Source organism: Haloferax marinum (assembly GCF_009674625.1).
Classification (GTDB): Archaea; Halobacteriota; Halobacteria; order Halobacteriales; family Haloferacaceae; genus Haloferax; species Haloferax marinum.
In genome coordinates, this window is record NZ_WKJQ01000001.1 from 1,786,432 (window position 1) to 1,843,429 (window position 56,998).

Below are 56,998 nucleotides of genomic sequence, written 5' to 3' on the forward strand. Positions count from 1 at the left end.
CACCGCCGTCGTCCTCGTCGTCCTCTTTTACTACCCCGTCGCCACCGTCTTCGCAGACGCAGTTCTCGAAGACGGCGCGTTCACCCTCGAACCGCTCACGGCGATTCTGACGAGCGAGTTCTATCTCGTCGATATCATCTGGTTCACGGCGAAACAGGCGTTCTACTCGACGCTGGCCAGTCTCGCACTCGGTCTCCCCGCGGCGTGGTTGTTCGCCCGCTTCGAGTTCCCCGGCCGCGAGACGCTTCGTTCCCTCACCATCCTCCCGTTCGTCATGCCCTCTATCATGGTCGCTATCGGGTTCGTGGCGACGTTCGGGCGCAACGGCACGCTCAACCGTGCGCTCTCTGTCGTCGGCCTGCCGCCGGTCGAGTTGCTGTTCACGCTCGAAGCCATCGTCATCGCCCACGCCTTCTACAACGCCCCCCTCGTCGCTCGCGTGGTGACCGCCGCGTGGGAGAGCGTCGACGCACGCGCCGTCGAGACTGCTCGCTCACTCGGGGCGAATCCGCGGCGAGCGTTTCGTGACGTGGTCCTCCCGCAACTCCTCCCCGCAATCGGTATCGGTGCGACGCTGACGTTCATCTTCACCTTCGCGTCGTTCCCCATCGTCCTCGCGCTCGGCGGGTTCCAACTGGCGACCATCGAGGTGTTCGTCTTCGCCAAAGTGCGTGACCTCGCGTACGCCGAGGCCGCGAGTCTCGCCGTCGTCGAGACGGTCATCTCGCTCGGTCTGACGGTGGTGTACCTCAGCTACGAGGCGAATCAGCGTGCCGCCGGTGGGTCCGCGAACCCACTCCCGAGACAGACGGTCATCCCGACTCGGTGGACGCCGAAAGCGACGCTCCGGACCGTCGGCATCGCCGCGTACGCGCTCGTGGTCGGCCTCGTGTTCGTCGTCCCCATCGCGAGTATGATTCTGGCGAGCGTCACCGGCGCTGACGGTGGCCTCACACTGGAGCACTACGCCTTCCTCGCGGAGCGACAGGCGACCGGTGCGACGTTCCAAGTCAAACCGCTCCCTGCAATCGGGAACTCGCTTCTCTTCGCCGCCGGGACGCTCCTCGTCGCCGTCCCGATGGGCGTGACGATGGCCGTGCTGACGACCAGACGCTACCGAGGTCGGACCCTCATCGACGCGCTGGCGATGGCCCCCTTCGCCGTCTCGGGAATCGTCGTCGGCCTCGGCCTCCTGCGCGGACTCGTCTTCGGCGTCGACGTCTTCGGCACGACGATTCGTGTGACCGGCGCACTCGCCATCGTGGCCGCCCACTCGGTCAGTGCGTACCCGTTCGTCACGCGAAACGTCGCACCACTGTTCTCTCGTCTCGACGACCGACTCGTCGAATCGGCGCGGAGTCTCGGTGCGACCCGAACCCGTGCCCTCCTCGACGTCGAACTCCCACTCGTCTGGACGGGCGTCGTCGCGGGTGCCGCCTTCGCTGTCGCTATCAGTATCGGCGAGTTCGACTCCACGATTATCCTCGCAGAAGGCGCAGGGCGGTACACGATGCCCGTCGCCGTCGAGCGACTACTGGGTCGCAGACTCGGCCCCGCGACGGCGATGGGGTGTGTCCTCCTCGCCGTCACGTCTGTCAGTTTCTTCGTTGTGGACCGGTTCGGTGGGAGGTGGGGCGAGTTATGAGCGACCGACAAGAACAGGAATCGCGTCCAACCAGTGGTACGGAGAGTTATACTCATCGCACGAAGACTGAAAGACGTGAACCCGGAGGGAGCCCCGTGAAACTCGAACTCGACGGCGTGTCGAAACGCTACGGCACGGCGACGGCACTCGACTCGGTGTCGCTGTCGGTCGAAGAAGGCGAGTTCTTCACGCTCGTCGGCCCCTCCGGGTGTGGGAAGACGACGACACTCCGCTGTATCGCAGGATTCGAGTCACCGACCGACGGAACGGTCCGGTTCGACGGTGAGTCGATGGACGGGGTTCCACCCGAAGCGAGGGGGGTCGGCGTCGTATTCCAGAACTATGCGCTGTTCCCGCACATGACCGTCGGCGAGAACGTCGCCTACGGCCTCCGATTCGCCGACCCACCGGGTGACGTCTCCCGAGACGAACGTGTCACAGAACTCCTCGAACTCGTGGACCTCGCCGGATTCGAAGACCGAGAACCCGACTCGCTCTCGGGTGGCCAACAACAGCGTGTCGCCCTCGCCCGTGCGCTCGCACCGGGGCCTGACCTCCTCCTCCTCGACGAACCGATGTCGGCGCTTGACGCTCGCCTGCGAGAGCGTCTCCGACGGCAAGTCAAACGCATCCAGTCCGAACTCGGCGTCACGACGGTGTACGTCACTCACGACCAGTCCGAAGCACTCGCCGTCTCCGACCGCGTGGCCGTCCTCAACCGTGGTCGCGTCGAGCAGGTCGGGACGCCCCGCGAGGTGTACCACCGACCGAAGACAAGATTCGTCGCGGAGTTCGTCGGCGAGAACAACGTCCTCGACGGTGTCGTCACACGCAGTCTGACGGGCCGACGAGGGCAACTCGCCGATGTCGTCGAGTCTCGACTGGAAACAGAGGGGGTCGAGGTCGGAGTCGGCGACCAGACGTTCGTCCTCGACGGCGTCGATGGCGACGTTGGCGAGGCGATAACGTTCTGCGTTCGGCCCGAGGACCTGCACCTCGACGCAGGGGAAAACCGGATTCGCGGCACCGTCGTCGAGACCGAGTTCCAGGGTTCAGCCACGCGAATCAGATTCGACTGGCAGGGAATCGAACTGACCGTGGTCGTCGCTGACGACGGGAACGAGACGGTCGAACTCGGGTCAGAACTCGACGTCGGATTCGACGCCGATGCAGCGCACGTCGTCGAGTAACTGCAGGGTTGCAGGCACGTTCACGCCGGAGAATCGGTGCTGACGAGATAGACGCCGACGGCGAGGACGACTCCACCGACGACGAATCCAACGTCCACCTGTTCTCCGAGAAACGCCACACCGAGGAGCGTGCCAACGACCGGTTGTGCGAAGAAGAAGACGGCGACGTGGCTCGCGTCAGTGTACTCCATTCCCTTGTACCAGAAGTACCACGCCGCCGCCGTACTGGCTACTCCGAGGTACAACACCGCGCCGACGACGGCCGGTGTGAGGTCGACCGCCAGGAGCGAGACGTCGCGAGTGGCGAGTTCGAATGGGACGAACAACCCGAACAGCGGCACCGAGAGAATCGTCGCGTACGTGACGGCTTCGAGCGCAGAGTAGCGTCGGATGACGGGTTTTCCGTAGACGGTGAAGCCAGCGAAGAAGAACGACGAGAGGACGAGCAGTGCGACGCCGACCGGGTCGATGTTCGTCGCGATACCGTCGAGACCTCGTCCGGCGAGGACGCCGAGTGTTCCGAAAACGGCGAGGGTACTGCCCACGAGCGAACGCCGACTCAGTCGTTCACCGAGGACGGCGACGCCGAGTGCGAGGATGAACACGGGGGTCAAGACGGTGAGAACAGAGCCTTGACTGGCGTTCGTGAGGTCTGTCCCGACGAACTGCGTCGTGAGCGCGGCCGTCAACCAGACTGCGAGACCACCGAACCGTCGCCACTCCTCCCGGTCGAACGCCCGCCGAGGTGTCGTCGCGGCGACGACGACGCCGAGTGCCGCCGCACCCAGAACGATTCGCAGGAATGCGAGCGTGAGCGGCGGAATCGCGTCGAACCCCCACTTACTCACGACGTACATCCCACCCCAGAGCGCCGACGCGAGGAGCGGAGCGAAGCCAAAGAGGGAGGTCCGGTTCATCGGGAGAGAGAGCGACGGTTCAGGGTGCGACGCCGACGGTGAGGAGCGTTCCGAAGGTCCGATAGCGGTCGACCATATCTTCGCGCGTCTCCCAGCCGTCGGTCGGGAACTCGGCTGCCGGCGGAATCTCGATGTCCATGTCGGCGATGGAGTCCTGTTCGGCGACGTAGAGCCCGGCGTCGCGGAACGCTTCGCGGTACTCCGCGTGCGACCAGCGCGTCATCTCGATAGAGATGTTGTCCTGCCACTCGTGGGAGTGGATATTCTCCTCGTAGTAGTTGACTGCACAGTAGAACGTGCCGCCGGGTTTGAGGATGCGAGCGACTTCTTCGAGCGTGTGGTGCGGGTCGGGTGCGTAGTAGAACGCCTCCATCGACCAGACGTGGTCGACGCTGTCGTCGGCAAAGGGTAGGTCGTCGAAGTCGCCGACGAGGTACGAGATGTCGTCGGTATCGGTGTACTCACGGGCGTTCTCGACCATCTGGGGTGCCCCGTCGAGGCCGAACCCGCGGCCGATTCCTTTCGTGTCGTAGAGGGCGCGGAGCGCGTAGCCACTGCCGGTTCCAAGGTCGACGACGGTGTCACCTTCTTCTATCGGCATGCGTGCGAGTGCGTGCTTCGCGGTGTGCCAGTGTCGGTCCTCCATGCCCTTGTCGCGGCCGTCGGCCGCCCAGGCGTCGAACTCGTCGCGGACTCTCATACCTCCTCCTCACCGGCCGGGGACAAAATCAGTTCGAAGCACAGTCGCACCGCGGCGGTCAAAACAGGCGCGTCACTTAATGGTAGCCACCCCGACGAGCGGTGTATGGTCGGAGTTCGCCGCCGATTCGCGCTCGCTGACACGGCACAACAGATCGTCGGAGGGTTTCTGTTAGCCGGTCCGTTCGTCGTCACCGAGGAGGTGTGGGTCCTCGCCCGAAGTATGTCGGTCCTACAGGGCCTGCTCACACTCGTTATCGTCCTCACAGTCGGCTACGGCACGCTCTACAAGGCTGACAACCGCGACCCCGACAAGGAGAAAGAAGTCGGCGGCGTCCCCATCCGATTCATCTCGCTCATCAGCGTGGCGTACCTCTCGGTGTTCATCCTCGCACTCGCCTTCGACGCGCCGGGGACGTTCCTCTCCGACGTGTCGGGCGTCGTCGTCGAGGCGTTCGGCGTCGAACTCGACCTCGCGGTCCTCGGGATTACGCTCAAAGCGACGAGCGTCGGTGCGGTGTTCAGCGTCATCGGTGCCGCGACGGCCGACTCGCTGTTTTGACCCCACGTCGCCTCGGGATTTCGACGCGTCGAGGGGTGAATTGACATGAAGCATTAAGTCCGCAGAGTATCTGCTTTCAGTATGGATTACGAGCTCGCCATCGAAGAGACGCCCGAGACGATTCCGGGCGGGACAGGTATCTTGCTTCTTCATCCGAGCATCGGCGAGACCGACCGCATAGACACGGACTTCTTCAAGGTCGACACCGACCACTTCCTCGTCATCTCGACGCGGACCACCGCCCGTGAGGTCGAACAGAAGTTAGAGTACTACGAAGTAGACGAGTCGCGTGCGACTATCCTCGACACGCTCTCTATCGAACGTGGCTACTCCCGACGGAGCGCGGACAACATCTACTACGTCGCCTCCCCCGACAACCTCGACGGCATCGTCGAGAAGACGCGAGAGTTCCTCGAACGACACGACGGGAAACTCCGACTCAGCGTCGATTCGGTGACCGAGATGGCGTACTACGCCGACGAAGACCGTGCCTACGAAGCGACGAAACAGATTCTGGAGTTGCTCGAAGAGTACGACGCAGTCGGGTTGTTCCACCTCTCGAAAGAAGTCCACGACCAGGAGACGCTCGACCGCTTCCGTGAACTGTTCGACGGTATCGTGGACCTGAACGAAGACGGGAGCGTCACGACCGAGTTCTAAGACGGCCGTATTCAGTCGTCTCGCAGTTCGGTCAACTGTTCGAACGTCTTCTGCGCCCACCGAACTGCGTAGGGTGCACCGTGGTCGAGGTAGGCCGCCGTGTCGAGTGCCGCGAAGGGGGCGGGGAGCTCTCGGCCGTGTTTGATGGCCGAGCACGCGAACTCCGTCGCCTCGGCGAACGAGAGTCGGCCGGTGGCCACGAGTCGAGGAAGGTCGGCGAGTCTGTCGTCGAGTCGCTCGCCCGCGTCGACCCACGCGTCGTAGAGTCTGTCGTGTCGTCCGTCCCACGAGGCGAACTCCTCGCGTGTGTGGAGACCGACCCACGCGTCGAAGAGCGCGGCAGCGACCTGATACACTTCGTTCGGGCCGAGCGGTATCGACTCTGCGAGTTCGCGGTACTGCGCACCGAAGAAGGGCAAGAACTGCTCGGGAACGTCGTCGGCCCCCGCCTGGACCAGCGCCTCGGCGATGAGGAAGTCCAGGAAGTCTTCGGGCGTCCCTTTCGCCCGATACTTGACGAGGACGACCGGTGGCGTCGTCTGGTCGGTCCACGTGACCGTCCCGTGTTCGGGCATCCCGATGGTGAAATCCGACGACGCGTACAGACGGAGCGCCTGTGGCGCGTCGTCTGGTAGCCACTCTTGGGGGAACGCCGCCGGCGAGAGCGATTCGACCACGAGGCCAAGGTTCTCGGCGGCTTCCGGGGGTATCGTGTCGAAATCCCCGGCGACGTCTAAGACGAGCGCGCCCGGTGCGTACTCGTCGCGAACCGATTCGAGGTCCGGCGGCAGCGTGCGTTGGTCGAACATCTCGTCAGGCGAGGCTCATGCCGATGAGGACGACGGCCAGCAGGGCCGACACACCGATGGTCCCGAGCACGATTTTCGTCGCTTGGCTCATACTGGCACGATTACTGCCCCGCCGCTTAAACCCTTACAGTCTGTCGTCGGGCAAATCTCCACTCGAAACGAAGGGGTTTGAAGACAGTCACCACGGTCGCCACTCACATGTTTCGGAGCGCTAACAAAAGCGTTCGACGGAGACGACTCCTCAGGGAATCAGTTGCTCGCCGTCGTCGTCGATGATGCGAATCGCCTCGACGGGACAGACGCGGGCGGCGAACTTCGCGTCGAACTCGTCTTCTTCGGGGATTTCGAGGACGAACGTTCCGTCGTCGGTCTCCTCTGCGCCGTCGAGGTCGGCTTTTCCGTCGTCGAGGTTCTTCTGGAACGCCTCCCACTCGTCGACACACTGGAAGATTCCGATACAGGTGTCGCGGTCGTACTCGACTCTCATGTCGGGACCTTCCGCTGGGGCATACATAGCCCTGCCGACGTGTCACGGAGTTCTCGGCGGGCGGCAAGCCTGTGTCTGGCGACTGTCGATAGTTCGAGACCCGCGCAGGCAGTTTTCCCTCGTTCGAGCGAGAGTCAGAATCACGTCGCAACGAAGTCCAGCAGGTCGACCGCGAGCGAGGGACGGAACGCGAACAAGAGGCCACCTCCCACGAAGAGAACGCCGAAGAGTGGAGACCAGTCGAAAGATAAAACGCCGACAACGACCAGGCCGGCCCCGAACAGGCGAACGAACAGTTCGATTATCTTGATAGTCTTCTCACGTATCATGTGCAAAGTCGTTCCGGGCCGTCGACAAATACCTTCGGAACAGATACTCGCTCCGTGTGACGACTCCCGACCCACCGTCCCGACCCGATGGCTTAAACCGAAAGACGGTCCAAGAGAGACGCAATGCGAACAGCGGACCTGACGGGCCTGCCGACGGGGATTCCCGAGGCCCTCCACGACGAGGGTATCGAGGAACTCTACCCACCGCAGGCCGAGGCCGTCGAGGCCGGCTTGACCGACGGCGAGAGCCTCGTCGCCGCCGTCCCGACGGCGAGTGGAAAGACACTCATCGCGGAACTCGCGATGCTGTCGAGCGTCGCACGCGGCGGGAAGGCACTCTACATCGTCCCGCTCAGAGCGCTCGCCTCGGAGAAGAAAGCCGAGTTCGAGCGCTGGGAAGAGTACGGCATCGACGTGGGCGTCTCCACGGGGAACTACGAATCCACCGGTGAGTGGCTCTCGTCGCGCGATATCATCGTCGCAACCTCCGAGAAAGTGGACTCGCTCGTCCGCAACAACGCGGCGTGGATGGACCAGTTGACCTGCGTCGTCTCCGACGAAGTCCACCTCGTCGACGACAGAAACCGTGGGCCGACGCTCGAAGTGACGCTGGCGAAACTCCGGCGACTCAACCCGAATCTGCAGACTGTCGCGCTGTCGGCCACCGTCGGCAACGCGGACGTCGTCGCCGACTGGTTGGACGCCAAACTCGTCCAGTCCGACTGGCGACCCATCGACCTGAAGATGGGCGTCCACTACGGCAACGCCATCAGTTTCGACGACGGAAGCCAACGAGAGGTGCCCGTCGGACGCGGCGAGCGACAGACGCCGGCACTCGTCGCCGACGCCCTCGACGGCGACGACGACGACGACCAAGGGTCGTCACTCGTGTTCGTCAACTCGCGGCGAAACGCCGAGTCTGCCGCCCGGCGGATGGCCGACGTGACAGAACAGTACATCACGGGCGACGAACGCGGTGAACTCGCGGAACTGGCCGCCGAGATACGCGACATCTCCGACACCGAAACGTCGGAGGACTTGGCGAAAGTGGTCGCCAAGGGCGCAGCGTTCCACCACGCCGGCCTCGCCTCGGAACACCGAACACTCGTCGAGGACGCCTTCCGCGACAGACTCATCAAGTGTATCTGCGCGACGCCGACGCTCGCCGCCGGGGTCAACACACCGAGTCGCCGCGTCGTCGTCCGCGACTGGCAGCGCTACGACGGTGACTACGGCGGCATGAAGCCGCTCGACGTCCTCGAAATCCACCAGATGATGGGCCGTGCCGGACGCCCGGGACTCGACCCTTACGGCGAAGCGGTCCTCCTCGCCAAAGACGCCGACTCACGCGACGAACTGTTCGAGCGATACATCTGGGCCGACGCAGAGGACGTGCACTCTAAACTCGCGGCCGAACCCGCCCTTCGGACCCACTTGCTGGCGACCATCGCCTCTGGATTCGCCCACACTCGCGAAGGACTGCTCGAATTCCTCGACCAGACGCTCTACGCCGCCCAGACCGACGACCCAGAACGATTAGGACAGGTGACAGACCGCGTCCTCGACTACCTCGAAATCAACGGATTCGTGGAATTCGAGGGAGACAGCATCCAGGCGACGCCGGTCGGGCACACCGTCTCGCGCCTCTACCTCGACCCGATGAGCGCGGCCGAAATCATCGACGGACTCGAGTGGTCGGCCAAACATCGAACCGAGAAACTCCGCGCGCTGGCGGGCGAGACGGACGAAGAGTCAGCGTCTGAACGCGAAGCAGAACCGGAGCCCGACCCAACCGCTGGCTTCCAAAAGGCCAGCGAGATGGTCAGCGACGATGGCGACGGCGACGGCAGCGACGATGGCGACGACGAACTCGAGTTCGAGACGGACATCACCTATCCGACGCCGCTCGGTCTCTACCACCTCGTCTGCCGGACGCCGGACATGTACCAACTCTACCTCAAGTCCGGTGACCGCGAGACGTACACCGAACTGTGTTACGAGCGCGAACCCGAGTTCCTCGGGCGCGTCCCCTCGGAGTACGAAGACGTCGCCTTCGAAGACTGGCTCTCGGCGCTCAAGACGGCGCGACTCCTCGAAGACTGGGTCGGCGAAGTCGACGAAGACAGAATCACGGAGCGCTACGGCGTCGGTCCGGGCGACATCCGCGGCAAAGTCGAGACGGCGGAGTGGCTCCTCGGCGCGGCAGAACGCCTCGCTAGCGAACTGGACCTCGAAGCAGTGTACGCGGTCCGCGAGGCGAAAAAGCGCGTCGAGTACGGCGTTCGCGAAGAGTTACTCGACCTCGCAGGCGTCCGCGGCGTCGGTCGAAAGCGTGCTCGGCGATTGTTCGAAGCAGGAATCGAGACCCGTGCAGACCTGCGCGAGGCGGACAAAGCAGTCGTCCTCAAGGCACTTCGTGGACGGCGAAAGACCGCCGAGAAGATTCTCGAGAAGGCAGGTCGGCAAGACTACTCGATGGAGAACGTCGACGAATCGGACGCACCGGACGACGCCGTCCCCGACGACGCGGGATTCGAGACGGCCAAAGAGCGCGCGAACCAGCAGGCGAGTCTGGGTGATTTCGAATGAGAGTGCTCGAAGCAGAAGCGACCGTTCCGGACCTCGATTCGTTCATCGCCACCGTCGGCGACGTCGCCGAGGAGACCGGTGCGACGATTCAGGCGTTCGACGCCCGGTTCGTCGTCGGCCGTAACCACCTCGAACGAGCGGTCGAACTCGCAGACCGAGCAATCGAACGCGGCAACGAAATCGCCCGCGACAGAGCTGTCGAGTTCATCCTCTACGCGAGCGGTCGGCGACAAATCAACCGAGCGTTCGAGATGGGCGTCTCGGAGGGGACGATTCCGGTCGTGATTATCGTCGACGGTGGCGACGAGAACACGGCAGAGGCCGCACTCTTCGACCGTCTGGACCTCGAACAGGCGACGACACTCGGCGAGTACGACGAGGAACTCGTCCGCGAGTTCTTCGACATCGGTGACGACGAGCTAGCCGCTGCCGACGGTGACCTCCCGGCGCTCGTCAAAGAACGAGTTGCACTTCTCACGGTGGACCGCTGAGGGAATTCAAAAGGTACATTATCCACAGAATCGACCACTGTCTTGCGGTTTTTCCACTCGAAACGAACCCCTTGGATTTGTAAAATCTACCCCTTCGTTTCAACTGGAGAACAGGGGGCGACGGGGTGCCCTGTCAAGCGTAGAACGCAGAGAAGTAGTCCCACCAGGATTCGAACTTCCGGGAGTTACCTCCCGACGTTCGAATCGCGAGACCAGTATAGTCCCACCAGGATTCGAACCTGGGTCGTTGCCCCCAGAAGGCAACAGGATTGGCCACTACCCCATGGGACTTCGCATCATCTCGTAATTCGCGGGTATTTGTAAACGTTGCGTGTCTGGAGAGCCGTGTCATTCGTTCGCAGTCGGTCGGATAGACGTGCATAAACCGCCACCTATTTGCCCTCGTTCTATCCATTGTCGTGTATGTACGTCGGACGATTCGTCGTCGTCGGTCCCGGAATCGGTGCCTATCGCGTCTCCTCTCGGTCGTTCCCGAATCGACAGGTCGTCGAGCGAGACGGAACGCTCACGGTCGGGCCGACGCCCGACGCACCGGAGACTGACAACCCCTACATCGCTTACAACTGCGTCCGCGAAGGCGGCGACTACGTCGTCGTCGGGAACGGGTCGCAGGTCGACCCCATCGCCGAGAAACTCGACATGGGCTACACCCCACGCGACGCCCTCGCGGAGATTCTGCTCGCACTCGACTACGAGAAAGACGACTACAACACGCCGCGCATCGCTGGCGTCGTCGGCGCCGACGAGGCCTTCATCGGCATCGTCCGCAAGGACGCCCTCCTCGTCGAGGAAGTGACCGAACCGACGCTCGTCGCGACCTACGAAGAAGACGACCCGCGAGCGTTCGACCTGTCGGCCGACAGCGCCGCCGACGCCGCACGCGAACTCTACGACCACGAGTTCGAACACGCCGTCTGTGCGGCCGCCACGACGGTCGATGCGGACGTCGAGATAGCCTTCTACAACGGCGAGTAAGTCGAGACGAAGCGGTTCCGTCTTCGACCTCGGCCAGGAACTTATCAATCAAGCAACCGTATCGTGAGCCATGCGTCTGGGCGTCATCTCTGACGTGCACGGAAATCTCCCTGCACTCGACTCCGTACTGTCGGACATGCCACCGGTCGAAGAGGTCGTCTGTGCCGGCGACGTCGTCGGCTACAACCCGTGGCCCGAAGCGTGTGTCAGTGAACTCGTGGAACGCGACATCCCGACCGTCTCCGGAAACCACGACCGGGCGGTCACCGCTGGGACTGGTTTTCGGTTCAACAGTCTCGCCGCTGCAGGTGTCGACTTCGCCCGCGAAGAGCTCTCGCCGTCGTCGCTCGACTGGCTCACGTCGCTTCCGGAGACCAAAACGACCGCCGACGGACGCGTCAAACTCGTCCACGGCCACCCCGACGACCCAGACCGGTACACCTACCCCGAGGAGTTCTCACCGTCCCTCCTCTCAGGTGAAGACCTGCTCGTGATGGGCCACACACACGTCCAAGGTCACGAAATCTACGACGAGGGCATCGTGTTGAATCCGGGGAGCGTCGGCCAACCTCGTGACGGAGACCCCAGGGCGGCCTACGCCGTCGTCGACCTCGACGCGATGACGGTCGACGAACGCCGCGTCAGATACGATATCGACCGCGTGGCAGAACGGGTCACCGAGGTCGGACTGCCCGAACGAATCGGGAGTCGTCTCTACGAAGGTCGATAGCAAAAACAGAAGACTCGACGCCGACGAGAGAAAACACAAGACGCGACGCCGGTTTCCGACTCAGTTCGAGACGGGTCGGAGTTTCGCCGAGAAGTGCCGGAGTTCCTTCATCGGCGGTTCTTCGACGATTTCGAGGCCGTCGTACTCGTGGGCCGTCTCCATCACCTTCGCCGCCGTCTCCGCGATGTGTTCGAGGTGTTCGCGACTGTAGGTCCGCCGTGGGAGTGCGAGACGGACGAGGTCCGGGCGGTCGGTTCCGGGGAAGGCGAATCCACCGAGTTCGACGCCGCGGACGCCTCCTTCCCGGTAGAGTGCGCAGACGAGTTCCTGTCCTGGATACTGTTCTTTCGGAACGTGCGGGAACATCTCGCCCGCGTCGAGGTAGACGGCGTGCCCACCGGTCGGGAGGTAGACGGGGACGTCTTCTTCAGAGAGGAGGTCACCGAGTTCGGCCACCTGTTCGACTCGGTCGGAGACGTACGGCGGCGTGACTGCCTCACGAAGGCCGACGGCCATCGCCTCGATGTCGCGTCCCGAAAGTCCGCCGTAGGTGGGGAACCCTTCGAAGAGAATCGCCCGCTGTTTCGCGTGTTCGAAGGTGGTCTCGTCACGCATGGCGGTGAACCCGCCGATGTTGACGAGGGCGTCTTTCTTGCCGGACATCGTGATGGCGTCGGCGTGGGCGAACTGCTCGCGGGCGATTTCGGCAACCGTCCAGTCTTCGTAGCCTGCTTCGTTCTCCTTGATGAAGTGGGCGTTCTCTGCGAATCGGCAGGCGTCGATGACGAACAAGGCGTCGATGTCTTTGGCGAACTCGGCGACGGCGCGGATGTTCGCCATCGAGACGGGTTGGCCGGCGACGGAGTTGTTCGTAATCGTCTGGACGACCACCGGAATCGCGTCTGCACCGACGTCTTCGACGAGTGCGTATCCCGCGTCGATGTCGAAGTTGCCCTTGAACTTCTCGTTCGAGTTCGGGTCGCGGGCGGCGGGCGACGGGCAGTCGACGGGTTCTGCCCCCTGATTGACGACGTGCGCTCGCGTCGTATCGAAGTGGGAGTTGTTCGGGACGACGTCGCCCGCTTCGAGGAGGACGCCGTAGAGGACGTTCTCCGCGCCACGGCCTTGGTGGGTCGGGATGACGTACTCGAATCCCATCACGTCGCGGACGGACTCTGCGAGTCTCGCGAACGACTCGCTGCCGGCGTAGGCCTCGTCACCACGAATCATCGCGGCCCACTGCTCGGCAGACATGGTTCCGGTTCCGGAGTCGGTCAGTAAGTCGATGTAGACGTCGCGAGCGTCGAGATTGAAGACGTTGTACCCGGCCCGTTCGAGGGCGGCCTCTCGCTCCGCACGAGAGGGGAGTTCGATGGGTTCGACCATCTTTGCCTTGTACGATCGCATACCCAGAGACACACGTGGAACCCTGAAGAATACTGTAGGCGGAAAAACGCGGGACTGCGAGCGTTTCTCGTCGTTCGTGGACGAGAGTGTACATCGGTGTGTTCAGCGGTGTGATACGCTCTGAAACGGGTGGGAGCGGCCTGGAGGAAGAGAGGAGGAACCGAGACTACCGAAACTACCTCGGCGAGCGACCGCTCGACAGCTTAGAACTCGCCCTGAATGATTTTGAGCGTCTCTTCGCGGTCGTCCCACGCGATGAAGATGGCGACAGACGTCGCGGACGTGATGGCGTCGTGGACGTTGATACCGGCGTCGGCAAGCGGTTGGACGATGTCGAGGATGACGCCCGGTCGGTTCGGAAGTTCGCCACCGGTGACGCGGATGACGGCGATGTCGTCTTCGACGGTGACAGACGAGAGCGCCTCGTCGGTGACGACTCGGTCGTGAAGGACCGCCTCGGCCTGATTTGCGTCTTCTTCGAGGACGTAGAACGTGATAGAGTCCATCCCCGAAGCGACCGAATCCACGTTGATATCTTCTTCCCAGAGGGCAGTCGAGAGGTCCGCGAGGATGCCCGGTCGGTTCCGAATCGCTCGGCCCGCGACGGTGAGACAGGCGAGCGGTTCTTCCTGCATGTCGATGAGGTTGTGGAACTCGCCTTCGATGAGTGTTCCACCGGTGAGTAAGTCGCCGTGTTGGTAGTGGACGACGCGAACGTCGAGGGCTTCGTCCTTGTACGACAGCGCCGAGGGGGCGACGACTTCTGCGCCACGGAACGAGAGGTTTCGGAGCTCGTCGACGGTGATACGACCGACGTTGCGCGCGCCTTCGACCACGCGCGGGTCGCCCGTCATGACACCCTCGACGTCGGTCACGATGACGACTTCGTCGGCGTCCATGTACTTGCCGAGCATGACCGCGGAGGTGTCCGAGCCACCGCGGCCGAGCGTCGTAACCTCGCCGTCTATCGTCTGTGCGAGGAATCCCGTGATGACCGGGACGACGCCGTCCAACTCCTCGGCGAGTTTCTCGGCGCGACGCTGGGTCTCTTCGACGTCGACTTCGCCCAGTTCGTTCGTGATGACCGGCCAGTCGTCTGACCCAGGTTCGAGGAACAGCGCGTCGACGCCGCGGGCCGAGAGGGCCGCTTTCAGCATCCGGACGCTCGTCCGTTCGCCCATCGAGACGATTTCGGCCCGGTCTTTGTCGTCGGCTTCGAACTTGATTTCGTCCAGCAAGTCGTCGGTCGTCGAACCCATCGCGGAGGCGACGACGGCTATCTCGTGGCCTTTCTCGACTGCTGCAGCGATGGAGTCTGCGGCGCGGTTGATTCGGTCACCACTCCCGAGAGAAGTGCCGCCGAACTTTGCGACTACGCGCATCGTCCCTCCGATACGAGTCGATTCGACGGTTGGTGCTCAATCATGCGAGGGGCTAACGCGGGGGCACGTATAACTATGTCCTCTTTTTCAACCGTTGCCGACTTCCCCAAATCCGACGACGAGAAGGGTCCTCTCGGTCGTCTCGCGGTGCGGAGGTTTATCAACGATGGAGCGGAACGGTCAGCCATGGAAGTCAGAGACGCCGTCGATTCGGACGCCGAGGCACTCGCCGCCGTCGCCAACGCGCCGACGCGAGCGATGCGTCGGTTGATACGCGACCGGACCGTCCGGGTCGCGACGGCCGACACCGGTGTCGACCCCAACGTGGACGCACCGGCGGCGGACGAACCGATTCTCGGCTTCGTCGGCTTCGACGTTCGAGACGGCGTCGTCCACGTCACTCGACTCGACGGGACGGAAGACGCGACACGTCGTCTCCTCGAAGAACCACTCCGGTTCGGGAGCGCCGAGGGACTGCCAGTCGAGGTCCTCGTCGTCGAGTCCGAACCGTCGCTTCGGGCCGCGGTGGAATACGCCGGCTTCGAGCGAGTCGGGCCAGGACCGCGGTTCGACGGCTATCCGACGATTCGGTACCGCCTCACCGAGACGGCCTAACGGACCGTCGAACGACCTACTGGGCCGTCTTCGAGAGTCACTCGGATAGACGACGTCGAGACGACAGAGATATTCACTCCGAAACGGGTGAAAACAGCGTTTTCGAGTGGAAACGAAGGGGTTCGGGAGGTCGTGTGGAACCGACTCGGTCAGGAGAACTTCCTGACCGTCATGTCCAACGTGTCGAGGTCGACGATGGGCGCATAGCCCGAGTCGGGGTCGATGTTGACGGACTTCTGGAAGTCGGTCTGGGACTGCCAGCACCCAGAGTTGACTGCGAGGACGTTGTGGTACTTGCCCCAACCGAGTTTGTGGACGTGGCCAGTGTGGAAGATGTCCGGTACGTCTTCCATGACGAGATAGTCGAGTTTCTCGGGAGCGAGGCGCGTGTGCCCACCGAACTGCGGCGCGACGTGACGCTTTTTGAGTAACTGGTACATCGCCTTGTGCGGTTCGTCGTAACTCGCTTTCTCTGCGGGGAGTTCTGCGATGACCTCGTCGAGCGAGACGCCGTGATACATGAGTATGTTGACGCCTTCGAGCGTGACCATCGAAGGGTTACTCGTAATCGTGGCGTCGTGGGCCGACATGATGTCGCGGAGGTTGTCGTCGAATCCGGGTTGCGGTTCTGCGAGGCGAACCGCGTCGTGGTTACCCGGAATCATCACGATATCGAGGTCACCGGGAACCGATTTGAGGTGTTCCGAGAACGCCCGATACTGGTCGTAGATGTCGATGACGTCGAGTTCTTCGTCCTGGTTGGGGTAGACGCCGACGCCTTCGACCATGTCGCCGGCGATGAGGAGATACTCGATGTTCTCGGCTTCTGCTGTGTGAAGCCACTCGGCGAACCGGTTCCACGCGCCTTCCATGAACTCCTGACTGCCGACGTGGACGTCCGAGATGAGCGCCGCCTGCACGTGACGGTCTGCAGTGTTCGGCCTGTGACCCCGTGGAACGTCCGGGAAGTGCATCGAGTCGACGAAGAGGATACCCGCGTCACCCGAGAGCGTCCCTTGCACTGCGATGCACTCGTCTAAGAGGAGTTCGTCGACGTACGACGCGATGTCTTTGTCCTTCATCACGAGACACGGGAACGTTCCAGTCGTGTCTTCGAGGTCGATGATCCAGTGCCCACTCTTGGTCGAGCGAACGTCGTCGACGAGGCCGATAAGTTCGGCGTCCTCCCCACCGGACATCTTGGAGATGGCTTTCGCCGGGCGGTGATTGACCCGACCACGAAGCATCTTCGAGAGTTTCTCGTACCGGTCGCGGAACACCTTCACGAAATCGTCGTACTCGCCAGTCCCGGTCGATTGACCGGTCATGTCGTTCGCGATTTCGAGCGAGCGAAGCGAGCGGTCTGTGTTCCGACCGTTCGTCACCCCCTCTGTTTCAGGTGGAGTTGACTCGGAGACATGTTCATCGACGTCGCCCGGTGTTGCAGCGGAAACAGAGGGGTCAGTGGTGACCGAATCGGTCGGTGATTCGGTCCCCGGAGGGTCCGCCGCGGGTGCAGACGCGAGCACCGCGCGGACGTGGTCAGTAGTGATACGGAGCGTATCGTCCGGAACCGAGTCCACGACTCGAGCGAGTGTCACGCCTGGCTCTTCGGACCCAGCGATGAGCGTCACGGCCTCGCGTTCAGCGTTGTAGCCACGACTGACGAGTGCTCGAACGATACGCGCCGGCGTCTCCAGTGGCACAGGCCGAAATCGGCGGAGGGAAGCAAAAAGGATGCCGAAACCCAGAACGTTGAAACCCGGTCCGGGTAAACTGGGAGTGATGAGCGCCGACGACGACCGCCCGCCCCTCCGCGACTCCACGAGCGGTCCCGACCCCGACGAGGGAATTCTCGAACGACTTCGGACGGCGGACGAGGGCCCACTTCTCTTCATCCGAGAGGCGTTGGCCAGCGCACTCGCGGTGGTAGCAGTCGGCTTGCTCCTGTTTGCTATCAGCGGCGTGTGGCCACCGATGGTCGCCGTCGAGAGCGGGAGCATGGAACCACACATGCACAAAGGTGACCTCGTGTTCATCACGGGGCCCGAGCGCTACGCACCAGACGCTGCCGTCCCCGGAACCTCCGTCGTTACCGCCGAAACCGGTGCTCTCGGAAACTATCGGACGTTCGGTGACTACGGGAACGTCATCGTCTACGACAATCCGGGTGTCGGCGGTCCACCCATCATCCATCGGTCCATGCTCTGGGTCGAAGCGGGAGAAAACTGGTACGACCGGGCCAACCCCGACTACATGTCGGCAGACAACTGCGAGGAACTCGCCCACTGCCCAGCACCCTACGACGGGTTCATCACCAAAGGTGACAACAACCTCCGCTACGACCAGGTGACCGGTATCAGCGAACCGGTTCGACCCGAGTGGGTACAGGGCGTCGCCCGCATCCGCATCCCGTTCCTCGGGTGGGTCCGTCTGACACTCGCGAGTACGATGGCGACGACGGCACCCGTCTCACCGGTTCCAGTTCCAGTCGAAGACGTGTGGGTGACGGTCGAGCAGACGACAGACTCGCTCGAACGAGCACCGTCGCCCGTTGGACCAACTGGCCCGACGCAGGTCACACAGCAGTCGCTGGCGGCCTGAAGCGGCTGAAAAATTCTTCTCGGTACTCCGGAACTCGATGGGTAGTGGAACTCCGGAACTCGCCGGGTAGTGGAACTCCGGAACTCGCCGGGTAGTGGAACTCCGGAACTCCGGAACTCGCCGGTTAGTTGTCGAACCGCGCCTGCACGAACGGTTGGGCGCTCTCTATATCTCCGAGGCGAGAGTCCGTCAGTAAGACGGCCTCCGTCTCGTCGATGGGGACCGAGAGGCTGATCTCCTTGGTTCGCCCGTAGCGACCCTTGGAGACGACGACAGCGTTGACGATGCCGAGCATGTCGAGTTCCGAGATGAGGTCGGTGACGCGACGCTGTGTGAGGACGTCGGCGTCGATCTCCTCGCAGAGGCGTTTGTAGATGTTGAACACCTCACCGGTGTTGATGTTGCGGACACCGTTCTTCTCGAGGAGGATGATGGCGAAGAGGACGATTTTCGACTGCGTCGGGAGCGTTCGAACGACTTCGACGACCCGGTCGAGTTCTATCTTGTCCTGTGCCTGCCGAACGTGCGCTTCTTCGACGGTGTCGGCTTGCCCGCGTTCCGCGAGTTCGCCGGCAGTTCGGAGTAAGTCGAGCGCGCGACGAGCGTCACCGTGTTCCTGAGCAGCGAACGCAGCACACAGTGGGATGACGTCGTCGGTCAGCGCGCCGCCTTTGAACGCCACGTCGGCGCGGTGTTGGAGGATATCTCGAAGTTGGTTCGCGTCGTACGGCGGGAAGACGATCTCCTCTTCACCGAGACTCGACTTGACCCTGGGGTCGAGGAAGTCTGTGAACTTCAGGTCGTTCGAGATACCCATGATGGAGATACGAGAGTTCTCGAGTTCGGAGTTCATCCGCGAGAGGTTGTAGAGCGTGTCGTCGCCGGATTTCTCGACGAGTTTGTCGATCTCGTCGAGCATGATGACGACCACGCGTTCTTTGTAATCGACGGCGTCGAAGAACGTCGTATAGACGCGGTCTGTCGGCCACCCCGTCATCGGGACCGTCTCCATCTCCTCTGCGTCCTCGGAGAGTTCTTCGGCGCGTTCGTCTATCTCGGCAATCGAATCGTAGGGCGTGTCTTCGAGTGCGTTCGGGTCCTCTGTCGCCCGCGTCCGCATCTCGTCTAGCCGGTCGAGTTCCGACTCGATTCGTTCGAAGTTCTTCTCGATGAACTTGTTCGCGAGTTGCGCGAGGACGCGATACTGCGTGTCCGTCACCTCGCAGTTGATGTACTCGACTTCACACGGAACGTCGTACTTCTGCGACGTCGATTCCAGTTCTTGGCTGACGAACTTCGCACTCGCGGTTTTCCCGGTCCCGGTCTTCCCGTAGATGAGGATGTTCGAGGGCGTCTCACCTCGGAGCGCCGAGACGAGAATCGTCGCCATCTGATTGATTTGGTCTGTACGATGAGGGAGTTCGTGTGGCGTGTACGACGGGCGAAGGACCTCTTTGTTCTCGAAGATCGGTTCTCCGGCGAGTAAGTCGTCGAAGAGGCCTTTCGACCCCTCGTCGTCGTTCAAGACGACCTTGTCGAGGCCGACGTCCGGGTCTTTGTGTTGGTCGACGCCACCGGACTGTGTCCGGTTGCCTGCCGAGGTTTCCTCGGCAACGTCACCAGACGACGTCTGACTGCCCGACGAGCTATCCTCGTCGACGTCGTCGTCGGGGACTTCGGCGTCGGGGCCGATGCTCGCCTGGATATCGATATCCTCGGCGGATACCTCGGTCGCTGACTCGTCAGAGTGAGCGTCCGTGTCCTGCGCCGAACGGTCCACCTGTTCCTGCCGATTGTCACCTCGTGGTGTTTCGTCCTCCTCCATCGTGTGTTCCCCCTCATTTCAAGTGGAATGCCCGCCCAAAACGGCTCATATAGAGTGTGAGACCGGAGAAAACCGGTGTCTACTCTGAAAGCCACAGTAGGCGATTCCAGATGATGCAAAGGAACCAAACGAACAGTCGGTACAAAAATCTTACTTCTCCGACTCGTCAACCCGGTGAGCACCGGAAAATCGGGAGACGAGACTGATTTCGACACGAGGTCGAGTCCGCGTTCGAATCGAAGCGTTCGAGAAGAAAATCACGGGATACAACGGGTCGAACGACGACAACACCGGCAGAAAAGCCGTCAAACGGGGAGTCAGCGAAGAGTCGGCTCTCAGCGCTCTTCGGGTCAGATTTTCGTTCGACTCGAAGTGGTGGCATCGACATCGTGCGTCGACGAACTCGTGGGGGGTATGAGGGCTGTCGGTCCAGTCGTAGCCGTCGACACTCGGTTCGAGTCGTCGATACACTCGCCTCGAGTCGCCAACTGAGGTCTATTCCCCTCATCCATCTTCGAGTCGCCAACTGAGGTCTTTCCCTACATCCACCTCCCATCCATCCCCCGGCTACGTTCCACCTGCTTCCCATATCCCGACGTGAACTACTCGCCCTCTCCCGTCAGCATCGTACGACTGCTCCACTGGTCGAGTTCTGGTCGAGTCCTGGTCGAGTCCTGGTCGAGTCCTGGTCGAGTTCCTGTTCAGGTTTTACTATTCGATGTACGAACGTCGCGCGAGCTGCGAGCGCCGGCAGAAGACGAGTCGGAACCCCGAACTGCGAGAGTTTCGACGCCGTGGAGACGACCAGAGTAACGTCGTCGAACTGAACTCGTCGCGCGGTTGTCGACGTTTGGGCTGTTCCGACTCGAAAAATTGGCGGCCGTCACCCCTTCGTTTCGTGTGGAGACGGCGAAACCACTCGATTAGATAATTCAGCAGGGAGAGAGTGTGTCTCGGCAGAATGACCCCTTCGTTTCCCGTGGGGATAACTGCCGAATCTCCAGTTCGACGGGAAACCCCTGGGTCGCGATTGCCCCACACCCCTTCGTTTCGATTGGAGACGAGAACAAGGGTGGTGGGGGTCTCGGGTGGTTCTAGAAGCGGGTGGTTTTATTACACGGCGTCTGCTACCATACCCGTAGTAGAGAAAAAGCGGTTATTATTGGTGGTGTTGGATATAGAATTAACATCCAACCGCCGTCTAGCGGTTCCCCCCGACCCACCCTCTCGGGCCGTTCCACCTGAAACGAAGGGGTGGGGGTGTCCGCCCCGATCGTTTCGTGTCCATCGTCACCGTGGAACGGGGTGTCCTACCAGGTACGTCTCGAGTCCCCCGTCTCAGACTCGGTCTCACACTCAGTACACTCAGTACAGGGAGTGTAACACAGAGAACTCAGCTGTCAAAAGAGACTCAGCCCCGATGCGGCCTTCACGTGTACACGGAAACAAGAACTTCCTAGGCACTCGAATTACCGGACGCAACATACTCTCACTCCCCCACGATAGAGGACAGGGAGATTTCGTGGGCTTCGAGTCGAGACGGCAGGGAACTCGGTTGAACACATCATATCTGAAACTTGACTAGTGTCTGACGTAGTGCTTAAGTGAGTCCGGTTGGGTGATACCTCCATACGCCCTCCACGACGAGTTCGGGAGGAGCGGGAGGCCCAGGATGGGACTGCTCACAGATCTAAGAGACAGCATCTCACGAGTCGTCGACCGGCTCTTTTCGGAGAGCGAGCCGAAGCGGATCGGTATTTATGGCCCGCCCAACGCCGGGAAGACGACTCTCGCAAACCGTATCGCCCGTGATTGGACCGGTGACGCAATCGGTCCCGAGAGCCACATCCCCCACGAGACCCGTCGCGCACGACGGAAGGAGAACGTCGAAATCGAACGGGATGGCAAGAAAGTCACCATCGACATCGTCGACACGCCCGGTGTCACGACGAAAGTCGACTACAAAGAGTTCCTCGAACACGACATGGAGAAAGACGACGCCGTTCGTCGCTCCCGTGAGGCGACCGAAGGTGTCGCCGAAGCCATGCACTGGCTTCGTGAGGACGTCGATGGTGTCATCTACGTACTCGACAGCACGAAAGACCCAATCTCGCAGGTCAACACGATGCTCATCGGAATCATCGAGAGCCAAGACCTGCCGGTGCTCATCTTCGCCAACAAGATCGACCTCGAAGAGTCGAACGTCGAGCGTATCGCAAACGCGTATCCGCAACACGAGACGGTCGAACTCTCGGCGCTCGAGGGAGAGAACATGGACGAAGTGTACGCCAAGATAGCGGAGTACTTCGCGTGATTCACCATGCCTGAAGCGACAGCCTCCGACAACGGCTCTGGCGGGGTCCAGATAGACCTCTTCAGTGGCAACCGGATGGCGAACCTCACGAGCATGGAGAAGATTCGGCTCATCCTCGATGGCGTCCGCGACGGGAACATCGTCATCCTCGAAGAAGGACTGTCACCCGACGAAGAGTCGAAACTCATCGAGGTGACGATGGCGGAAATAGCACCAGACGAGTTCAACGGCATCGAGATCGAGACGTATCCGCGCTCGCAGACCGCAGACCAGAGTTTCCTCGACCGACTCATGGGTCGGCAATCGACGCAGAAGCTGACGGTCATCGGTCCAGCGAATCAGATTCAGACGCTCCACAAAGACGAGAACCTCATCAGCGCGCTCGTCTCGCGTAAGTAGGGGGACACGAACGACAATCCACGCGCCATCCGGCGCCCACATCTATCAATGCCACATCAATGCACCACGTGCAGTAAGGTGTTCCCCGACGGTTCGAAAGAGATGCTTTCGGGGTGTCCAAACTGCGGCGGCAACAAGTTTCAGTTCAAGCCCAAATCGAGCCCAGGCGGGGTCACGGGTAGTAGTGACGACACTCCCACGCAGCGCGGTACCGGAGCGCGGGACCTGACGTCGTCTGCTGCCGACGCCGTCCGCGAACGGGCGTCACAGACGGACGCTCGTCCAGATACCGGTGACGAGGAGATGACGGTCAGCGACTGGGTCGAAACCAAAGACGAGTCGCCACCGCCGAGAGAGACCAGTACGAGCGACACCACGACTGCGCCGTCGTCGCCGTCGTCGCCGTCGACGCAATCGGCTTCCTCTACACAGTCGTCGTCGCCGTCGTCGGACGACCCGACCGGTGGCGAATCGTCGCGAGAGTGGGGTGAGTGGCCCGACACTCCGGACGAGTCGTCGCAGTCCGACCCGGCGGCTGCTTCCACTCCAGACCCCACTCGAACCGACCCGTCGGAGTCTCGCGAGTCGAAACCACACATTCGCGCACGGGAAACCGACGAGGACAACTCTCAGAAGAGCGCTCGAACCGAGGTCGTCTCACCCGAAGAACTCGCGGCCTTCGACGCGCAACACCGAGAGTCCACCGACCATCCTGAACCAGGCGTAACACCCGCCACCAGCGACGAGACGGCGACACCTCCGGAATCGACGTCAGAACCGGACACTCGACCGGACGTCGAGGGGACGACCATCGAACCGTCGTCCGACGAACGGCCGAATCTCGACGAACTCCGTGAGGAACTCAACGACCAGTTCGAGAGTATCAAGATCGTCAACCCCGGCCAGTACGAACTCAACCTCATGGAACTGTACGACCGGGACGAATACATCATCTCGCTCCGAGAAGACGGCAGATACGTCATCGAAGTGCCGGACTCGTGGGGTCCGGGTTCGCGAGAAGACTGACCTCCAGTCGTGTCGACCGACGAACGTCGACGCCGGTCTGACTCATCGACGTTCGGTTCGTCTCTTCTGATTTCCGAGTGACTCGCCTGTACACCCACCGAATGGGCACAATCGTTATATACGATTGTTGAGATTTATTATCTTGGGGAAGCGCTATGTCCAACCCGCAAACCAATACGAAGGTCGCTGAGTGGGCCGAGCTCGTCGGAGCGTCGCTCCCGGAACCGCGACCAGATGACCCTGATTTCGACGCCGTAGACGGCGCGCGGTGACGGTTGTCACCGGCGCAACGCTCGGCGGACTCTTTCACTTTCACCGTACTCTACGAACCCTTATCGGAGAGCGCGCGTAATCGCAACCGATGCCGGCCTCCGAGGACGTCGCGTACGTCGACCACCCGCTACTCGCCCCGTCGTTCATCGAGCGACGACTCTATCAGATTCGACTCGCAGGCGCTGCGCGCGACGACCACACACTCGTCTGTCTGCCTACTGGACTGGGGAAGACGACGGTCAGTCTCCTCGTCACGGCCGAGAGATTACACGACGTCGGTGGGAAGTCGCTGTTTCTCGCGCCGACGAAACCACTCGTCCAACAGCACGCCGACTTCTACCGCGAGGCGCTCGACATCCCCGACGACGATATCGTGGTCTTCACCGGCGACGTTCGTCCGGACGACAGGGCCGCACTCTGGGAGGAGGCCAAGATTATCATCGCGACACCGCAGGTCATCGAAAACGACCTCATCGGCAACCGCATCTCGCTCCGAGACGTGACGCACCTCACCTTCGACGAGTGCCACCGCGCGAGTGGTGACTACGCCTACGTCTACATCGCCGAACGGTACCACGCCGACGCGGAGAACCCACTCGTCACTGGGATGAGTGCCTCCCCCGGCGGCGACGAAGAAGCCATCCTCGAAGTGTGTGAGAACCTCGGGATTAGCGACGTCGAGGTGATGACCGAAGAAGACGCCGACGTCGACGAGTACACACACGACACGGACGTCGAGTGGAATCGTATCGAACTCCCGGACGAGATTTTAGAGATACGTGACGCCCTCAACGAAGTCATCACGGACCGGTTGGAGAAACTCAAACAGTTGGGCGTCGCCCGTTCGACCAAACCCGACGTCTCCCAGAAGGACCTCAACCGGATGCGGGCGGAGCTCCAACGCCTGATGAACGCCGACAAGTCGGACGGCTACAAGGGGATGTCCACGCACGCGGAGGTGATGAAACTCCGGCGAGCAGTCGAACTCGTCGAGACACAGTCTGTCGAATCCGTCCGCCGGTACTTCGAACGCCAGCGCAACGCGGCCCGGTCGTCGGGCGCGTCGAAGGCCAGTCAACGACTCGTCGCCGAACCGAAAGTCCGCGAGGCGATGCGGAAAGCCGAGTCGTTCGACGGCCTCCACCCGAAGTTCCGAAAGACGCGTATCCTCCTCGCAGAGACGCTCGGTATCCACGACGGCGAGCGTGTCATCGTCTTCACCGAGTCGCGCGACACCGCCGAGGCACTCACCGAGTTCCTCTCGGAGAACTTCTCTGTCCGCCGATTCGTCGGACAGGGCGACCGAGAGGGGTCCGACGGAATGTCGCAGAAAGAACAGCAGGAGACGCTCGACATGTTCCGCAACGGCGAGTTCGAAGTGCTCGTGTCGACCTCTGTTGCAGAAGAAGGGTTGGACGTGCCAGAAGTCGATTTGGTACTCTTCTTCGAACCCGTCCCGACGGCCATCCGGTCGATTCAGCGCAAGGGACGGACCGGCCGACAGGCAGATGGACGGGTCGTCGTCCTCTTGGCCGAAGACACGCGCGACGAGGCGTACTTCTGGATTTCGCGTCGGCGCGAGAAGACGATGCAACGGGAACTCCGCGAACTGAAGGGTGCTGCACCCGACATCGAGGCGGAACTCGACCACTCACAACGTGACCTGGCGTCGTTCGCAGATGGGAGTTCCACCGGAAATGAGGGGGTTGCAGGTGAGAAGACGGCCGAATCGGGTGCAGGTACGAGCGACGATTCGCCCGCGAACGAGGACGCCCCAGAAGGTGTCGCCGCCGCGAGTACCAAGAACGGCCAGTCCGGACTCGCAGACTTCGGTCCGTCCGACGAAGAGTTGGCACGAGCGGAACCCGACGACGGCGACGGTGGCGACGGCGACGGCGACGGTGACGATGACGACTCCGACGACGCTGCGAAGTTGGCCGACGACGAAGGAGGCGATTCAGCGGCCGAAACCGGAGACGACGAACAGACTGGAACCATCGCCAAAGCCGGGTCGGACGACGGCGTCGAAATCGTCGTCGACCAGCGCGAACTCGACTCCCACATCGCGCGAACGCTGTCGAAGCGCGAGGATTTGACGACTCGACTCGAAACGCTTGCCGTCGGCGACTACATCCTCTCGGACCGCGTCGCAGTCGAACGCAAGAGCGTCTCTGACTTCCTCGACACGCTCACGGGTGGCGACCGCTCGATTTTCGAGCAAGTCGCCGACCTCACCCGTCACTACGCCCGCCCGCTTCTCATCATCGAGGGCCGTGGCCTCTACGAAGAACGCAACATCCACCCCGGTGCGATTCGCGGGGCGATTTCGTCTGTCGCCGTCGACTTCGGCGTGAGCGTCCTCTTCACCGAGGACGAAGACGACACCGCGGAGATGCTCGCGACCATCGCGACGCGCGAACAGACCGACCGAGAACGGAGCGTGAGCGTCCACGGTGGCAAGAGCGCGAAGACGCTCGACGAACAACAGGAGTACGTCGTCTCTGCCATCGCCGACATCGGCCCCGTGACTGCACGGACCTTGCTGGAAGCGTTCGGCAGCGTGGAGGCGGTCATGACGGCGAACGAAGACGACCTGCAGGAAGTCCGTGGCGTCGGTAACGTCACCGCAGAACGGATTCGAGAAGTCGTCGGTTCGGAGTATCGCTGATACTCGACCGGTTCGACCCCATGGGTGCCACCTCGACGCTTTCTTCTGATTCTCCGGTCTCGACGCCCAGAACCGGCGCTAACAGTCACGATTGTTGCACGAGAAAAACCATTATGTGTCTGGCGCCCCATTTACTACTCGAACATGAGTAAGTCTTTCTCGGCCACCGACGCTCCGGCTCGACAGCGCACGTTCTACGGCGAACCACAACACGACGACAGTCACGTAGACGACCGCGACATCTTCTGTGAGGCAGAATCTCGGTCGGACGAGCGCGAGATGTACGTCCACACCACCCACTACGCCGTCGCTGACGACGACTACGCCACCGTCGACGGTGTGAACGCTGCCGTTCGCGTCGCCTAAGAAATCGAAGCGTCGGTACTGGCACGGAATCGGTGCCATACTACCGGAATCGGTACCATACTACCGGAATCGGTAGCCCGAGAAAGCAACCCGCCTCAGGGGGTTGACGCACGACAGCACCGTATCTGATTTTCCCTGGGAACCACAGTAGTGAGGTGCGCCCTTTCGTCAGGGAACGATGGTCACCGGGACGGCCTCTGCGCGAAGCACAGTCTCTGCAGCGCTCCCGAAGATTGCTCGTTCGACCGTTCCGTCCTCGTGGTGGCCCATGACGACGTGGTCGTAGCCGTGTGATTCGACCACGTCGAGAATCTCCTTACCGACTCTGTCGGCGTTCCAGACGTCGACGGTGAGGGTGGTCAGTTCTGGCTCGTCAGCGATATCGGCCGAGGCGAGTCTCACCCGCGCGTCGTCGAGAATAGCGTCTGTCGCGTCGGTCGTTTTGTTCGTGAAGTGGACGACGTGTGGCGTCCCGTCCATCTGAACGGCCATCTCGATAGCGAAGTCGAGGGCGCGCTTGCTCGCGTTCGAGCCGTCGATGGGGATGAGAATGTGCATACCGAATGGAGGGTCCGGGGAGGCGTAAGTTCTCCCACCGATTCGACTTCGGTCGTCAGGTCGAGTGGCCGATTCGAACGGTGGGCCGGACAGCAGGTTATCGGTCCAGTGCGGCGATTGCTTCGGCCGCTTCTCGTGCGGCGGCGAGGAACTCGCGCGAGCGTCGCGGGTCGTCGGTCGATTCCGCCTGGGTTGCGGCCCACGTCAGGGTCCGAACGAGCGATTCACGCGCACTCGAAACACCGTCAGGTGCGGTCTGACGGCCCGGCGAACGGAGTTCGTCGACGCCACCAGCCTGTGTCCGGTTGCCTGCCGGAGTTCCTCCGGCAACGTCGACGGACTCGGTCTCGACGGGTCGGGCCGTGGGTGCGGCGGCGCTCGATTGCTCGTTCCCGGTCTGCGACACGGCGGACTCGTTCGACGGTGCCGGACTCTCTGTCGGTTGTTGGTCGCTGGTCGTTCCCTCTCCGGCGGCGGGCGTCGCTTCCGCCTGCGCGACTGCTTCGGCGGCGTCTTCGGCGTCTGCGTCGGCGCTCGCGGCGGCCTGCCCTTGCGTCTGACACGTCGGACAGAACTCCTGACCGTTGTATCGGAAGATGGGGTCTCCACACTGGTCGCAGTGTTTGTTCGTCATCGTCGCCCCCTTCAGAAGCAACTCGCTCATGCGCTGTGTGGACTGTCGTTTCCGCTCGTCGCGCTCGTACTTCTCCCGAAGTTTCTGCCGTTCGGCCTCCTTGTCGAACTCGCTCATGTGGGGGTGGACGCCGTGTACGTCGAAAAACCCCACGGCGTTCGGTGACGACGATAGACATTCGACAGCTGTCGAATGACGAATCGACAGACAGCGCCACGGTGTTCGTTCCGAAACGTTTACTCGGAATCCAGAGCCACGTTAGTGTGGTATGACGAAAGTTAGCGTGATTGGCGCGGCTGGCACTGTCGGCGCTGCGGCTGGATACAACCTCGCACTTCGTGATGTCTGTGACGAACTCGTCTTCGTAGACATCCCGAAGATGGAAGACAAGACGGTCGGACAGGCGGCCGACACGAACCACGGTATCGCCTACGACTCTAACACGGTCGTGACGCAGGGTGGCTACGAAGACACCGCAGGCTCCGACGTCGTCGTCATCACGGCGGGGATTCCGCGTCAACCCGGTCAGACGCGTATCGACCTCGCGGGCGACAACGCACCCATCATGGACGACATCGGCTCTTCGCTGGCTGAGTACAACGACGACTTCGTCTCGATTACGACGTCGAACCCCGTCGACCTGCTCAACCGGCACCTCTACGAGACGGGCGACCGCGACCGCCACAAAGTCATCGGCTTCGGTGGCCGTCTCGACTCCGCACGCTTCCGCTACGTCCTGAGCCAGCGCTTCGACGCGCCGGTCAAGAACGTCGACGCGACCATCCTCGGCGAACACGGCGACGCGCAGGTCCCCGTCTTCTCGAAGGTCCGCGTCGACGGCAACGACCCCGCGTTCTCCGCCGACGAGAAAGACGAGATTCTCGGCGACCTCAAGGAGTCCGCCATGGACGTCATCGAGCGCAAGGGCGCGACCCAGTGGGGTCCGGCGACGGGCGTCGCGCACATGGTCGAAGCAGTCCTGCACGACACCGGCGAAGTGCTCCCCGGTTCGCTCGTCTTAGACGGCGAGTACGGCTACGAGGATACCGCCTTCGGCGTCCCCGTCAAACTCGGCTCCAACGGCATCGAAGAGGTCGTCGAGTGGGACCTCGACGACTACGAGGCCGACCTCATGGACGACGCCGCAGAGAAACTCCGCGACCAGTACAACAAAATCGCGTAAACCGGTCTGGTTCGCGACGACCCGACTTTTTGCAGTCGATGCGTCTCTACACCCGCTGAGACACGTGTCTCTGCCGAGCCAACCGTTTTCTTCTCGTCGCGCGATAATTCACGTATGGCTACCGTTGAAGACGCGCCGACGGAACCGAACGCGGCTGCCGAGCCGTTCGAACCACGTCGCGTCTTCGTCTTCCTCCTCGTCGCCTTCGGACTCGCGGGTGCGACTGCGCTGGTCGTCTTCGCAACTGGTGGGTTGACCAACTCGCCGCAGGTCGCGTTCGGCCTTCCGCTGTGGTTGGTCCTCGTCAGCACGTTCTACATGTTTTCGCCGGCCGTCGCGAACGTCGTCACTCGAGTCGTCACCGGCGAGGGGTGGGCGAACATGCGACTTCGCCCCGCGTTCCGGTCGAACGGCAGGACCTACCTCCTCGCGTGGCTCGCCCCCGGTTTCTTCATCGCAATCGGTGCGGCGGTGTTCTTCGTGCTCTTTCCGGTGTACTTCGACCCCGACGCGACAGCACTCCGTGGGGTTCTCCCGGCGGGCACGTCGTTCGAACTCGTCGTCGTCGCGCAAATCGTACAGGCGCTCGTCCTCGGTGCGACGGTGAACACGTTCTTCGCGTTCGGTGAGGAGTTCGGCTGGCGGGCGTACCTCCTGCAGAAACTCCTGCCGCTTGGGCCTCGTCGGGCCCTTCTCGTTCTGGGCGTCGTCTGGGGAGCGTGGCACTGGCCACTCATCGCACTGGGCTACAACTACGGATTCGACTACCCTGGCGCACCGTGGACTGGGTTTCTGGCGATGGTCTGGATGACGACGATGTTCGGGGTGTTCCTCGCCTGGGTCGCGCTTCGTGCGGACTCGGTGTGGCCGCCAGCACTCGCCCACGGGATGTTCAACGCCTTCGGGAGCCTCGGGGTTATCTTCGCGACGGCTGGCGCGCCGTCGTTACTCGGTCCCGCTGCTGTCGGTGTTGTGGCCGTCGTCCCGTGGGTCGTCGTCGCCGCGTTGCTCGTGCTTCGCTCGCCAGTGTTCGAGACGTAACGTAACCGGCAGTTCGGGACGTTACAGTCGCCGCTTCAGTTGCTCGGCGGTCTTCTTCCCGACGCCGGGGACGTCGGTCAAGTCGTCGACTGTGGCCTCACGGACGCCTTCGACGCTTCCGAACCGCGTCAACAACGCTCGCCGCGTCTTCGGCCCCACGCCGGGGACGTCGTCGAGGACGGTCTTCACCTCGTCGCGGAGCGTCTGGTGGTACTGGACCGCAAACCGGTGTGCTTCGTCGCGGACGCGCTGGAGGACGTGGAGGTGTGGGGCGTCGTCCGGCCAGTCGAAGGTTCGGTCCGGCGTGATGACCAACTCGCGGTCTTTGGCGATTCCGACCGCCGGGACGTCCCATCCCGTCTCTTCGAGTGCGTCGAGTGCGGCGTTCAACTGCCCCTTCCCGCCGTCGACGAGGAGGAGGTCCGGGTCGGGTCGGTCGTCACGTCCTTCGAGGGCGCGGGTCGCCCGCCAATGAATCAGGTCGTGCATGTTGGCGTAGTCGTCGTTTCGCTCGGTGAGTCGCCGTCGGCGGTAATCCGACGTCTCGGCGCTCCCGTCTACGAAACAGACGTCGCTGCCGACGACGGACTTTCCCTGTGCGTGACTCACGTCGAATCCCTCGATACGGGAGACGCGCCGGACGTCGAGGTTCAACTCTCGGGCCAGCGTGGCGAGGCCGTCGTCACGGCCGGCGCGACGCCGGGCGTTCTTCAACGCGAGTTCGACGAGTTTCGCTTCCCGGCCTGCACCGGGGACGCGGACGCTCACGCCCTCGGATTCGAGCCACGAGACCACGTCTTCGTCGTCTGGATGTTCAGACAAGACGACGGCGTCGGGGAGCGTTCGCTCCGCGTAGAACTGTGCGAGGAACGCCGAGAGGACGGCCGCAGTCCGGTCTTCGCCCTCCGGTGCGTCGAGGTGGTGTCGGGTTCGGTCGACTAACTGGCCGCGTTCGGCGTGGAGTCTGGCGACAGTCGCCGAGTCGCCGCGGAGTGCGACGCCGAGCACGTCGATTGCCCGCTCGTCGGACTGCGACGAGACGGCCGCCTCGCCCGCGCCGTGGAACGATTCGACTGCTTCGAGTCTATCACGGAGGTTGGCCGCGCGCTCGAACTCCTCGTTCTGGGCGGCCGCTTCCATCTCTCGACGGAGTGGGTCCGAGAGGACGCCCGTCTCGCCTTCGAAGAACCGAACCGCGGACTCGACGTCGTCTCGGTAGGCGTCTTCGGCTATCTCACCGGTACACGGGGCCGTACAGAGACCCATCTCGTAGTCGAGACACGGCCGCGAGCGGTTCGCGTACTTGTGGTCCGAACAGCCTCGGAGTCCGTACGTCTCTCGAATCGCCTTGACGACAGTCTCGACGCGGCCCTTGTCTGTGTACGGACCGAATACAGTCGCTGAGTCTTCGGGGTCGCGAGTCACCTCGATGCGGGGGACGGGGTGGTCGGTCAGTTGGACGAGCGGGTAGGATTTGTCGTCTTTGAGGCGAACGTTGTAGCGCGGCTGGTTGCGCTTGATGAGGTTCGCTTCGAGGAGGAGCGCTTGCGTCTCGGTGTCCGTGACGGCGAAGTCGATACCCGAAGAACGCGAGACCATCCGAGAGATGCGCTGGGACCGCGGGTCTGCGTACGACCTGACGCGGGCACGGATATCGACCGCTTTCCCGACGTAGAGCACCGTCTCGCCGTCGAGAAACTGGTACACTCCGGGGTCCGACGGAAGTTCGCTGGCTCGCTCTCTGACCGCGCCTGCGTCCATCTGGCGGTGATTACCTCGCGAACGGCTTGAGGCTGACGCGTCGGTGCGCTGGAACGCTCCGCTGGTCTACTCGTCCTTCCGCTGGTCTACTCGTCCCTGTCTACTCTCACGATTGATTCTATTCTGTAAAATCAGAATACACCTTTCGTCTGCTTATTATCTCGACTGATAATCAGTGGGTAAAGTACTCGTGTAGGGGTTGGAAACGAGTGGTCAAATGGGACTCGGAATCATCACTCGTCTCCGCTCGTGGGTCGGTAGTCAGACGCCGTTGACCGATGGCGGTACTGCCGTCGTCGCGAGCGCACCCGACCTGAACGTCGACGACGATGTCCTCCTCGATGGCGTCGGCTTACCTGCGTTCGTCCTCGACGACGAGGGCCGAATCGCGGCGTGGAACTCGGGTGTCGAGTCACTCACTGGAACGACTGCTCACGCCGCACTCGGTCACCGAAACCTCGGTGAGCTGTTCTACGGGACGTCGGGGAAAGACGTCCTCGCGAAGACAGTCCTCGACAACCCGACGAGTGCAGACGACTTCGACGGCGTCGAACTGGACGACGCTGGTCGTTCGCTCTACGCCACAGAAGAGACGTTCGAGGACGCCCACAGCGACGTTTGTCACGCCCGACAAACGGCGATGCCGCTCTACGAAGACGACGAACTCGTCGGGGTACTCCAGACCGTTCGCAACCGAACCGAGGAAGTCGAGCGACGCCGAGAGATAGAGACGCTCGTCCACGAAGTCGAAGGGACGCTCACCGAACTGAGTCGAGGGAACCTCGAGGCTCGTGCGACTATCGACGAATCCGGTGTCGTCGACGAGCAACTCCTCCTCGTCGTCGATTCCGTCAACGAGACGGCCCGCAACCTCTCGCAGTTAGCAGAGAACGTCGAAGACGAGACGGCGACGGCGACGGACGCGGTTACTCGTGCGGCCACGGCGGCCGACGCAATCGTCGATAACGTCGAACAACAACGCGACTTGCTCGACGAGGGGGCGACGCAGATGCAGCAGTTCAGCGCGACGATGGAAGAAGTGGCCGCGACGGCAGACGAAGTCGACTCCGCGGCAGAAGAAGCGCGCACGGCGGCCGAAGAAGGCCGCGAAGCCAACACCGAGGCACGTGACGCGACCGAGAGCGTCGTCACGATGAGTGACGAACTCGTCGACCGGGTGACCGAACTCGGGGCGCGGATGGACGACATCGAGGCCGTCGTGGAGGTCATCTCCGAGGTTGCAGAACAGACGAACCTGCTGGCGCTCAACGCGAACATCGAGGCCGCACGCGCCGGTCAAGACGGCGACGGGTTCGCCGTCGTCGCGGAGGAGGTCAAGTCGCTCGCGGACGAGACGAGACAGCACACCGAAGATATCACCGAACAGATAGAGAGCATCCAGTCCCGCACCGACGACGCGGTGACGGCGGCGACGGAGTCGAACGACCGCATCGACCACGCCGACGAGAGCATCACCGAGATGTTAGAGGCGTTCGAAGAGATCGCCTCGTCGATAGACGTGGCCGCCGACGGCGTCGCCGAGGTGTCGCGGGCGACCGACGAACAGGCCGAATCGGTCGAAGAGTTGACTGCGACTATCGAAGACGTGCGTGACCGAACTGTCGAGACGGAAGGTGCGGTCGATAGCATCGTCTCGGCGACCGACGAGAGCGCCCAAGCACTCTCGGTGCTCGCCATGGAAGTCGACGAACTGACCGGCGGTAACGCCTGAACGACGACGCTGACGCACGACAACCGAAGTTAGGCGAGACCGGCGAGGAAGTTCCCGACGAGGTAGGCGACGGCCGCGGCGGCCATGCCGACGACGAACATCTCGCCGCCGTTTGCGACCCACGACCGATTGGTGACGAGACTCCGACTCGCCCCGACGAGGAAGAACGCCACGCCCGTGACGACGATAGAGACGGGAAACAGCGGTTCGATGCGGAAGACGTAGGGAAACAGCGGTGCCCACCCAGCGACGATGAACGCGACGAACGTCGCAGCGGCGGTCTGAATCGGCGTCTTGCCGTCGCTTCTGACGTGGCCGTCGCCGACTGCGTCGTGGTAGTCTTCTTCGGACCGCTCCGAGAGGTAGTTGCTCATCCCCATCGAAAAGCCGTCGGCGAAGAGGTTCGCGAATCCGAGGATGATGACGATGCCCGGACTGAGCGCCGCACCCGCGACGCCCGCGACCACGGCAAACGTCGTAACGATACCGTCGTTCGCGCCGTAGATTACCTCTGGAAGGTATCGACCCGACGACTCTACGTCGTCACCGAGCAACGTCTCCAGCATAGCGGTGGTGTACGTCCTCTGACGAGATAAACCGCGTGACGAGATGTCGTTCGACCTGTCCGGAGGAAACGGTACGCTATCGCCGGATGCGCCACGTGTAAGGTTGCCCCGGTTGAATCACGCGATATGGCCGACGACACCGCCCAACTCTGGTTGGTCGAGCGCTCGTACGACGACAGGGACCTCATCGTCCTCATCTACGCGACGACCGACGGTGAGTACGAACTGCGGAAGGAACTCGCTGCGGCCGTGATGCACCAGCGGCGCATGTCCACGACGGCCGCTATCGAAGCACCGGTCGAAAATCTCGAAGCCGTGGCCGACGACAAGTTGCGAGAACGCTACGCCGCCGAAGCGACGAAGATGTCCGAGACACACGACCCCGACGACGAAGTCTGACTTGCGAACCACACGATTCAGGGTCACGGTCTAATCGGGGAGACACACGATTCAGGGTCACGGTCTAATCGGGGAGACACACGATTCAGGGTCACGGTCTGAACGCCGAGTCGAACGATTCGACACGCGTCTTGGGTGCTCTCGGCACCGCTGTGTCGGCTTCCGCCGTTATCGTCGGTGATTCCTGCACCTAAAACCCTTTAACCCAGTACGACGCAGGCCCGCCCATGGCCGCCATCGAATTGAACGGGGTGACGAAACGGTTCGAAGACGACGGAGGCGTACTCGATACGCTCGTCCCGTCGTCTAATACCGACGCCGTCACCGCCGTCGACGACCTTTCGTTTTCCGTAGAAGCGGGAGAGGTCTTCGGGTTTCTTGGTCCCAACGGCGCTGGAAAGTCGACGACGATAAACATGCTCTTGGACTTCGTGCGCCCGACGAGTGGGTCGATTCGGGTGCTCGGCCACGACGCCCAGGCCGAGAGCGTCGCCGTCCGCCGACGAACCGGTGTCCTCCCAGAAGGCTACGACGTGTACGACCGACTCACCGGTCGGGAACACGTCGAGTTCGCTATCGAGTCGAAAGAAGCAGGCGACGACCCTGACGAACTCCTCTCTCGCGTCGGTCTCGACGCCGATGCCGCCGACCGTCGTGCTGGTGGATACTCCAAAGGGATGAAACAGCGCCTCGCACTCGCGATGGCGCTCGCCGGGAGTCCCGACCTGCTCATCCTCGACGAACCGTCGTCGGGCCTCGACCCCGCCGGTGCGCGCGAGATGCGTGACATCGTCCGTGAAGAGGCCGACCGCGGTGCGACCGTGTTCTTCTCGTCACACGTGCTCGGACAGGTCGAAGCAGTGTGTGACCGCGTGGGCATCCTGCGCGAGGGTGAACTCATCGCCGAAGACAGCATCGAGGGTCTCCGCGACAGAGCCGAAGCCGAAGCCATCCTCCGTCTCGACGTCGACGGCGACGCCGACCTCGACGCAGTTCGTGCCGTCGAGGGTGTCTCCTCTGTCGAATCTCGCGACGGGAAACTCGTCGTCGGGTGTACTGACGACGCGAAGGCACGCGTCGTCGTCACCATCGAATCCGACGGGGCGACGGTTGCCGACTTCGAGACCGAATCGGCGTCGCTGGAGGACATCTTCCTCGCGCACACCGAAGCGGAGAAACAGGAGGTCCCGGCGTGACGCTCGAATCTGTCGCACGTAAGGACTTCCGCGACGCCATCCGGTCACGGTGGCTCTTGGGCCTCACGCTGTTTTTCACCCTCCTCATCGGTGGGTCGGCAGCGCTGTTCTTCGGCTATCTGCTGCGGGGCGACGGGGCGAACTCGGAATCGCTGTTCGGATTCACTTCGACGTTACAACAGCTATTCAGCGTGTTTGGCTTCTCTTACACCGGAATGATTGGGTTCATTCTCGCGCTCATCGCACTCGTGACGGCCCATGGTGCACTCATCGACGAACGTGAGTCGGGAACCCTCAAGCTCCTGCTGTCGCAACCGAACTCCCGCCGAGACGTCGTCTTCGGCAAGCTTCTCGGGCGGTCACTCGTCGTGTCGCTCTCGATGCTCGCCGGGTTCGTCGCCGCGTTCGTCGTGATGGCCGTGACTGGCACGCAGATTTTGTTCACGCCGTATCTCGGACAGGTTGCACTCTCTGGCCTCCTGGCGACGTCGTTCGTCTCCATCGGCATCTGGCTCTCTGCGTCTTCCGACTCCCAGCGACAGGCGTTTTTCGGCACGATTGGTATCTACTTCATCTTCTCCGTCCTCTGGGCGGCCGTTTCGACCGGCGTCCCACGACTGCTCAACTGGGCACTCCAGGAACTCCCTGGCTTGGACACGCTCACGACCGTCCAAATCTTCCAGATGAGACTGTTCATCAAGTACCTGAACCCGCTTCGGGCCTACGAAACACTCTCCGTCCAACTCTACGACTCTGCAATCGCTGCCCGTCTGTTCAAAACCGGCCTCAGTGAACGGTTGGCTCTCGAGCCGGTCTTCGCCGAGTCGCTCCCGTTCTACTTCAGCGGTGAGTTCATCTTCCTCATCCTTCTGGGGTGGATAGTCATCCCGCCGATGCTCGGCTACTGGACGTTCAAAAGAGTCGACCTCTGAGGCGAACTCCCTTCTTTCCACGTTTCAGCCACCGTGTTCCAGCCACCGTCATTCTGGCGGATACACCACGCCGTGTTCGGCGAGTACCGCTGCGAACTCGTCTTCGCCGAGCGTCGGCACTCCCTTCTCGTCGGCGTCGTCGCGTTTGGACTGTCCCGGACTCTCACCGATGACGAGATAGTCGGTGTTCCCGGAGACCGACCCAGTGACGGTGCCGCCGTGGGAGTCGACGAGTTCTTCGATGGCGCTTCGACTCACCGCAAGTGTGCCAGTCACGACGAACGTCATCCCCACGAGTTCGTCGCTGCCGGTCTCGACAGGTTCGGGAGAGACCCCGTGGTCGAGCAGCGACCGAATCACGGCACGGTTGTCTTCGTTCTCGAAGAAGTCGCGGACACGGTGGGCAACCGTCTCGCCCACGTCCGGGACCGTCGTCAGGCGGTCTTCGAACGCGTCGAATCGCGCTTCTGGAACGTCTTCGTCGATGGGGAACTCCTCTATCGACCCGAACTCGCGGGCGAGTTCGCGCGCCGTCGCCTCACCGACTTCGGGGATGCTGAGGCCGACGAGGAACGACGCGAGCGACGGGGACGTCGTCGCGTCGATAGCTGAGACGAGGTTCTGTGCGCTCGTCTCGCCCCATCCCTCGAGTTCGACGAGGTCTGAAACGGTGAGGTCGTAGAGGTCGGCGACGGTGTCGACCAGTCCCGAATCGACGAGTTGGGCCACGCGTTCGCCGCCGAGTCCGTCGATGTCCATCGCGCCTTTGACCGCGAAGTGGCCGATGGAGGCTTCGCGCTGTGCCGGACACGCGAGGCCACCGGAACAAAAGGCGAGCGGCCCGTCGCGGTCAACCGGACTCCCGCAGACGGGACATTCGTCGGGGAACTCGTAGGTGCCGCCAGCGTCTTCGCCGGATTCCGTCCGGCGGGCCGACGAGCGTTGCTCGTCGACCTCGACGACTTCGACCACCTGCGGGATGACGTCGCCGGCGCGTTTGATTCGGACGCGGTCGCCGATTGCGACGCCGAGTGAGGCGATTTCGTCGGGGTTGTGGAGCGTCGCCCGCGAGACGGTCACGCCGCCGACGTCGACCGGGTCGAGGAGGGCCACGGGGGTGAGTCGCCCCGTCCGGCCCACCTGTACGACGATGTCGCGAACCGTCGTCACCTCGTGGCGGGCCGGGAACTTGTAGGCGAACGCCCACCGGACGGACCGACTCTTCTCGCCCAGTCGTTCGCGGGCCTCGCGCGAGTCGACCTTGATGACGGTGCCGTCTATCTCGTAGTCGAGGTCGTCGCGGACGTCCAACATTCGGTCGCGGTAGTCGATTGCACCTTCCACGTCGTCGGCGAATTCGACGTGGTCGGTTGCGACGCGGAGGCCCCAGTCGTAGAACAGGTCGAGTGCTGCACGCTGTGTCTCGGGCGTGACGCTCGCGTCGAGGATGTCGTAGAAGAAGACGGCGAGCGGTCGTTCGGCGACGACCGAGGGGTCGAGATTGCGGAGCGTGCCGGCGGCGGCGTTTCGCGGGTTGGCGAAGGGGTCTTCACCCGCTTCGACTCGCTGCCGGTTCAGGTCCGAGAAGGCCGGTTTCGGCATGTAAATCTCTCCTCGAACGGCCAATCGCTCGGGTGGGTCGCCACGGAGTGAGAGCGGAACCGTCGGAATCGTCCGCACCTGTGCGCTCACGTCGTCACCGCGTTGGCCGTCGCCGCGGGTCGCCGCGCGGACGAACTGCCCGTCTTCGTAGACGACTTCTATCGAGAGCCCGTCGAACTTTGGTTCGCAGACGTAGTCGACGTCGCCGACCTCGCGGCGGACGCGGTCGTCGAACTCGCGGAGGTCGGTGGCCTCGGTACTCTGGTCGATAGAGAGCATGGGTGCGGTGTGTTCGACCGTCTCCAGTTTCTCGAGCGGTTCGCCGCCCACGCGGTTCGTCGGACTGTTGGTCGTATCGAGGTCGAACGCGCCTTCGAGCGCGACGAGGCGGGAAAACAGGGTGTCGTACGCGGCATCGGAGACGAGTGGCTCGGCCTCGACGTAGTACCGATGGTCGTGTTCGCGGATAGCCTCGCGGAGGAGTTCGGCCTGGCGTTCGGCCTCGTCACGCGAGAGTGTCTCGGCGGGTTCGAACTCGGTCGGCGGGTTTCGAAGATACGGGTTCGAATCGGCGTCGGCGTCGGCGTCGCTCATTGGTCGATGTGTCGGACGGGTGGTGGGTAAACGCTCCGGGGCGAGGTGGGGTACGTTCTGTGGCGCGACGAGTCAGGCGAAGAGATACGCGACGCCCAGTGCAGTCATGAAGATGCCGCCGAACCGCGTGAGTGTCACGTTCCACTCGGCGGGTTCCACCTCGTCCCACGCCGTCTTGCTCCCGATAGAGTCCAGTCGCTCCGTGAACTGGGCGGTCTTGTAGGGCTTGACGGCGCCGGGGAGGCCGATGGCGAGAAACATGACACCAACCCCGAAGAGGTGTTCGGTCATACACTTCGTATCGTGTCGACTGGAATGAACGTTGGGGCCGGTCGAGAGACCACTCTGGCTGTCGATTTCGTGACACTCGTCCGTGTCTCCACTCGATTGCTGGCAACGCTTGCCGTAACTAGTGGTTATTCTTTGGTCCAGAAATATGCATCTCATACATGACTCGAGGTTTCCGCACTCGTGGCCTCCACGCCGGACAGGACCCGGACCCGGCCACAGGGGCCCGTGCCCCGCCACTCTATCAGACCACGTCGTACGTCTTCGACGACGCGGACACCGCCGCAGACCTCTACGCGCTCGAATCGGACGGCGACGTGTACTCACGAATCTCGAACCCGACGACTCGTATCCTCGAACGTCGCCTCGCCGCCCTCGAATCGGGGGTCGATTCGGTCGTCACTTCCTCGGGGATGGCCGCTATCGACGCCATCACGACCATCCTCGCCAGCGCCGGCGACAACGTCGTCCTCTCGGAAGACATGTACGGCGGTACATCTTCGTACTTCTCCAAAACCGCTAGCCGACGGGGTATCGAACCCCGAACCGTCGAGACGCTAACCGAGGACGCCTACGCCGACGCCATCGACGAAGACACCGCGTTCGTCCACGTCGAGACGGTGGCGAACCCCTCGTTGAAGACGCCGGATTTCGAAGCCATTGCCGACGTGGCCCACGACCATCGCGTCCCACTCGTCGTGGACAACACGTTCGCGACGCCGGCGCTCTGCCGACCCATCGAACACGGTGCCGACATCGTCTGGGAGTCGACGACGAAGTGGATTCACGGGTCGGGAACCACCGTCGGCGGCGTCGTCGTCGACGGCGGGACGTTCCCGTGGGACGCCGCAGACTACGACGAACTCTCCGGCGAGAACCCTGCCTTCGGTGTGGACTTCGTCGAGCGATTCGGTGAGCGAGCGTTCGCACAGGTGGTTCGTCATCGCGCGGTCAGAAGCACCGGCGGGTGTCAGTCGCCGTTCGACGCGTGGCAGACGATTCAGGGCCTCGAGACGCTGGCGCTTCGGATGCGCGCCCACTGCGAGAACGCCCGCCGCGTGGCCGAGTTCCTCCGCGACCACGACGCCGTCTCGTGGGTGTCGTACCCCGGATTCGACGACCACGAGACACACGAGTTGGCGTCGAAGTATCTGGAGGGTGGCTACGCCGGGATGGTCACGTTCGGCCTGAAAGGCGAAGACGACGAGGCGTCCTACGAGGCGGCCAAGACCGTCTGCGAGTCGGTCGAACTCGTGAGTTTCCTCGCCAACATCGGTGACGCGAAATCACTCCTCATCCACCCTGCGTCGACGACGCACGCGCAACTCTCCTACGAAGAGCAGCGTGCGGCGGGCGTCCAACCCGACATGCTTCGGATGTCCGTCGGTATCGAGGACGCCGACGACATCGTCGCCGACCTCGACCAGGCAATCGAACGGGCGCTGGCGGTGCGCGCGCCAGTCGCCCCCGACGGCGGAGAACTCTCGGGGGTGGGCCGATGAGTCGCGGACGCGTCGCACCTGGTCGGCAGGTCGAATCGGACGTCGTCGACGTCGGCGAGTTTCAGTTCGAGTCGGGCGAAATCATCCCGAACTTGCAGGTGGCCTACGAGGCCTACGGCGAGTTTACGGGAACGAACGCCGTCGTCGTCTGTCACGGCCTCACCGGAAGCCAACACGTCGCTGGTCACGGAACCGACTCGGGCGTCTCGGGACAGGCGCGTGCGTGGTGGTCCGACATCGTCGGGCCGGGCAAGGCAATCGACACCAACGAGTACTACGTCATCTGCGTGAACGTCCCAGGGTCGTGTTACGGCACGAGTGGCCCCGCAAGTGACGGTCCTGACGGTGAACCGTGGGGAACCGACTTCCCACCCGTCACCGTCTCCGACTGGACGCGCGCACAGCGCCTCCTCCTCGACCATCTCGGCGTCGGCCGACTGCACGCCGTCGTCGGCGGGTCTGTCGGCGGGATGAACGCGCTCGACTGGGCCGTCCAGTACCCCGACGACGTAGAGCGCCTGGTCGTCGTCGCGGCCGCGGCGCGTCTCGACCCACAGTGTCTCGGCCTCGACGCCGTCGCTCGCCGCTCGATTACGACCGACCCGAACTGGAACGGCGGCGACTACTACGGCGAGGACCGCCCCGACCCCGTCGAGGGACTGGGTCTAGCCCGGCAAATCGGCCACCTGATGTATCTCTCGAAGGATTCGATGGACCGCAAGTTCGGCCGCCGGTCGGCCGGCCGAGGTGGCCGTGGAGACATGTATCCCGCAGACCCGGCGGCGGCGTTCTTCCCCTACCGCGAAGTCGAGTCGTATCTCGACTATCAGGCCGAGAAGTTCGCCGAACGCTTCGACGCGAACTCGTATCTCTACCTCACGCGCGCCATGGACGACTTCGACCTCTCGGAGGGCTACGAGTCCGACGCGGCGGCGCTGGCCGCCTTCGAAGGTGAGGCGTTGCTCGTCTCGTTCACCGGTGACTGGCACTTCACGACCGACCAGTCGGAGTCGCTGGCCGAGGCGTTCCGCGCGGGCGACGTGCCGGTCGCACACCACGTCGTCGAATCCGACCACGGCCACGACGCCTTCCTCGTCGAACCCGAGAAGGTCGGCCCACCGCTCGGTGACTTCGTCACCGACGGCGTCGATGGTCGGGCCGTGACCGACACGGCCACCGACGGCGGCGAACCGGACACAGAGAAGGACTTCGCACCGGTTCACTCGTCGCTGTTCAGTCGGTAAGATTCCACCCCGGATTCGACGGCTGTGGCACGGAGAGCGACGCGTTCAGTCGTGTCGCAGACACCGGCGGGAATTGCGCTCGTCACGCTGTTTTACCCCTCTCGCTCCGACGTTCGAACCATGAGTGACGACACGCCCGGATTCAACACCCGGAGCCTTCACGCTGGACAAGACCCCGAACCCGAAACGGGCGCTCGCGCGCCGCCGCTGTATCAGACCACGTCGTACGTCTTCGACGACGCGGCGGACGCCGCCGCCCAGTTCGCCCTGAAGAAACCCGGCCACATCTACTCCCGCCTGATGAACCCGACGGTCGGGATGCTCCAAGAGCGGTTGGCCTCTCTCGAAAACGGTGTCGGCGCCGTCGCCACGTCCTCTGGCATGGCCGCGTTCGACCTGCTGAACTTCCTGCTCGCGTCTGCCGGTGACAACATCGTCTCCGCGTCGTCGCTCTACGGCGGTACCTACACCTACCTCACCCACTCGGTCGAGCGCCGAGGCGTCACCACCCGCTTCGTCGATACACTCGACGTGGACGCCTACGAGGAGGCTATCGACGAAGACACCGCGTTCGTCCACCTCGAAACCATCGGCAACCCGGCGCTCGTGACGCCCGATATCGAAGCAATCGCAGAGATTGCCCACGACCACGGGACGCCGCTCGTCGTGGACAACACGTTCGCGACGCCGTACCTGTGCAACCCACTCGACCACGGTGCCGACATCGTCTGGGAGTCCACGACGAAGTGGCTCCACGGTGCTGGGACGACCATCGGCGGCGTTCTCGTCGACGGTGGCGACTTCCCGTGGGGAGAGTACGCCGACGACTACCCGGAGATTGCCAAGCCGAACCCGGCGTACCACGGCGTCAACTTCGACGAGACGTTCGGTCCCGCCGGATTCACCTACGCCGCCATCGCTCGCGGCCTTCGTGACCTCGGGAACTCGCAGTCGCCGTTCGACGCGTGGCAGACGCTCGAAAAACTCGAATCGTTCCCACTTCGGATGCGCGCGCACTGTGAGAACGCACAGGCCGTCGCGGAGTTCTTAGACGACCACGAGAAGGTGTCGTGGGTGAACTACCCCGGTCTCGAATCCCACGAGACCCACGAAGAAGCCTCGAAATATCTGTCGGGCGGGTACGGTGGCATGATTACGTTCGGCCTCGCGGACGGCTACGAGGCGGCGAAGGGCACCGTCAACAACGTCGAACTCGCCTCGCTCCTCGCCAACGTCGGCGACGCGAAGACGCTCGTCATCCACCCGGCGTCGACGACCCACCAGCAACTCACCGAAGAAGAACAGACTGCGGCGGGCGTCACGCCCGATATGGTCCGCCTGTCGGTCGGTATCGAGGACACCGAGGACATCATCGCAGACCTCGACCAGGCGATTCGGTCGGCGTCGAACTGAACTTCCGTGGACCGTCGGGCCGGTGAGCAGTCCACGGTCTGACCGCGCCCCGACCGTCGCTCCTTTTGCGGATGAGTGGGAATGAGAGTGCGTGGTACAAACACTCCTCTTCGTTGGACTCCTGGTGGCAGTGTTCGTCGGGTTCAACATCGGTGGGTCGTCGACCGGGGTCGCGTTCGGGCCGGCCGTCGGGAGCGACGTGCTCGGAAAACTCGCCGCCGCGGCGTTGATGACGGGGTTCGCGCTCCTCGGCGGGTGGACGATTGGGCGCGAAGTCGTCGCGAAGATGGGCGGAGAAATCGTCCCACAGAGCGAGTTCACCCTCGCGGCCAGCGTCGCGGTCCTGTTTTTCGTCGGCCTCGCGCTGTTGGTCTCCAACACGTTCGGTGTCCCTGCGTCGACGTCGATGACGGCAGTCGGCGCGATTGCCGGCCTCGGTCTCGCCCGTGGCTCTCTCAACTCCGACGTGATGCTCGAAATCATCTCGTGGTGGATCGTCGCGCCGGTCATCGCGTTCTGGATCTGTGCGGTCATCGGTCGCTACATCTACCCGTATCTCGACGCGTGGCTGAAACTCGACCAGAGCCCCGGTCCGCTTCTCAGCGTCGAACGGACCGGGTTGATTCCCACTGTGGGCCTCGGGCCGAACACGACCTACCGCGAGTTCGGCAGTACGATTCTGGTCGTCGTCGTCGCCTGTTACATGGCGTTTTCGGCCGGCGCGTCGAACGTCGCTAACGCCGTCGCCCCGCTCGTCGGCAACGGCGCACTGGAGATGAACACGGGAATCCTCGTCGCCTCCGGGGCGATTGGGCTCGGTGCGTTCACCATCGCCCGTCGGACGCTCGACACCGTCGGGAACGACCTCACGGAACTCCCGATTCTCGCGGCGCTCATCGTCGAGACGGTGAGTGCGTCGCTCATCTCGTTCCTCTCGGCCATCGGTATCCCCGCGAGTCTGGCCGTGAGCGCGACGATGTGTATCGTCGGCCTCGGATGGGGTCGTGCGACCCGCACCGTCACACTCGGCGACGCACTCAGCGGCGGCGAAGCACCGAAAGTGTCGGTCAACGCTCTCGCTGCAGAACGCGAGGACGAAGTGCCGAAGATGGGTGAAGAAGAACCGAACAAACTCGCCGCCCACGACCTCTTCGACCCCGGAACGACCGGCCGCGTCATCTTCTTCTGGATACTGACGCCGTCGCTGTCGGCTATCGCCTCGTACGCGCTGTTTTCTTCCAGCGTCTTCTGAGACGGCCACCGAACCACATCGGCCCCTCATTTGACGGTGTTCGCTGCCGCCAACCCCACTATGCTGGCCGGTTTTTCACCGCACGGAACAGCAAAGTCTAATGGTGTGGCCTCCGAACCGCTTGTTGATGCCCACGGTAACCTACCTCAACTACGAAGCTCTCGACGACCAAGGATGGGACCTCGACGACGACGACCTCTTCGAGAAGGCTGCTGACGCCGGTCTCGACGCCGAAGACTACGGCGAGATGGAAGTCAACCAGGGCGAGTACATCCTCGAAGCCGCGGAAGCACAGGGCTACGACTGGCCCTTCAGCTGCCGCGCAGGTGCCTGTGCGAACTGTGCTGCCATCGTCAAGGAAGGCGACATCGAGATGGACATGCAGCAGATCCTCTCCGACGAGGAAGTCAACGACAAGAACGTCCGTCTGACCTGCATCGGTTCGCCAACGGCTGACGAGGTCAAGATCGTCTACAACGCGAAGCACCTCGACTACCTGCAGAACCGCGTCATCTAACCCTGAAAGTGGGACCATAGTGTCCCCACAACCCGAATTTTTCGCGCGGAACTGAGTCGAAAAACGAAGCTAGATAGCTTCTGCTCTACGAATTTGAGGCTTTAGCCATTCTAACTAGGTGGCTTCAGATTACTTCCTCAGTCAGACACACAGTACTGAGTACACGATATGTCTTCACACCGTATAATATATTTAAACTGTTAGCCAAACTTCGCTCAAATGGTTTCAGCTGAGGACATCAAACTAATCCTCAAACGTCGAAGAGAGGCGTTCTATCTGTTGCCGCTAACGTTCGGCTATTTCTATCACGAATTCAATTCGTGTACGATTTGGTATTTGTCTAACCTGAGCTTTTGGCCGTGGACCACCTGCCGTGCTTGGTTTTATTTAATGGTGATTACTGGTTTCACGGCTTCTGTCATGTATATCGACTCAGAGATTCGAGAAGACCTTGGCGACGATTTTAAAGAAGTTGAGCTGTGGGTCTGTGTTGAAATCGTTCCTATTCTGATTTCTGGACTATCCCTATTCTATATTTTATTAGTTTACTCGTTCAAAATCGACTGGACTACTGATTTTTGGTTAGCCGCTCTTGGCTTTGCAAATGTGATGTACGGACTGAGATGGATAACTGACAAAATTTATGCATACAAATATGACAAGCACTACAGCGACCTGTGATTGACTATCCGCTGGGTATGTAAGCTCACAACTGGGATTCGACAATTGTTTGTCCTCCATGAAATACGCTCTTACGGTCTCGACTCCCGCTAATCAATAGTTCATACTCCTTCGTCGTCTCTCTGGACGATTTCTGTTATTCTCCCCTCGTCTAATGCGGCGTGAGTAAGACGTTCAAGTGCTTTAGTTGCATTAACCAACTTCTCCTCAATGTTCTGGTCTTTCCAGTTCAATTGTACAAAAGGGACGTGAGCCACGGAGTTCCGAAGTCCTCGAAATTCACCCAGTCTACCTCTAGTGGTGTCTGAGAGAATCCCGCACTCCGCGAGTAGTTGCTCACGGTGTGACTGGCTCATACTCGAATATACATAATCGAAAGCGGCGTCAGTGAACTGCTCATCAATCACGTGACGTATGATGATGTGAGTGGTCACATCTTCTATGGCGGCGTGAGTGGTGATAATAAAGAGATTGAGGTCGTCTTTTATCGCACCCATAGTGCCGAACTCGTGCCAATCATCGATGATAGTGTCACACTTATGACTAAGATAGTTCGCTTGACGCATTAACGTCTTATTCTGCTCTGTCTCCTCACTATCTGAATCAAACATAGTGGATGTCCTCTGGACTGTGACATAATACCGCCTGTCCGTTCGGGAGAAATCCTTTGCAAGACAATTGACAAACCTGAACCATGTCTAGTCACAATACTATATCACCCTCAGAATTCATCCGCGCATCGCAATTACCATCCGCTGATTCTGATGCCCATCGTACTCTTCTATTGGCATTCCGCACGGCGGCGAGTCGAGCCCAAAATTACGAGATTCTTATCGCCGCCGAGACTCTCGCTGACTGCATCATCAAAGACACCTGTGAAGCTCAGTTCAGACTGGGGGATACTGACTACTGCCTAATCAGAGCGCCAGATTTTGCGTACTCAATTGCTGGTGAGGACGTTGGTTACCCTTCACCAGAGGAGGAGCCATTGACTGACTGTACCTCAGACGATGATGATTCGCTGTTTGAGTTCCCGACACGTCCAGATGGACACAATCGGATGTCCTGATGTGAGAGTCTTCGGCATTCGCTCGGCTCCTCACCAATCTTGAACGCTCACACGGTTACCTTCTCACCCCTTGGCTTCCATAGAGGGGTCGGCAGTTTGTGATGGAATATTCCAGAGTATCTCTCGACCATCTGAGCGCAGATGTGTTCTCAGCATGGGTTAACATGATGTGGCGAACTCCTTTGCACTCTGTTAGCTATGATAAATTATGAATCGAATCGAACTGGAGAACAGTCTTGACCGCGATTCACGCAGATTCTTGGCGGCGATTGATTACTATGGTGGCGAGGCGAACACCTCGGAAATCCGTACTCGTACTGGACTAACTGCCTCAAAGGTGCATACTCGGTATAATAAACTCGAAGAGCTTGGGCTAATCGACGTGACGTACGCCGACAGCGGTTACGGAGACCGCCGTCCTCCAAAGATAGCTCACCTCACAGGCAAGGCTCGAATGGCCATCGAGTGGGGAATTCTCCACGACATCGATACTTCTAGAACACCAGAGGAGATACGAGACCTCGAAACCGAAGTCCGTGTTGCACATGAGCAGAACGCTGAACTCTGCCAACGGCTGAACGCGCTCGAAGAACTCATTCGACAGACTAGAGACCGTGTGGTGGCTCTTGAAAACGACGTAGATGACGTGTACGATTGGAGTGAGACTGTAGAAGATTCCATTCGGACTCTTTGGGCCGAGAGATAGCCACAGGATATAGAGCCGCCGAGTGAATGAGTCAACCTTGGATGATGTTGGCTCGTCCGATAGCTTCATGCAGTGTGGCTAATCAGCTCATGTCAATTAATGTCGAGAGACAATACTGACCTTGTATATGGCGATTTATTCGGTCCCGGTCAGATTCATGTGGACGGCGACAAGTCCGAGCTTCCGGTCGTTCTGGAACTAGTAAACGAATATCAAGGAGAGCTATCCGAGTTCGATGAAGCTGTTGCCGAACGATTCCTTGCAGATAGTAAGAATCCCGAAGACCGGAAAGGGAATCTAAGGTATGGTCTGGGAACTAAGTCTGGCTACGGTATTGTAAACGAGAGTTTCGAATTCACAGAAATTGGTGAGGAATTGTACGCGCTTCGTGACGACGAAGACGCCCTCTATCGACGGTTTGCTCAATATATCCTTCTTGAGTGTGACGGCCTGAAGCTCATCGAAATAGTGGACGATATGCACGCGTCAGGTGAGAAACCGACCCTGCCCAAAATCAGTGATGCCTTTGAGGAACACTACGGGATGTACACTCACGAGACGACCTCTGACGTAAGCCAAATGCGTGCTTGGCTGAACAAGGTTGGAATCATCGGAACAGGTCATGACTATGGAATTGGTTGGGATGTTATTGAGGACCTCATCGGATTGGATTCCGATGGACTGCTTGAATTATCCGAGCTAACTCCTGAACATCGCGCGTTTCTAAAGGCACTTGCTCGAATCGACCCGAAGAAGCCGATGCCAAATAGCATCGTAGCTGATATTGCTGAGAATGCGTATGGGGTCTCGATTCCAAAGAAGAGCATCGTCAAGGATGTGCTAAAACCACTGCAAGATTCAGGATACATCGAGTACGTCAACCCATCGAACGTCTCTGGGAAGCCGAACTTAGTGAAGACCACCGACCAGTTCGAGAATGATGTTCTGGTCCCGTTATTGGATGATGTCAGTGAACGTGTTGGAATCCCACGTCATATCATTCGGAAAACGTTCGAAGAGGTATACGAGGAGATGGATGCTGACTCGAAACATGAAAAAGGTCTGGCTCTTGAGGTTCTCGGTGTCAAACTAGGCAGATTACTTGGTTTGGAATTCGAGGGCTGGCACGTCCGTGGGCGCTCAACGGGCGGGGCTGAAGTTGACGTAATAATGGATTCTACTGACGTTTCATTCTCACGATGGCAAATCCAGTGTAAGAACACGGAGAGCAACCTCCGCACCAGTCATGTTAAAGAAGAGGTGGGGGTCGCACGTATGCTCCAGTCAAATGTCATCCTGATGGTTGCTCGTTCTGGTGTTGCCTCAGATGCCCGCCAATATGCCAGCCGAGTGATGTACAGAGACAATCTCACGATAATGTTCATCAGCGGTGATGACCTGTTGAAATTAGACGAGGACCCATCTCACCTGCTTACTGTACTACGGAGAGAAACTCGGCGTATTGAGCGACTCAAACAACTCACAGAGCGGGATATGGTTGAGGTTGAAGACGATGAGGAGCGAATAAATAAAGAAGAAGAAACACTGGAGGAATATCAGGACGTCATAGAAGAGTATCAGAACCCTGACGAAGAAGAGCAGGGCCAGCTATCTGACTTTGACGAGAGTTAGTCGTCCTTCTGTTCGACGCTTGCAAAGTCACCGAAGTCCGATTGCTCGTCGTCCACCATCTGTTTGATAGCTTCCATCTCCATGAATCGGAACTGTGAGGTCTGCACGTACTTTTCTTGTCGCTCGAATGCCATCCAGTTTCGACCGAGGTCAGCCGCCACTCGTCCCGTGAGGTTACTCCCTGCAAAGATGTCCAGCACAAGCGGACGGTCATCGTCGTTTTCGTATGGTGGATTCTCCGTGAGGAATTTAACGAAGAATTCGGGCAGTGCGCGGGGGAAACGGGCGGGGTGAGAGTCTACATCAAGCTCGCGGCACGCACGTAGATAGTGGGTGTTGCTTGCGGTGTTAGCGGCTTCGATGAGGTTGTCTGGGATACTTCCGCCACCATTCTTTGGCTTATCAAATTTATCGCTGATGTCGTGGCCTGACGGACGCTTCTTGTCTTTGTAACCGTCTTCCATCAACTTCTTTTGTGAGTCGCTGTACTCCTGCAGGACTCGGGTGTTGTCGGCTTCAGGCCGCTCGCCGTCCTCTCCTTTGGAAAACCACCAGACGTGGTTTACAGCGTCAGTAACTCGAATGCGCTCAATTGTCACCCACTGCGCTGGTGTAGGAAGCTTAGCAGGGTTGTGCCAGTAGAAGTCCTGAGCGAGTTCAAATGGTCCATCCGAGCCAGCGAGAGCAGTTAGCAGTTCGAAGTGGTAGAGGTCACGGTACGGCTCGCCTTTCGTCCACGAACCCCCGATGTCCACAACGAAGGAGCCGTCGGGTTTGAGAACTCGCTTGACCTTATGTGCGAACTCAAGGAACCACTCGTTGTAGTCCTCCGCATCCTTGTTCCCGTATTCCTTCTTGCGTTTCAAGGCGAACGGTGGAGAGGTCATCACGAGGTCAACGGACTCGTCAGGGAGTTCATCAAGGAGGTCGCGACTGTCTCCGAGGTAGCAAGCCCCCCCTTCGGCGGTATAGTATGCCTCGGACTCCATCAAATCCGTCACGCCGTGTACATCATCCATTAAACTAGTCCTCGTAGGTTCGGTAGTAGATTTAGCCATCTTCGACTTAAGGTTTCCACATCAATTCTATCGCCTCTCTGTGCGTCGATTCCCCCACAAACTGTCCGATTCGTATGTCTCTGGAGATGAGCTGTTTCTAGATAAATGTTTCCTACTTGAGCTGATTAGATGTATAATTGACACAAGCCTGAGCTGATTTATTCGACCCCCAATTGTCAGTGGTAAGATAGCAATATCATCTTTCGAACAGGTGTACTCAACTCACGATGTTGCTCGACATCCTTTACCTGCTCATCATCGGGACTGTCGGTTGCTTCTTTATTGGTTATATGACTCCCAAGTTTGCTATTTGGGGGAGTATCACGACTGCCGTTCTCTGGATGACTGCTCATCTTATCCCTGCTTTTTCTCCTGACGAGGTTCTTTCGACAATGGCTCCGCGTATCGTGGACCTGTTCCTTGTTTTTCCAACGGCAATACAACTGGCGTGGGATTCACAGGTCGCAGATGTCGGACTCGTGGGGGGATTGATTGTGCTTGCGTGGGGTGTCGCGATGCTTATCCCCTACTTTGTGGGGATAGTCCTTGGAATTCTCACGTGGCCAGAACTCATCCTCTTTCGCATTATCTTATAACCATGACCGAAACCAGAACCACTCGATGGGAACACGTTGCATGGATATGTCCGACCTGCGGTGACGACGACAGCCCATCACGCTTGCAACTGGTAGACTCGCGTGATTTGTCGATTCCGTCGCGGGCGGTCTGGGAGGAGACATACGATGCTGACCTCTATCGGCAGAGGTACGCAACAGAGACAGCAGTCTATTGCAGAGACTGCGAGACTGTGTTCAACGTCGAATTCGTGCCGTATGAAGAGAGCGGTGACTGAGTGGCGGGTACTCAAACACCGTCAGGAACGATTTCGCGGTCGGCCTGACGCTTGGCGGTTTCGTGATGAAATGAGAGGAGAGCGTTGAGGGTAAAAACAAATGTACGTAATTGTCGAACTGACCGAATCAAGGCCAGAACACATCCGTTTGTCTGATAGTGAGACGACCATCTGCGGGATTGATTGTCCCCACGATACTCGGGTTGTCCCCGCCGACCGAGACCCTGTAGGTGATGCCTCGTTTAATCTCTGCTCTGACTGTGCGGAGAATTGGATTCCACTCGTGAATTATGTGGAGCGCGGACAGACCGTGCAATGTCGGGCTGTTCGACTCATTGAGGGTGGGTCTACTCGATGGTGGGAGTGCGGAGAGGTAATCCCCACGACTGATGCCCGGGAGATTCAGGACGGTGACGTGCGAGTACCTATCTGCTCTGACTGCTACGAGTACCTGTACGAGTTCGACTCAAAGGTAGTCACAACGCCAATAGAAGAGTCGAAAGCGTGGAATTCGGAACTCTAAGCAATATCCGAGGTTATATCATTATGATATTTCGTCGTCTCTGATGATGGAGTCCGAACACCAGCGTCCGAAAATCGAGGAGGAAACAACCAATGAATTGCATTTCCCGAGGGTATTGGGAACGTGGGTTCGCGACTGCGTTGCGTTGGTATACGAGGATGGCCTGCTCACGGGAGAGGTACTCTATGTCCAAGATGTCGGCGGGTCGGACTGGCATGTGAGCATCGAGCTTGCGCACGGGACGGAATGGGAGGCAGAAGCGTGGAGCGGAGAGGAAAATGCGGACGAGACCATCGCGACGGGCGAGTTTGTTGAAGTCGTCAACGATGCGCTGGAGGCGATGGCTACGGAGGCTGTTCCAACGATTGAAGATTGAATCCGCTTCAAGACTGCTATCTGCCGCGTTTTCCTCTCATTAGACGCTGTTGGTAGTCTCTACCCATTTCGTAGCAACACTAATGTCACACCCAACTATGTTAAAAATAATAAATACATGTCAGACACCATACTGAGCGGCCGACAAGAGGAGGTGTTGAATCTACTCTCTGATGGTCACAGCCCCCGAGGAGTCGCGACCGAGTTGGGAATCCGGCTCTCAACTGTCTACTCCCATATTGACCGAATAGGTACCAAGCGGGCGAAAGCAGAGCGCACGCTTGAGATTCTGGATGAGGCCGAGATTGACTACTGAGATGGCGCAGAACAATACCCACACAGGGCCCGCAGAGATTCGCGACTTCGTAGCGGAGAGTTCCACGTTCGAGAGCGAACAAGAAGTCGCCACCAAGTCGTGGTATCTCCCCACTCACACGGTAGAGAATCTCCGCTCTTACATCGTCGGGCAGTACGGCACACCCAAACACATCGGAGCGTTCTGCACCCGTGCGATGCGGAACTGGATGCAGGACAGCCCTTCTGACGACGGTCACACTACGTGGGCGCACCTCAAGAGCGACTATGACTACAACGGTGTGGACGTGTCGGACTGGAACTACCGCAACCACCATGACTACACGGAAATGCCCAAAGAGGAGAAGACTGCTCTCGGTTTCAGCGCACCCCTCAGCGTCCTAGAGGAGTTCACTGACGACCTCAACAAGAACGAATACGGGGGTGAACTGGCGAACGCAGTTGAAGCGGAGATGCTCAAGTTGGCGCAAATCCGCCGTATGAAGCACATTATCACCGAAGGGGGTGCAGAGCGAACGGGTGAGAAACCTACCGCTCAAGCGGGCGCACGGAAGGTCAAAGTTGACGAGCAGGGGAATCGGGCAGACCTCTCAACGATTAGGCTCGGAGATGACGACACTATGAGGATGGCAGAGGCCTGCCAATTCGGTGAGAACAACGAATTGGACTGGAAAACTCGTCGGGGTCTGCTTGCCGCTGTCGTTCGTGGAAGGACAGCCACGCCCAAGAAGCTCCTCTACGCCCTTGATGAAGACCTTGGTGTGGAGAGGACCCGAAGTAAAAGGAAGGACTACAACGCCATTCTTGAGCAGGCTGAGAAAGACGAGGAACCAATCTGCATCGCCCCTGCGAAGCTGGTGATGGAAGAGATGGATACGCACAACCTCCAACAAACTGCTGGACTCACCCACCGCCGACAACCCCTCACCTTCGATGAAGACGGTGGTGACTTCACTGAGATGACTATCTCCTTCTACAACCGTGACAGGACTACTGCGGTTGACATGTGGGAGGATTTCATCGGAGCAGTGTGCGACATCGGCTACCAACTCAGCAGGGTTGAGTGGAACAAAGGTGATAGCGTGGCGGCAGTCTACAAAGGTAAGCACTACTACGACGCTCTGGTTAGATTTCTCCCTCTCATCGAGGCGACGAAGAAGGTCGCAGAACGGGAGCAAGACGACGAGGAGCTACATGCCCTCATCAGTCGGGGCGACATCATCATCGAGAGTCTGGAGGAATCTCTGGACGAAGTGAACAACTACACCATCGGGACAGGGAGTACCCATATCAACGAAGCCTACGAGGAATTCAAAAAACGAGGAGAGACTCCCACGTCGCTTGAGTTTAACACCAAAGGTCGGATGAAACAGGGAACGACTCTTGTGATGTAAGCTATCAACAACTCCCTTGGCTGGCATCAATACATTGAGGGGCCGAAAGACGGCTGTTTTCCGACAACTTGTAGCTATGTCACAACGGTGTTGGCATTCGAATGAGGGGGTGGGTGGGGTTGCTTCCCGCCCAAGCGATTCTGAGTGCGCAAGAATGGCGAGATAATGTAAAGTTCCGAATACAGCCGTTTCAGACGAATTTGCTTTTCGAGATGAGCTGTAATGATGAGATGGTGGGTGTGTTGGGTAGGTTGTAGGTAGTAGTAGTAGTAGTAGTTACAATAGTATTAGTGTTAGTTGTAGTGTAGTGTTCAACGTGACCACAGCACAGCAGACCTCAAATCGGCATCGCTTGGAGGCGAGTAAAAACCAATCCGTTCGAAATCAGCCGTTTCACGGAAATCGTCCTGTCCTCCGTCGCACCTTTACGCTCCCTTGTCTTGGGCGGGAAGCAACCCATTCCACTCCCATGTTGACCGCTCTCTTTTTCCTTGTTCTCCTACCTCAACAGCCGTGATATGAGTATCTCGGGGAGTCGCTCTTTCTGAATCCGTGGAGTCGGACTCTCTACTCGTCCCTAACTGGCGTAACTCGCCGCCCGAAGTGCGCGAATATCTCGGCCTCCCGAATATGACGACATTTCTCTTCATCCATCGTCTGCATCATCGCGTCGCGTTGATTTCTCGCGAATCGTTCGCACTCGCACTCGGCTTCGATTGGCACTCCGTTCTTCATGGTCAGCGTCACCGTCATAGCTCCAACTACGTAGCGTTCCTCGGTCATCGCTGGCTCTGACGACTCAAACGGCTATCAAGCGCACATCTTCTTCCGACCAATAATTCTTTGCACGGAATTGGGACGGTTAGGGTCAGTCGCCGTCTCTCCGATATGGATACTCGACTCGAACTGAAGGGGTATGTACCGTGCGAAGACGACGCGGGATGGTTTCGTTGTGAGTATTGCTGTCAGAAGGTGTACGTCGGTCGCGGTGAGAAGCTCGTAGACCTCGCACGACACGCTGAGAGGTGCGAATTCCGCTAGTCTGGCCCGTATTTTTTCAGGTCGTCTAACCCTGCGCGGTCGCTATCTTCGACGTACTTCTCTTCGGTGACTTTCACCGATTTATGGCCTAAAGCCCGCGAAATCTCGTAGATACCAGCATCAGTTTCGTTCGCGAGATACGTCCCGAGCGCGACCCTCAGGTTATGTGCGCTGATTTTCCACCGGTTTGGAATCGGCTCACCGTTCTGGTCAAGCGGGGCGTTTGCATCTGCATAGAGGGCTCTGTTGATTCCCGCGTTGCACGCGGCTTTGACGACAACCTCGTTGATACTCTCGCCTGTCATCTTTCCACCAGAGCGATTCACCCATAGCCATCGATTGGACTCATCGCCATTCGTGTATGCATCGCGGTCTACGTCCAGCCACATGTCCATCAACCCCGTGAGGGACTTTTGCCAAGCGACTGTGCGCTTCGTGTTGTTCTTCGCGACAGCCGCTCGCACGACTACCTCTCGATTCTCTCGGTCGATGTCTTCTAAGGTCAGGTCAGCGGCCTCGCCACGTCGTAGACCCGTCTGGTACATGAATCGAATGAGGGTCTGGTTTCGATGCCGAGGAGGGCCGACATTCTCAAGCATCATCTCAATTTCGTCGCGGCTAGGAGCGTAATCCTCCCCGTCTTTGAGATGCTTGGATTGTTCGGTACTTTTCGTTATGCCGAACTCCGTTCGCTTCACCTCGTCCCACTCCTCCATCGGGTTCTTGTCTATTTTCCCGCTTCGACGGAGGCTGTCGAACATATTGTGGATTTGCTTCCAGCGGTTCTGTGGTGTAGTGCCGTTAAACCGCTCTGTAAGCGCGAACCCTAGGAGTTTGGCATGGTCAGACGTGAAATCAGATACCTTGTCTAAACCAACTTCGACGGCTACATCGTCGTCATCGAGGAATATCTCGTCGTCTGGGTCAACTGGAATTTCATCGAGATAGTGGTCGAACCACCTCAAATCCTTGATGTATGCCTCAGCACTCGCCACGTTCCGCACGTCGTCATCATCATCCGAAGATGCGTTACGGAGGTCACGGGCCCGACGGCGTATCTCTGGGCGGCACTCCTTAGTGGCTCTGTAGCGGCGTCTGGGCATTTATTGTGTCCTGTAATAACGCCGTTCGGCAACTCCAACGCTCTCGCTGTATCCTTCTCCTTCAACAGGCACGTCGCCTCCCCCTTCTATTACTTCGTACTCGACATCCGCTGAGAAATATTCGAGCATGCGGGCACAAGCTCGCCGCGCTACGGATACCTCTACATCATAGTAGTTGGCCCACGCTGACGGAGTTGAGAGCGACTGAGCGAGGGAATAGTCGTCCCCTGCACTTGTCACACCAATCTCGTACAAGCTAGGTAGCTCGGAAGCCTCGGTCACAGTCGGGAGCGAGGTAAAGATGTCCCGAGCTAGCTTGTCTATCTCGTCGTCGTTGTTCGTATTTGAGTCAATCGCAACTATGTGGCTCTCTAAACGGTCCAGACGCTCGTGTACGTCAGACAACCCAACTTCGACTGCATCCGTAATTTGCTCGGGGTCGATTCTTGCGGCCTCATCTTCGTCATCCGTGCGGATGTGCCGTAGGAGTGCGAGTCGTCCAAAGTCGCTCAACGAGGTCGTCTCTTTCGTCACCTCCAGATACTCTTCGACTTCATCCTTCTCGTCGGGTGTGAGGCGGACTTTGATGGTTTTCGAGCGGTTCGGCATAGTGACCTACCACACAGATTCCATGATATTAACTGTGCCCATACTGTCCCCGAAACTGATGTGAGAACCGCGTCATCTAAGACGCCAACTCAGCACTTTCTTTCGACGCCGGCCGGTGAGCGACTGCTCTGAGTCGCTTGTGCGAAAGCGCTCACCCCAAGGGCCGATGAGAATGCGACACTTCGCGAGTAGTACGTGTCCTCTCAGTTGAGACCGAGGCTCAGTTTCAGTGCGTCGTCTAC

Annotated in this window: 55 protein-coding genes and 1 tRNA gene (2 of these 56 running past the window's edge); 33 read left to right on the forward strand and 23 right to left on the reverse strand. The window is 60.4% G+C overall.

Annotation, left to right across the window (positions count from 1 at the left end; genetic code table 11):
• Together GJR99_RS09185 and GJR99_RS09190 are read left to right on the forward strand one after the other, a co-directional pair.
• A protein-coding gene (locus tag GJR99_RS09185; protein ID WP_151113921.1) for an ABC transporter permease crosses the window boundary here: on the forward strand, positions 1-1,645 show its 3' portion. Its footprint begins 89 nt before the window's first position; only the last 1,645 of its 1,734 coding nucleotides appear in the window; its start codon lies beyond the left edge, outside the window; it ends in the stop codon at positions 1,643-1,645.
• Positions 1,646-1,740: 95 nt separating this feature from the next.
• On the forward strand, positions 1,741-2,835 hold the full coding sequence (locus GJR99_RS09190) for an ABC transporter ATP-binding protein (protein WP_151111418.1): 1,095 nt from the start codon (positions 1,741-1,743) through the stop codon (positions 2,833-2,835).
• Between the two features lie 20 nt (positions 2,836-2,855).
• Here the strand turns inward: GJR99_RS09190 and GJR99_RS09195 are convergent, their stop codons facing one another.
• A complete protein-coding gene (locus GJR99_RS09195; RefSeq protein ID WP_151111420.1) occupies positions 2,856-3,752 on the reverse strand; it encodes a DMT family transporter in 897 nt (298 codons plus the stop codon).
• 19 nt (positions 3,753-3,771) lie between these two features.
• A complete protein-coding gene (locus tag GJR99_RS09200) occupies positions 3,772-4,452 on the reverse strand; it encodes a class I SAM-dependent methyltransferase (protein WP_151111422.1) in 681 nt (226 codons plus the stop codon).
• A 105-nt stretch (positions 4,453-4,557) separates the two neighbouring features.
• On the opposite strand from GJR99_RS09200, the gene GJR99_RS09205 reads away from it, so the two are divergent.
• Positions 4,558-5,013 (forward strand): DUF2391 family protein, encoded by a 456-nt coding sequence (locus GJR99_RS09205; protein ID WP_151111424.1) that lies wholly within the window; start codon positions 4,558-4,560, stop codon positions 5,011-5,013.
• A gap of 81 nt (positions 5,014-5,094) precedes the next feature.
• The gene (locus tag GJR99_RS09210; protein ID WP_151111426.1) at positions 5,095-5,673 is read left to right on the forward strand and encodes a DUF7090 family protein; all 579 of its coding nucleotides are present in this window, start codon (positions 5,095-5,097) and stop codon (positions 5,671-5,673) included.
• An 11-nt stretch (positions 5,674-5,684) separates the two neighbouring features.
• Here the strand turns inward: GJR99_RS09210 and GJR99_RS09215 are convergent, their stop codons facing one another.
• The 4 genes from GJR99_RS09215 to GJR99_RS09225 form a co-directional block, all read right to left on the reverse strand.
• Positions 5,685-6,482, reverse strand: coding sequence for a DUF7089 family protein (locus GJR99_RS09215; RefSeq protein WP_151111428.1), 798 nt, complete (start codon positions 6,480-6,482; stop codon positions 5,685-5,687).
• A gap of 4 nt (positions 6,483-6,486) precedes the next feature.
• A complete protein-coding gene (locus GJR99_RS17970; protein ID WP_449405224.1) occupies positions 6,487-6,573 on the reverse strand; it encodes a hypothetical protein in 87 nt (28 codons plus the stop codon).
• A gap of 150 nt (positions 6,574-6,723) precedes the next feature.
• Positions 6,724-6,969 carry a ferredoxin gene (locus tag GJR99_RS09220; RefSeq protein WP_151111430.1) on the reverse strand — a complete coding sequence of 82 codons (246 nt, stop codon included), beginning with the start codon at positions 6,967-6,969 and terminating at the stop codon, positions 6,724-6,726.
• A 140-nt stretch (positions 6,970-7,109) separates the two neighbouring features.
• Entirely contained in the window at positions 7,110-7,298 is a 189-nt protein-coding gene (locus tag GJR99_RS09225; protein ID WP_151111432.1) for a hypothetical protein, read from the reverse strand.
• A 123-nt stretch (positions 7,299-7,421) separates the two neighbouring features.
• Between GJR99_RS09225 and GJR99_RS09230 the strand changes: the two genes are divergently transcribed.
• Together GJR99_RS09230 and cgi121 are read left to right on the forward strand one after the other, a co-directional pair.
• On the forward strand, positions 7,422-9,887 hold the full coding sequence (locus GJR99_RS09230) for an ATP-dependent DNA helicase (protein WP_151111434.1): 2,466 nt from the start codon (positions 7,422-7,424) through the stop codon (positions 9,885-9,887).
• The gene (cgi121, locus tag GJR99_RS09235) at positions 9,884-10,378 is read left to right on the forward strand and encodes a KEOPS complex subunit Cgi121 (RefSeq protein WP_151111436.1); all 495 of its coding nucleotides are present in this window, start codon (positions 9,884-9,886) and stop codon (positions 10,376-10,378) included. Before GJR99_RS09230 ends, cgi121 begins: the two co-directional genes overlap by 4 nt.
• Positions 10,379-10,596: 218 nt before the next feature.
• Here cgi121 and GJR99_RS09240 read toward each other — a convergent pair.
• A tRNA-Gln gene (locus GJR99_RS09240) sits at positions 10,597-10,669 on the reverse strand.
• Between the two features lie 132 nt (positions 10,670-10,801).
• On the opposite strand from GJR99_RS09240, the gene GJR99_RS09245 reads away from it, so the two are divergent.
• Positions 10,802-11,374, forward strand: a complete 573-nt coding sequence (locus GJR99_RS09245) for an IMP cyclohydrolase (RefSeq protein WP_151111438.1) — start codon at positions 10,802-10,804, stop codon at positions 11,372-11,374.
• A gap of 70 nt (positions 11,375-11,444) precedes the next feature.
• Complete coding sequence (locus tag GJR99_RS09250) at positions 11,445-12,104, forward strand: metallophosphoesterase family protein (RefSeq protein ID WP_151111440.1); 660 nt, start codon at positions 11,445-11,447, stop codon at positions 12,102-12,104.
• Positions 12,105-12,164: 60 nt separating this feature from the next.
• On the opposite strand, the gene GJR99_RS09255 is transcribed toward GJR99_RS09250, so the two are convergent.
• Positions 12,165-13,511 (reverse strand): tryptophanase, encoded by a 1,347-nt coding sequence (locus tag GJR99_RS09255; RefSeq protein WP_151111442.1) that lies wholly within the window; start codon positions 13,509-13,511, stop codon positions 12,165-12,167.
• Positions 13,512-13,714: 203 nt separating this feature from the next.
• Positions 13,715-14,893, reverse strand: coding sequence for an aspartate kinase (locus GJR99_RS09260; protein WP_151111444.1), 1,179 nt, complete (start codon positions 14,891-14,893; stop codon positions 13,715-13,717).
• A 186-nt stretch (positions 14,894-15,079) separates the two neighbouring features.
• On the opposite strand from GJR99_RS09260, the gene GJR99_RS09265 reads away from it, so the two are divergent.
• Positions 15,080-15,508 carry a hypothetical protein gene (locus GJR99_RS09265; RefSeq protein WP_151111446.1) on the forward strand — a complete coding sequence of 143 codons (429 nt, stop codon included), beginning with the start codon at positions 15,080-15,082 and terminating at the stop codon, positions 15,506-15,508.
• 149 nt (positions 15,509-15,657) lie between these two features.
• On the opposite strand, the gene GJR99_RS09270 is transcribed toward GJR99_RS09265, so the two are convergent.
• A complete protein-coding gene (locus GJR99_RS09270) occupies positions 15,658-17,214 on the reverse strand; it encodes a DNA-directed DNA polymerase II small subunit (RefSeq protein ID WP_151111448.1) in 1,557 nt (518 codons plus the stop codon).
• A gap of 145 nt (positions 17,215-17,359) precedes the next feature.
• On the opposite strand from GJR99_RS09270, the gene GJR99_RS09275 reads away from it, so the two are divergent.
• A complete protein-coding gene (locus tag GJR99_RS09275; RefSeq protein WP_225317660.1) occupies positions 17,360-18,112 on the forward strand; it encodes a S26 family signal peptidase in 753 nt (250 codons plus the stop codon).
• 124 nt (positions 18,113-18,236) lie between these two features.
• Here the strand turns inward: GJR99_RS09275 and GJR99_RS09280 are convergent, their stop codons facing one another.
• On the reverse strand, positions 18,237-19,937 hold the full coding sequence (locus tag GJR99_RS09280; RefSeq protein ID WP_151111450.1) for a Cdc6/Cdc18 family protein: 1,701 nt from the start codon (positions 19,935-19,937) through the stop codon (positions 18,237-18,239).
• 1,672 nt (positions 19,938-21,609) lie between these two features.
• On the opposite strand from GJR99_RS09280, the gene GJR99_RS09285 reads away from it, so the two are divergent.
• The 5 genes from GJR99_RS09285 to GJR99_RS09305 all read left to right on the forward strand — a co-directional run bounded on the left by GJR99_RS09285 (position 21,610) and on the right by GJR99_RS09305 (position 26,983).
• The gene (locus tag GJR99_RS09285) at positions 21,610-22,251 is read left to right on the forward strand and encodes an Era-like GTP-binding protein (RefSeq protein WP_151111452.1); all 642 of its coding nucleotides are present in this window, start codon (positions 21,610-21,612) and stop codon (positions 22,249-22,251) included.
• Positions 22,252-22,257: 6 nt separating this feature from the next.
• The gene (locus GJR99_RS09290) at positions 22,258-22,650 is read left to right on the forward strand and encodes a DUF2073 domain-containing protein (RefSeq protein WP_151111454.1); all 393 of its coding nucleotides are present in this window, start codon (positions 22,258-22,260) and stop codon (positions 22,648-22,650) included.
• Positions 22,651-22,698: 48 nt separating this feature from the next.
• On the forward strand, positions 22,699-23,676 hold the full coding sequence (locus GJR99_RS09295) for an OapC/ArvC family zinc-ribbon domain-containing protein (protein WP_151111456.1): 978 nt from the start codon (positions 22,699-22,701) through the stop codon (positions 23,674-23,676).
• 361 nt (positions 23,677-24,037) lie between these two features.
• Positions 24,038-26,617 (forward strand): DEAD/DEAH box helicase, encoded by a 2,580-nt coding sequence (locus GJR99_RS09300; RefSeq protein ID WP_151111458.1) that lies wholly within the window; start codon positions 24,038-24,040, stop codon positions 26,615-26,617.
• A 144-nt stretch (positions 26,618-26,761) separates the two neighbouring features.
• A complete protein-coding gene (locus tag GJR99_RS09305; protein WP_151111459.1) occupies positions 26,762-26,983 on the forward strand; it encodes a hypothetical protein in 222 nt (73 codons plus the stop codon).
• Positions 26,984-27,151: 168 nt separating this feature from the next.
• Here GJR99_RS09305 and GJR99_RS09310 read toward each other — a convergent pair whose 3' ends face one another.
• Positions 27,152-27,541 (reverse strand): universal stress protein, encoded by a 390-nt coding sequence (locus tag GJR99_RS09310; RefSeq protein ID WP_151111460.1) that lies wholly within the window; start codon positions 27,539-27,541, stop codon positions 27,152-27,154.
• Positions 27,542-27,638: 97 nt separating this feature from the next.
• Positions 27,639-28,292, reverse strand: coding sequence for an Sjogren's syndrome/scleroderma autoantigen 1 family protein (locus GJR99_RS09315; protein WP_151111462.1), 654 nt, complete (start codon positions 28,290-28,292; stop codon positions 27,639-27,641).
• Between the two features lie 151 nt (positions 28,293-28,443).
• On the opposite strand from GJR99_RS09315, the gene mdh reads away from it, so the two are divergent.
• Both mdh and GJR99_RS09325 read left to right on the forward strand, forming a co-directional pair.
• Complete coding sequence (mdh, locus tag GJR99_RS09320; protein ID WP_151111464.1) at positions 28,444-29,358, forward strand: malate dehydrogenase; 915 nt, start codon at positions 28,444-28,446, stop codon at positions 29,356-29,358.
• Between the two features lie 114 nt (positions 29,359-29,472).
• Complete coding sequence (locus GJR99_RS09325; protein ID WP_151111470.1) at positions 29,473-30,399, forward strand: CPBP family intramembrane glutamic endopeptidase; 927 nt, start codon at positions 29,473-29,475, stop codon at positions 30,397-30,399.
• Positions 30,400-30,420: 21 nt separating this feature from the next.
• On the opposite strand, the gene GJR99_RS09330 is transcribed toward GJR99_RS09325, so the two are convergent.
• Positions 30,421-32,160: an excinuclease ABC subunit C gene (locus GJR99_RS09330; RefSeq protein ID WP_151111472.1), complete on the reverse strand. Its 1,740-nt coding sequence runs from the start codon at positions 32,158-32,160 to the stop codon at positions 30,421-30,423.
• A 217-nt stretch (positions 32,161-32,377) separates the two neighbouring features.
• Here GJR99_RS09330 and GJR99_RS09335 point away from each other — a divergent pair, with 217 nt between their 5' ends.
• The gene (locus GJR99_RS09335) at positions 32,378-33,892 is read left to right on the forward strand and encodes a methyl-accepting chemotaxis protein (protein WP_151111474.1); all 1,515 of its coding nucleotides are present in this window, start codon (positions 32,378-32,380) and stop codon (positions 33,890-33,892) included.
• Positions 33,893-33,921: 29 nt separating this feature from the next.
• Here the strand turns inward: GJR99_RS09335 and GJR99_RS09340 are convergent, their stop codons facing one another.
• Positions 33,922-34,458 carry a VIT1/CCC1 transporter family protein gene (locus GJR99_RS09340; protein ID WP_151111476.1) on the reverse strand — a complete coding sequence of 179 codons (537 nt, stop codon included), beginning with the start codon at positions 34,456-34,458 and terminating at the stop codon, positions 33,922-33,924.
• A gap of 126 nt (positions 34,459-34,584) precedes the next feature.
• Between GJR99_RS09340 and GJR99_RS09345 the strand changes: the two genes are divergently transcribed.
• The 3 genes from GJR99_RS09345 (at position 34,585) to GJR99_RS09355 (ending at position 36,985) form a co-directional block, all read left to right on the forward strand.
• Complete coding sequence (locus GJR99_RS09345; RefSeq protein WP_151111478.1) at positions 34,585-34,857, forward strand: hypothetical protein; 273 nt, start codon at positions 34,585-34,587, stop codon at positions 34,855-34,857.
• Between the two features lie 227 nt (positions 34,858-35,084).
• On the forward strand, positions 35,085-36,053 hold the full coding sequence (locus tag GJR99_RS09350; protein WP_151111480.1) for an ABC transporter ATP-binding protein: 969 nt from the start codon (positions 35,085-35,087) through the stop codon (positions 36,051-36,053).
• On the forward strand, positions 36,050-36,985 hold the full coding sequence (locus GJR99_RS09355) for an ABC transporter permease (RefSeq protein ID WP_151111482.1): 936 nt from the start codon (positions 36,050-36,052) through the stop codon (positions 36,983-36,985). The genes GJR99_RS09350 and GJR99_RS09355 overlap by 4 nt, the downstream gene beginning before the upstream one ends.
• Before the next feature lie 48 nt (positions 36,986-37,033).
• Here GJR99_RS09355 and ligA read toward each other — a convergent pair whose 3' ends face one another.
• Together ligA and GJR99_RS09365 are read right to left on the reverse strand one after the other, a co-directional pair.
• Positions 37,034-39,181, reverse strand: a complete 2,148-nt coding sequence (gene ligA, locus GJR99_RS09360; RefSeq protein ID WP_151111484.1) for an NAD-dependent DNA ligase LigA — start codon at positions 39,179-39,181, stop codon at positions 37,034-37,036.
• Positions 39,182-39,253: 72 nt separating this feature from the next.
• A complete protein-coding gene (locus tag GJR99_RS09365) occupies positions 39,254-39,472 on the reverse strand; it encodes a hypothetical protein (RefSeq protein WP_151111486.1) in 219 nt (72 codons plus the stop codon).
• A gap of 158 nt (positions 39,473-39,630) precedes the next feature.
• On the opposite strand from GJR99_RS09365, the gene GJR99_RS09370 reads away from it, so the two are divergent.
• The 6 genes from GJR99_RS09370 (at position 39,631) to GJR99_RS09395 (ending at position 46,078) form a co-directional block, all read left to right on the forward strand.
• On the forward strand, positions 39,631-40,971 hold the full coding sequence (locus GJR99_RS09370; protein WP_151111488.1) for an O-acetylhomoserine aminocarboxypropyltransferase/cysteine synthase family protein: 1,341 nt from the start codon (positions 39,631-39,633) through the stop codon (positions 40,969-40,971).
• Positions 40,968-42,215, forward strand: a complete 1,248-nt coding sequence (metX, locus tag GJR99_RS09375; protein WP_151111490.1) for a homoserine O-acetyltransferase MetX — start codon at positions 40,968-40,970, stop codon at positions 42,213-42,215. Before GJR99_RS09370 ends, metX begins: the two co-directional genes overlap by 4 nt.
• A 120-nt stretch (positions 42,216-42,335) precedes the next feature.
• Positions 42,336-43,628, forward strand: coding sequence for an O-acetylhomoserine aminocarboxypropyltransferase/cysteine synthase family protein (locus tag GJR99_RS09380; RefSeq protein ID WP_151111492.1), 1,293 nt, complete (start codon positions 42,336-42,338; stop codon positions 43,626-43,628).
• 130 nt (positions 43,629-43,758) lie between these two features.
• Positions 43,759-44,880, forward strand: a complete 1,122-nt coding sequence (locus GJR99_RS09385; RefSeq protein WP_191967150.1) for an inorganic phosphate transporter — start codon at positions 43,759-43,761, stop codon at positions 44,878-44,880.
• A 127-nt stretch (positions 44,881-45,007) separates the two neighbouring features.
• A complete protein-coding gene (gene fer / locus GJR99_RS09390; RefSeq protein WP_151111496.1) occupies positions 45,008-45,397 on the forward strand; it encodes a ferredoxin Fer in 390 nt (129 codons plus the stop codon).
• Positions 45,398-45,616: 219 nt separating this feature from the next.
• Positions 45,617-46,078 (forward strand): hypothetical protein, encoded by a 462-nt coding sequence (locus GJR99_RS09395; protein WP_151111498.1) that lies wholly within the window; start codon positions 45,617-45,619, stop codon positions 46,076-46,078.
• Positions 46,079-46,179: 101 nt separating this feature from the next.
• Here the strand turns inward: GJR99_RS09395 and GJR99_RS09400 are convergent, their stop codons facing one another.
• A complete protein-coding gene (locus GJR99_RS09400; RefSeq protein ID WP_151111500.1) occupies positions 46,180-46,689 on the reverse strand; it encodes a hypothetical protein in 510 nt (169 codons plus the stop codon).
• 666 nt (positions 46,690-47,355) lie between these two features.
• Between GJR99_RS09400 and GJR99_RS09405 the strand changes: the two genes are divergently transcribed.
• Positions 47,356-47,853 carry a MarR family transcriptional regulator gene (locus tag GJR99_RS09405; protein ID WP_151111502.1) on the forward strand — a complete coding sequence of 166 codons (498 nt, stop codon included), beginning with the start codon at positions 47,356-47,358 and terminating at the stop codon, positions 47,851-47,853.
• A gap of 159 nt (positions 47,854-48,012) precedes the next feature.
• A complete protein-coding gene (locus GJR99_RS17845; RefSeq protein ID WP_191967097.1) occupies positions 48,013-49,485 on the forward strand; it encodes a restriction endonuclease in 1,473 nt (490 codons plus the stop codon).
• Here the strand turns inward: GJR99_RS17845 and GJR99_RS09415 are convergent.
• On the reverse strand, positions 49,482-50,504 hold the full coding sequence (locus GJR99_RS09415; protein ID WP_151111506.1) for a DNA-methyltransferase: 1,023 nt from the start codon (positions 50,502-50,504) through the stop codon (positions 49,482-49,484). The two genes, GJR99_RS17845 and GJR99_RS09415, sit on opposite strands and share 4 nt — an antisense overlap.
• A gap of 266 nt (positions 50,505-50,770) precedes the next feature.
• On the opposite strand from GJR99_RS09415, the gene GJR99_RS09420 reads away from it, so the two are divergent.
• The 4 genes from GJR99_RS09420 to GJR99_RS09435 all read left to right on the forward strand — a co-directional run bounded on the left by GJR99_RS09420 (position 50,771) and on the right by GJR99_RS09435 (position 54,003).
• Positions 50,771-51,139, forward strand: a complete 369-nt coding sequence (locus GJR99_RS09420; RefSeq protein WP_151111508.1) for a hypothetical protein — start codon at positions 50,771-50,773, stop codon at positions 51,137-51,139.
• A gap of 823 nt (positions 51,140-51,962) precedes the next feature.
• On the forward strand, positions 51,963-52,295 hold the full coding sequence (locus tag GJR99_RS09425) for a hypothetical protein (RefSeq protein ID WP_151111510.1): 333 nt from the start codon (positions 51,963-51,965) through the stop codon (positions 52,293-52,295).
• Between the two features lie 117 nt (positions 52,296-52,412).
• On the forward strand, positions 52,413-52,610 hold the full coding sequence (locus GJR99_RS17915) for a LuxR C-terminal-related transcriptional regulator (protein ID WP_151111512.1): 198 nt from the start codon (positions 52,413-52,415) through the stop codon (positions 52,608-52,610).
• 1 nt (position 52,611) lies between these two features.
• The gene (locus GJR99_RS09435) at positions 52,612-54,003 is read left to right on the forward strand and encodes a hypothetical protein (protein WP_151111514.1); all 1,392 of its coding nucleotides are present in this window, start codon (positions 52,612-52,614) and stop codon (positions 54,001-54,003) included.
• Between the two features lie 567 nt (positions 54,004-54,570).
• Here the strand turns inward: GJR99_RS09435 and GJR99_RS09440 are convergent.
• From GJR99_RS09440 to GJR99_RS09455, 4 genes are all read right to left on the reverse strand, one after another.
• Positions 54,571-54,786 (reverse strand): hypothetical protein, encoded by a 216-nt coding sequence (locus tag GJR99_RS09440; protein ID WP_151111516.1) that lies wholly within the window; start codon positions 54,784-54,786, stop codon positions 54,571-54,573.
• 254 nt (positions 54,787-55,040) lie between these two features.
• Positions 55,041-56,147 (reverse strand): tyrosine-type recombinase/integrase, encoded by a 1,107-nt coding sequence (locus tag GJR99_RS09445; protein ID WP_151111518.1) that lies wholly within the window; start codon positions 56,145-56,147, stop codon positions 55,041-55,043.
• Positions 56,148-56,756, reverse strand: a complete 609-nt coding sequence (locus tag GJR99_RS09450; RefSeq protein ID WP_151111520.1) for a hypothetical protein — start codon at positions 56,754-56,756, stop codon at positions 56,148-56,150.
• 203 nt (positions 56,757-56,959) lie between these two features.
• Positions 56,960-56,998, reverse strand: the 3' end of a protein-coding gene (locus GJR99_RS09455) for a type II toxin-antitoxin system PemK/MazF family toxin (RefSeq protein WP_151111522.1). Its footprint extends 315 nt past the window's final position; the window shows 39 of its 354 coding nt (coding positions 316-354); its start codon lies beyond the right edge, outside the window — the gene reads right to left on this strand; its stop codon occupies positions 56,960-56,962.

Coding starts and splice junctions, on each gene's coding strand:
- GJR99_RS09195 (WP_151111420.1), bottom strand. CDS start 3,752: ATGAACCGGACCTCCCTCTTTGGCTTCGCTCCGCTCCTCGCGTCGGCG.
- GJR99_RS09200 (WP_151111422.1), bottom strand. CDS start 4,452: ATGAGAGTCCGCGACGAGTTCGACGCCTGGGCGGCCGACGGCCGCGAC.
- GJR99_RS09205 (WP_151111424.1), top strand. CDS start 4,558: ATGGTCGGAGTTCGCCGCCGATTCGCGCTCGCTGACACGGCACAACAG.
- GJR99_RS09210 (WP_151111426.1), top strand. CDS start 5,095: ATGGATTACGAGCTCGCCATCGAAGAGACGCCCGAGACGATTCCGGGC.
- GJR99_RS09215 (WP_151111428.1), bottom strand. CDS start 6,482: ATGTTCGACCAACGCACGCTGCCGCCGGACCTCGAATCGGTTCGCGAC.
- GJR99_RS17970 (WP_449405224.1), bottom strand. CDS start 6,573: ATGAGCCAAGCGACGAAAATCGTGCTCGGGACCATCGGTGTGTCGGCC.
- GJR99_RS09220 (WP_151111430.1), bottom strand. CDS start 6,969: ATGAGAGTCGAGTACGACCGCGACACCTGTATCGGAATCTTCCAGTGT.
- GJR99_RS09225 (WP_151111432.1), bottom strand. CDS start 7,298: ATGATACGTGAGAAGACTATCAAGATAATCGAACTGTTCGTTCGCCTG.
- GJR99_RS09230 (WP_151111434.1), top strand. CDS start 7,422: ATGCGAACAGCGGACCTGACGGGCCTGCCGACGGGGATTCCCGAGGCC.
- cgi121 (WP_151111436.1), top strand. CDS start 9,884: ATGAGAGTGCTCGAAGCAGAAGCGACCGTTCCGGACCTCGATTCGTTC.
- GJR99_RS09245 (WP_151111438.1), top strand. CDS start 10,802: ATGTACGTCGGACGATTCGTCGTCGTCGGTCCCGGAATCGGTGCCTAT.
- GJR99_RS09250 (WP_151111440.1), top strand. CDS start 11,445: ATGCGTCTGGGCGTCATCTCTGACGTGCACGGAAATCTCCCTGCACTC.
- GJR99_RS09255 (WP_151111442.1), bottom strand. CDS start 13,511: ATGCGATCGTACAAGGCAAAGATGGTCGAACCCATCGAACTCCCCTCT.
- GJR99_RS09260 (WP_151111444.1), bottom strand. CDS start 14,893: ATGCGCGTAGTCGCAAAGTTCGGCGGCACTTCTCTCGGGAGTGGTGAC.
- GJR99_RS09265 (WP_151111446.1), top strand. CDS start 15,080: ATGGAAGTCAGAGACGCCGTCGATTCGGACGCCGAGGCACTCGCCGCC.
- GJR99_RS09280 (WP_151111450.1), bottom strand. CDS start 19,937: ATGGAGGAGGACGAAACACCACGAGGTGACAATCGGCAGGAACAGGTG.
- GJR99_RS09285 (WP_151111452.1), top strand. CDS start 21,610: ATGGGACTGCTCACAGATCTAAGAGACAGCATCTCACGAGTCGTCGAC.
- GJR99_RS09290 (WP_151111454.1), top strand. CDS start 22,258: ATGCCTGAAGCGACAGCCTCCGACAACGGCTCTGGCGGGGTCCAGATA.
- GJR99_RS09295 (WP_151111456.1), top strand. CDS start 22,699: ATGCCACATCAATGCACCACGTGCAGTAAGGTGTTCCCCGACGGTTCG.
- GJR99_RS09300 (WP_151111458.1), top strand. CDS start 24,038: ATGCCGGCCTCCGAGGACGTCGCGTACGTCGACCACCCGCTACTCGCC.
- GJR99_RS09305 (WP_151111459.1), top strand. CDS start 26,762: ATGAGTAAGTCTTTCTCGGCCACCGACGCTCCGGCTCGACAGCGCACG.
- GJR99_RS09310 (WP_151111460.1), bottom strand. CDS start 27,541: ATGCACATTCTCATCCCCATCGACGGCTCGAACGCGAGCAAGCGCGCC.
- GJR99_RS09315 (WP_151111462.1), bottom strand. CDS start 28,292: ATGAGCGAGTTCGACAAGGAGGCCGAACGGCAGAAACTTCGGGAGAAG.
- mdh (WP_151111464.1), top strand. CDS start 28,444: ATGACGAAAGTTAGCGTGATTGGCGCGGCTGGCACTGTCGGCGCTGCG.
- GJR99_RS09325 (WP_151111470.1), top strand. CDS start 29,473: ATGGCTACCGTTGAAGACGCGCCGACGGAACCGAACGCGGCTGCCGAG.
- GJR99_RS09330 (WP_151111472.1), bottom strand. CDS start 32,160: ATGGACGCAGGCGCGGTCAGAGAGCGAGCCAGCGAACTTCCGTCGGAC.
- GJR99_RS09335 (WP_151111474.1), top strand. CDS start 32,378: ATGGGACTCGGAATCATCACTCGTCTCCGCTCGTGGGTCGGTAGTCAG.
- GJR99_RS09340 (WP_151111476.1), bottom strand. CDS start 34,458: ATGCTGGAGACGTTGCTCGGTGACGACGTAGAGTCGTCGGGTCGATAC.
- GJR99_RS09345 (WP_151111478.1), top strand. CDS start 34,585: ATGGCCGACGACACCGCCCAACTCTGGTTGGTCGAGCGCTCGTACGAC.
- GJR99_RS09350 (WP_151111480.1), top strand. CDS start 35,085: ATGGCCGCCATCGAATTGAACGGGGTGACGAAACGGTTCGAAGACGAC.
- ligA (WP_151111484.1), bottom strand. CDS start 39,181: ATGAGCGACGCCGACGCCGACGCCGATTCGAACCCGTATCTTCGAAAC.
- GJR99_RS09365 (WP_151111486.1), bottom strand. CDS start 39,472: ATGACCGAACACCTCTTCGGGGTTGGTGTCATGTTTCTCGCCATCGGC.
- GJR99_RS09370 (WP_151111488.1), top strand. CDS start 39,631: ATGACTCGAGGTTTCCGCACTCGTGGCCTCCACGCCGGACAGGACCCG.
- metX (WP_151111490.1), top strand. CDS start 40,968: ATGAGTCGCGGACGCGTCGCACCTGGTCGGCAGGTCGAATCGGACGTC.
- GJR99_RS09380 (WP_151111492.1), top strand. CDS start 42,336: ATGAGTGACGACACGCCCGGATTCAACACCCGGAGCCTTCACGCTGGA.
- fer (WP_151111496.1), top strand. CDS start 45,008: ATGCCCACGGTAACCTACCTCAACTACGAAGCTCTCGACGACCAAGGA.
- GJR99_RS09395 (WP_151111498.1), top strand. CDS start 45,617: ATGGTTTCAGCTGAGGACATCAAACTAATCCTCAAACGTCGAAGAGAG.
- GJR99_RS09400 (WP_151111500.1), bottom strand. CDS start 46,689: ATGTTTGATTCAGATAGTGAGGAGACAGAGCAGAATAAGACGTTAATG.
- GJR99_RS09405 (WP_151111502.1), top strand. CDS start 47,356: ATGAATCGAATCGAACTGGAGAACAGTCTTGACCGCGATTCACGCAGA.
- GJR99_RS09415 (WP_151111506.1), bottom strand. CDS start 50,504: ATGGATGATGTACACGGCGTGACGGATTTGATGGAGTCCGAGGCATAC.
- GJR99_RS09420 (WP_151111508.1), top strand. CDS start 50,771: ATGTTGCTCGACATCCTTTACCTGCTCATCATCGGGACTGTCGGTTGC.
- GJR99_RS09425 (WP_151111510.1), top strand. CDS start 51,963: ATGATGGAGTCCGAACACCAGCGTCCGAAAATCGAGGAGGAAACAACC.
- GJR99_RS17915 (WP_151111512.1), top strand. CDS start 52,413: ATGTCAGACACCATACTGAGCGGCCGACAAGAGGAGGTGTTGAATCTA.
- GJR99_RS09435 (WP_151111514.1), top strand. CDS start 52,612: ATGGCGCAGAACAATACCCACACAGGGCCCGCAGAGATTCGCGACTTC.
- GJR99_RS09440 (WP_151111516.1), bottom strand. CDS start 54,786: ATGACCGAGGAACGCTACGTAGTTGGAGCTATGACGGTGACGCTGACC.
- GJR99_RS09445 (WP_151111518.1), bottom strand. CDS start 56,147: ATGCCCAGACGCCGCTACAGAGCCACTAAGGAGTGCCGCCCAGAGATA.
- GJR99_RS09450 (WP_151111520.1), bottom strand. CDS start 56,756: ATGCCGAACCGCTCGAAAACCATCAAAGTCCGCCTCACACCCGACGAG.